This window comes from Mesorhizobium kamtschaticum, from assembly GCF_056174585.1.
This window is the reverse complement of sequence record NZ_CM149691.1, coordinates 4,023,257-4,078,688: the sequence shown is the minus strand read 5'-3', so window position 1 is coordinate 4,078,688 and position 55,432 is coordinate 4,023,257. Positions and strand designations below refer to the sequence as shown.

The 55,432-nt window shown below is 63.4% G+C and carries 50 protein-coding genes, 1 other RNA gene and 8 pseudogenes (1 of these 59 only partly in view); 19 read left to right on the top strand and 40 right to left on the bottom strand.

The features are described 5' to 3' along the window. Positions 1-39: 39 nt before the first annotated feature. From AC0V7N_RS20120 to AC0V7N_RS20075, 10 genes and pseudogenes are all read right to left on the bottom strand, one after another. On the bottom strand, positions 40-969 hold the full coding sequence (locus tag AC0V7N_RS20120; protein ID WP_475450191.1) for an EamA family transporter: 930 nt from the start codon (positions 967-969) through the stop codon (positions 40-42). 86 nt (positions 970-1,055) lie between these two features. Further along, the gene (locus AC0V7N_RS20115) at positions 1,056-1,433 is read right to left on the bottom strand and encodes a nitrile hydratase accessory protein (protein ID WP_475450190.1); all 378 of its coding nucleotides are present in this window, start codon (positions 1,431-1,433) and stop codon (positions 1,056-1,058) included. Beyond that, positions 1,420-2,079 (bottom strand): nitrile hydratase subunit beta, encoded by a 660-nt coding sequence (nthB, locus tag AC0V7N_RS20110; RefSeq protein ID WP_496627209.1) that lies wholly within the window; start codon positions 2,077-2,079, stop codon positions 1,420-1,422. Before nthB ends, AC0V7N_RS20115 begins: the two co-directional genes overlap by 14 nt. Then, positions 2,076-2,590 (bottom strand): annotated as a pseudogene (nthA, locus tag AC0V7N_RS20105) (nitrile hydratase subunit alpha). Before nthA ends, nthB begins: the two are co-directional and overlap by 4 nt. A 169-nt stretch (positions 2,591-2,759) precedes the next feature. Beyond that, positions 2,760-5,924 carry an efflux RND transporter permease subunit gene (locus tag AC0V7N_RS20100; protein ID WP_496627208.1) on the bottom strand — a complete coding sequence of 1,055 codons (3,165 nt, stop codon included), beginning with the start codon at positions 5,922-5,924 and terminating at the stop codon, positions 2,760-2,762. After that, positions 5,921-7,180 (bottom strand): efflux RND transporter periplasmic adaptor subunit, encoded by a 1,260-nt coding sequence (locus AC0V7N_RS20095; protein ID WP_475450186.1) that lies wholly within the window; start codon positions 7,178-7,180, stop codon positions 5,921-5,923. Before AC0V7N_RS20095 ends, AC0V7N_RS20100 begins: the two co-directional genes overlap by 4 nt. A 218-nt stretch (positions 7,181-7,398) precedes the next feature. Next, complete coding sequence (locus tag AC0V7N_RS20090; RefSeq protein WP_475450185.1) at positions 7,399-7,869, bottom strand: nucleoside deaminase; 471 nt, start codon at positions 7,867-7,869, stop codon at positions 7,399-7,401. Between the two features lie 123 nt (positions 7,870-7,992). Continuing rightward, positions 7,993-8,589: a LysE family translocator gene (locus AC0V7N_RS20085; RefSeq protein WP_475450184.1), complete on the bottom strand. Its 597-nt coding sequence runs from the start codon at positions 8,587-8,589 to the stop codon at positions 7,993-7,995. Positions 8,590-8,711: 122 nt separating this feature from the next. Continuing rightward, positions 8,712-9,284, bottom strand: coding sequence for an acetolactate synthase small subunit (gene ilvN, locus AC0V7N_RS20080; RefSeq protein ID WP_496627207.1), 573 nt, complete (start codon positions 9,282-9,284; stop codon positions 8,712-8,714). Between the two features lie 83 nt (positions 9,285-9,367). Continuing rightward, positions 9,368-11,149 (bottom strand): acetolactate synthase 3 large subunit, encoded by a 1,782-nt coding sequence (locus AC0V7N_RS20075; protein WP_475450183.1) that lies wholly within the window; start codon positions 11,147-11,149, stop codon positions 9,368-9,370. A gap of 510 nt (positions 11,150-11,659) precedes the next feature. Here AC0V7N_RS20075 and AC0V7N_RS20070 point away from each other — a divergent pair. Beyond that, entirely contained in the window at positions 11,660-13,462 is a 1,803-nt protein-coding gene (locus AC0V7N_RS20070; protein WP_475450182.1) for an NAD(P)-binding domain-containing protein, read from the top strand. A 64-nt stretch (positions 13,463-13,526) separates the two neighbouring features. Here AC0V7N_RS20070 and AC0V7N_RS20065 read toward each other — a convergent pair whose 3' ends face one another. The 3 genes from AC0V7N_RS20065 to tmpA all read right to left on the bottom strand — a co-directional run bounded on the left by AC0V7N_RS20065 (position 13,527) and on the right by tmpA (position 17,133). Then, positions 13,527-14,684: a PcfJ domain-containing protein gene (locus AC0V7N_RS20065; protein WP_475450181.1), complete on the bottom strand. Its 1,158-nt coding sequence runs from the start codon at positions 14,682-14,684 to the stop codon at positions 13,527-13,529. Between the two features lie 716 nt (positions 14,685-15,400). Beyond that, positions 15,401-15,985, bottom strand: coding sequence for a (R)-1-hydroxy-2-trimethylaminoethylphosphonate oxygenase (gene tmpB / locus AC0V7N_RS20060; RefSeq protein WP_475450180.1), 585 nt, complete (start codon positions 15,983-15,985; stop codon positions 15,401-15,403). Continuing rightward, the gene (tmpA, locus tag AC0V7N_RS20055) at positions 15,982-17,133 is read right to left on the bottom strand and encodes a 2-trimethylaminoethylphosphonate dioxygenase (RefSeq protein WP_475450179.1); all 1,152 of its coding nucleotides are present in this window, start codon (positions 17,131-17,133) and stop codon (positions 15,982-15,984) included. Before tmpA ends, tmpB begins: the two co-directional genes overlap by 4 nt. Positions 17,134-17,255: 122 nt before the next feature. Here tmpA and AC0V7N_RS20050 point away from each other — a divergent pair, with 122 nt between their 5' ends. Further along, a complete protein-coding gene (locus AC0V7N_RS20050; protein ID WP_475450178.1) occupies positions 17,256-18,143 on the top strand; it encodes a LysR family transcriptional regulator in 888 nt (295 codons plus the stop codon). Between the two features lie 10 nt (positions 18,144-18,153). Here AC0V7N_RS20050 and AC0V7N_RS20045 read toward each other — a convergent pair whose 3' ends face one another. Genes AC0V7N_RS20045 through AC0V7N_RS20035 form a run of 3 tightly spaced genes read right to left on the bottom strand, consistent with a single transcriptional unit; the run spans position 18,154 to position 19,602 of the window. After that, the gene (locus AC0V7N_RS20045; protein WP_475450177.1) at positions 18,154-18,684 is read right to left on the bottom strand and encodes a GNAT family N-acetyltransferase; all 531 of its coding nucleotides are present in this window, start codon (positions 18,682-18,684) and stop codon (positions 18,154-18,156) included. Positions 18,685-18,725: 41 nt separating this feature from the next. After that, positions 18,726-19,034, bottom strand: a complete 309-nt coding sequence (locus AC0V7N_RS20040; protein ID WP_095202239.1) for a hypothetical protein — start codon at positions 19,032-19,034, stop codon at positions 18,726-18,728. 4 nt (positions 19,035-19,038) lie between these two features. Further along, entirely contained in the window at positions 19,039-19,602 is a 564-nt protein-coding gene (locus tag AC0V7N_RS20035) for a helix-turn-helix domain-containing protein (protein ID WP_475450176.1), read from the bottom strand. A 153-nt stretch (positions 19,603-19,755) separates the two neighbouring features. Between AC0V7N_RS20035 and AC0V7N_RS20030 the strand changes: the two genes are divergently transcribed. Continuing rightward, entirely contained in the window at positions 19,756-21,585 is a 1,830-nt protein-coding gene (locus tag AC0V7N_RS20030) for an ATP-binding protein (RefSeq protein WP_475450175.1), read from the top strand. 227 nt (positions 21,586-21,812) lie between these two features. Here AC0V7N_RS20030 and AC0V7N_RS20025 read toward each other — a convergent pair. Then, positions 21,813-22,603: pseudogene (locus tag AC0V7N_RS20025) on the bottom strand (GGDEF domain-containing protein). Positions 22,604-22,708: 105 nt separating this feature from the next. Beyond that, positions 22,709-23,674 (bottom strand): tRNA (adenosine(37)-N6)-dimethylallyltransferase MiaA, encoded by a 966-nt coding sequence (miaA, locus tag AC0V7N_RS20020; RefSeq protein ID WP_475460407.1) that lies wholly within the window; start codon positions 23,672-23,674, stop codon positions 22,709-22,711. Here miaA and serB point away from each other — a divergent pair. Then, entirely contained in the window at positions 23,664-24,551 is an 888-nt protein-coding gene (serB, locus tag AC0V7N_RS20015) for a phosphoserine phosphatase SerB (protein ID WP_475450174.1), read from the top strand. The genes miaA and serB overlap by 11 nt on opposite strands. Further along, positions 24,548-25,105, top strand: a pseudogene (locus AC0V7N_RS20010) (GNAT family N-acetyltransferase); the annotation flags it as partial. The gene serB and the pseudogene AC0V7N_RS20010, both read left to right, overlap by 4 nt. 50 nt (positions 25,106-25,155) lie before the next feature. Here the strand turns inward: AC0V7N_RS20010 and AC0V7N_RS20005 are convergent. The 6 genes and pseudogenes from AC0V7N_RS20005 to AC0V7N_RS19980 all read right to left on the bottom strand — a co-directional run bounded on the left by AC0V7N_RS20005 (position 25,156) and on the right by AC0V7N_RS19980 (position 30,811). Then, positions 25,156-26,671 (bottom strand): annotated as a pseudogene (locus AC0V7N_RS20005) (DegQ family serine endoprotease). Positions 26,672-26,821: 150 nt separating this feature from the next. Then, complete coding sequence (locus AC0V7N_RS20000) at positions 26,822-27,010, bottom strand: DUF2065 domain-containing protein (protein ID WP_140889426.1); 189 nt, start codon at positions 27,008-27,010, stop codon at positions 26,822-26,824. Between the two features lie 3 nt (positions 27,011-27,013). After that, entirely contained in the window at positions 27,014-27,985 is a 972-nt protein-coding gene (gene hflC, locus AC0V7N_RS19995; RefSeq protein ID WP_475450172.1) for a protease modulator HflC, read from the bottom strand. Beyond that, entirely contained in the window at positions 27,985-29,103 is a 1,119-nt protein-coding gene (gene hflK / locus AC0V7N_RS19990) for an FtsH protease activity modulator HflK (RefSeq protein WP_475450171.1), read from the bottom strand. Before hflK ends, hflC begins: the two co-directional genes overlap by 1 nt. Before the next feature lie 170 nt (positions 29,104-29,273). Next, on the bottom strand, positions 29,274-29,792 hold the full coding sequence (locus AC0V7N_RS19985) for a dihydrofolate reductase (RefSeq protein WP_475450170.1): 519 nt from the start codon (positions 29,790-29,792) through the stop codon (positions 29,274-29,276). Beyond that, positions 29,792-30,811, bottom strand: a complete 1,020-nt coding sequence (locus AC0V7N_RS19980) for a DUF4424 domain-containing protein (protein WP_475450169.1) — start codon at positions 30,809-30,811, stop codon at positions 29,792-29,794. The genes AC0V7N_RS19985 and AC0V7N_RS19980 overlap by 1 nt, the downstream gene beginning before the upstream one ends. A 130-nt stretch (positions 30,812-30,941) precedes the next feature. On the opposite strand from AC0V7N_RS19980, the gene cobF reads away from it, so the two are divergent. Then, entirely contained in the window at positions 30,942-31,706 is a 765-nt protein-coding gene (gene cobF / locus AC0V7N_RS19975) for a precorrin-6A synthase (deacetylating) (RefSeq protein ID WP_475450168.1), read from the top strand. Positions 31,707-31,923: 217 nt separating this feature from the next. On the opposite strand, the gene AC0V7N_RS19970 is transcribed toward cobF, so the two are convergent. From AC0V7N_RS19970 to modA, 4 genes and pseudogenes are all read right to left on the bottom strand, one after another. Then, a complete protein-coding gene (locus AC0V7N_RS19970) occupies positions 31,924-32,265 on the bottom strand; it encodes a winged helix-turn-helix domain-containing protein (RefSeq protein ID WP_095202221.1) in 342 nt (113 codons plus the stop codon). Between the two features lie 82 nt (positions 32,266-32,347). Next, positions 32,348-33,460 carry a molybdenum ABC transporter ATP-binding protein gene (gene modC / locus AC0V7N_RS19965; protein ID WP_475450167.1) on the bottom strand — a complete coding sequence of 371 codons (1,113 nt, stop codon included), beginning with the start codon at positions 33,458-33,460 and terminating at the stop codon, positions 32,348-32,350. Beyond that, a pseudogene (gene modB, locus AC0V7N_RS19960) lies at positions 33,457-34,160 on the bottom strand (molybdate ABC transporter permease subunit). Before modB ends, modC begins: the two are co-directional and overlap by 4 nt. A 20-nt stretch (positions 34,161-34,180) precedes the next feature. Further along, positions 34,181-34,975: a molybdate ABC transporter substrate-binding protein gene (modA, locus tag AC0V7N_RS19955; protein WP_475450165.1), complete on the bottom strand. Its 795-nt coding sequence runs from the start codon at positions 34,973-34,975 to the stop codon at positions 34,181-34,183. Positions 34,976-35,151: 176 nt separating this feature from the next. Between modA and AC0V7N_RS19950 the strand changes: the two genes are divergently transcribed. Continuing rightward, a complete protein-coding gene (locus tag AC0V7N_RS19950) occupies positions 35,152-35,358 on the top strand; it encodes a TOBE domain-containing protein (RefSeq protein WP_184873391.1) in 207 nt (68 codons plus the stop codon). A gap of 152 nt (positions 35,359-35,510) precedes the next feature. Here AC0V7N_RS19950 and AC0V7N_RS19945 read toward each other — a convergent pair whose 3' ends face one another. Both AC0V7N_RS19945 and AC0V7N_RS19940 read right to left on the bottom strand, forming a co-directional pair. Further along, a complete protein-coding gene (locus AC0V7N_RS19945; RefSeq protein WP_475460405.1) occupies positions 35,511-36,305 on the bottom strand; it encodes a thymidylate synthase in 795 nt (264 codons plus the stop codon). A gap of 179 nt (positions 36,306-36,484) precedes the next feature. Next, positions 36,485-36,796: a DUF2853 family protein gene (locus AC0V7N_RS19940; RefSeq protein ID WP_475450164.1), complete on the bottom strand. Its 312-nt coding sequence runs from the start codon at positions 36,794-36,796 to the stop codon at positions 36,485-36,487. 168 nt (positions 36,797-36,964) lie between these two features. Here AC0V7N_RS19940 and ssrA point away from each other — a divergent pair. After that, positions 36,965-37,324: a transfer-messenger RNA gene (gene ssrA, locus AC0V7N_RS19935) on the top strand. A gap of 111 nt (positions 37,325-37,435) precedes the next feature. Continuing rightward, positions 37,436-37,987 (top strand): AAA family ATPase, encoded by a 552-nt coding sequence (locus AC0V7N_RS19930; RefSeq protein WP_496627206.1) that lies wholly within the window; start codon positions 37,436-37,438, stop codon positions 37,985-37,987. A 99-nt stretch (positions 37,988-38,086) separates the two neighbouring features. Here the strand turns inward: AC0V7N_RS19930 and AC0V7N_RS19925 are convergent, their stop codons facing one another. The 4 genes from AC0V7N_RS19925 to AC0V7N_RS19910 all read right to left on the bottom strand — a co-directional run bounded on the left by AC0V7N_RS19925 (position 38,087) and on the right by AC0V7N_RS19910 (position 41,098). Further along, positions 38,087-38,794, bottom strand: a complete 708-nt coding sequence (locus tag AC0V7N_RS19925; RefSeq protein ID WP_475450162.1) for a GIN domain-containing protein — start codon at positions 38,792-38,794, stop codon at positions 38,087-38,089. Positions 38,795-38,804: 10 nt separating this feature from the next. Beyond that, positions 38,805-39,404 carry a DUF1700 domain-containing protein gene (locus tag AC0V7N_RS19920; RefSeq protein WP_475450161.1) on the bottom strand — a complete coding sequence of 200 codons (600 nt, stop codon included), beginning with the start codon at positions 39,402-39,404 and terminating at the stop codon, positions 38,805-38,807. After that, complete coding sequence (locus AC0V7N_RS19915; RefSeq protein WP_475450160.1) at positions 39,401-39,727, bottom strand: PadR family transcriptional regulator; 327 nt, start codon at positions 39,725-39,727, stop codon at positions 39,401-39,403. The genes AC0V7N_RS19920 and AC0V7N_RS19915 overlap by 4 nt, the downstream gene beginning before the upstream one ends. Before the next feature lie 165 nt (positions 39,728-39,892). Then, on the bottom strand, positions 39,893-41,098 hold the full coding sequence (locus AC0V7N_RS19910; RefSeq protein ID WP_475450159.1) for a multidrug effflux MFS transporter: 1,206 nt from the start codon (positions 41,096-41,098) through the stop codon (positions 39,893-39,895). 190 nt (positions 41,099-41,288) lie between these two features. Here AC0V7N_RS19910 and AC0V7N_RS19905 point away from each other — a divergent pair, with 190 nt between their 5' ends. The 6 genes from AC0V7N_RS19905 to AC0V7N_RS19880 all read left to right on the top strand — a co-directional run bounded on the left by AC0V7N_RS19905 (position 41,289) and on the right by AC0V7N_RS19880 (position 44,479). Next, positions 41,289-41,978 (top strand): TetR/AcrR family transcriptional regulator, encoded by a 690-nt coding sequence (locus tag AC0V7N_RS19905; protein WP_475450158.1) that lies wholly within the window; start codon positions 41,289-41,291, stop codon positions 41,976-41,978. Positions 41,979-42,145: 167 nt separating this feature from the next. Beyond that, positions 42,146-42,682, top strand: a complete 537-nt coding sequence (locus tag AC0V7N_RS19900) for an SspB family protein (protein WP_475450157.1) — start codon at positions 42,146-42,148, stop codon at positions 42,680-42,682. A gap of 16 nt (positions 42,683-42,698) precedes the next feature. Next, the gene (locus tag AC0V7N_RS19895) at positions 42,699-42,893 is read left to right on the top strand and encodes a DUF4169 family protein (RefSeq protein WP_475450156.1); all 195 of its coding nucleotides are present in this window, start codon (positions 42,699-42,701) and stop codon (positions 42,891-42,893) included. A gap of 10 nt (positions 42,894-42,903) precedes the next feature. Next, the gene (locus tag AC0V7N_RS19890; RefSeq protein ID WP_496627205.1) at positions 42,904-43,128 is read left to right on the top strand and encodes a ribbon-helix-helix domain-containing protein; all 225 of its coding nucleotides are present in this window, start codon (positions 42,904-42,906) and stop codon (positions 43,126-43,128) included. A 124-nt stretch (positions 43,129-43,252) separates the two neighbouring features. Continuing rightward, positions 43,253-43,558, top strand: a complete 306-nt coding sequence (locus AC0V7N_RS19885) for a hypothetical protein (RefSeq protein WP_475450155.1) — start codon at positions 43,253-43,255, stop codon at positions 43,556-43,558. 33 nt (positions 43,559-43,591) lie between these two features. Next, the gene (locus AC0V7N_RS19880; protein WP_475450154.1) at positions 43,592-44,479 is read left to right on the top strand and encodes a sigma-70 family RNA polymerase sigma factor; all 888 of its coding nucleotides are present in this window, start codon (positions 43,592-43,594) and stop codon (positions 44,477-44,479) included. 60 nt (positions 44,480-44,539) lie between these two features. Here AC0V7N_RS19880 and AC0V7N_RS19875 read toward each other — a convergent pair. Beyond that, a pseudogene (locus AC0V7N_RS19875) lies at positions 44,540-48,564 on the bottom strand (AsmA family protein). Between the two features lie 131 nt (positions 48,565-48,695). Between AC0V7N_RS19875 and AC0V7N_RS19870 the strand changes: the two are divergent. Next, a pseudogene (locus tag AC0V7N_RS19870) lies at positions 48,696-49,681 on the top strand (Dyp-type peroxidase). Between the two features lie 25 nt (positions 49,682-49,706). On the opposite strand, the gene AC0V7N_RS19865 reads toward AC0V7N_RS19870, so the two are convergent. The 3 genes from AC0V7N_RS19865 to AC0V7N_RS19855 all read right to left on the bottom strand — a co-directional run bounded on the left by AC0V7N_RS19865 (position 49,707) and on the right by AC0V7N_RS19855 (position 52,325). After that, positions 49,707-50,228 (bottom strand): hypothetical protein, encoded by a 522-nt coding sequence (locus tag AC0V7N_RS19865; RefSeq protein ID WP_475450151.1) that lies wholly within the window; start codon positions 50,226-50,228, stop codon positions 49,707-49,709. A 174-nt stretch (positions 50,229-50,402) separates the two neighbouring features. Beyond that, on the bottom strand, positions 50,403-50,906 hold the full coding sequence (locus AC0V7N_RS19860; RefSeq protein WP_475450150.1) for a hypothetical protein: 504 nt from the start codon (positions 50,904-50,906) through the stop codon (positions 50,403-50,405). Continuing rightward, a complete protein-coding gene (locus AC0V7N_RS19855; RefSeq protein WP_496627204.1) occupies positions 50,907-52,325 on the bottom strand; it encodes an FAD-linked oxidase C-terminal domain-containing protein in 1,419 nt (472 codons plus the stop codon). Between the two features lie 200 nt (positions 52,326-52,525). Between AC0V7N_RS19855 and AC0V7N_RS19850 the strand changes: the two genes are divergently transcribed. Further along, complete coding sequence (locus AC0V7N_RS19850; RefSeq protein ID WP_475450148.1) at positions 52,526-53,005, top strand: thioesterase family protein; 480 nt, start codon at positions 52,526-52,528, stop codon at positions 53,003-53,005. Between the two features lie 215 nt (positions 53,006-53,220). After that, positions 53,221-53,418, top strand: coding sequence for a hypothetical protein (locus tag AC0V7N_RS19845; RefSeq protein WP_013894716.1), 198 nt, complete (start codon positions 53,221-53,223; stop codon positions 53,416-53,418). Between the two features lie 52 nt (positions 53,419-53,470). Here the strand turns inward: AC0V7N_RS19845 and AC0V7N_RS19840 are convergent, their stop codons facing one another. After that, the gene (locus AC0V7N_RS19840) at positions 53,471-53,950 is read right to left on the bottom strand and encodes an Lrp/AsnC family transcriptional regulator (RefSeq protein WP_475450147.1); all 480 of its coding nucleotides are present in this window, start codon (positions 53,948-53,950) and stop codon (positions 53,471-53,473) included. An 89-nt stretch (positions 53,951-54,039) separates the two neighbouring features. Between AC0V7N_RS19840 and AC0V7N_RS19835 the strand changes: the two are divergent. Beyond that, positions 54,040-54,854, top strand: a pseudogene (locus AC0V7N_RS19835) (EamA family transporter). A gap of 10 nt (positions 54,855-54,864) precedes the next feature. Here the strand turns inward: AC0V7N_RS19835 and AC0V7N_RS19830 are convergent. Further along, positions 54,865-55,432: the 3' portion of a dienelactone hydrolase family protein gene (locus AC0V7N_RS19830; RefSeq protein WP_475450146.1), read on the bottom strand. It continues 320 nt past the right edge of the window; 568 of the gene's 888 nt are visible here — the last part of the coding sequence; the start codon falls outside the window, past its right edge; it ends in the stop codon at positions 54,865-54,867.

Here is a 55,432-nt window from a genome sequence, read left to right as displayed (position 1 = left end):
TAAAGAGAACAAACGCAAGCGCCCGGCTGATCGCTCCTGTCAGCCGAGCGCAATCAGGGCTGTGCCGGCGAAGGCGAACACTGCCCCGGCCCACGCCGGTGCCGGTGGTCTGTAGCCGCTGCGCAGCCACACCATCGGCAACACCAGCACTGGCGACAGGGACGACAATGTCGAGACGATGCCGACCTTTCCGCCGGCCAGCGCGGCCATGATGAGCGACATGCCCATGCCGGTGCCGATCAGCGCGCCGCAAATACCGATGCCGAGCGTTCGCGCCGACGGCCGGGGGCGCTGGGCAACGCTGCGCAGGGGAACCAGCGCCAGCAAAAGGAAGAGAACCGCCGACACCCCGGTCCGGATCGCCATCGCCGTGAAGGGGTTGACGCCCGATGCCATGACCGGGCGCGCCACCAAGGCGCCAGCCGCCTGCCCCAGTGCCGCTACCAGTCCAAAGGCAAGACCGACAGGCAAGGTCATCTGCTTTGCCGGCAGCACCGCCGTCTCGATCGGCGGTGTCGGGAAGATGCCTTCCGGCTGAACCTTGGCCGGGCGCCCGAACAGGATGGCGAGCACAATGCCGGCGATGACCAGCGCCACGCCGGCCAGTTTGACCGGACCGACCGTCTCGCCCAGGAAAACATAGCCCATGATAAGCGCAAAGGGCGAGGTCAACGAGAACACCAGCAACGCCAGGCGCGGCCCGAGTGCGAATATCGACGAGATGTAGGCTGATGAGGCAATGAAGATCCCGAACACGCCGGAGGCGGCAAGATAACCCATCTGCCACGGCATGAGCCCCGCCCAGCCGCCCAGCACCGTTGCCGCGATCGTAGTGGCGACAGTCACCGCAAGCGTCTGCAAGCGGGTCAGGGTCAAGGCATCGATGCGGCCAACCAGTTCACCAGCCAGCATGCCGCTCGTGGCGATGCACAGCGCCGCGCCGATCGAGAGAATTTCCGACAGGTACATTCATTCTCTCTTGTGTAGAGGGCGGCTTTTCGGGGGGAGATGGCTACAATCGTTCTGAGGATTTGGACGGTCCAAAGATATCCGCCTCAGGCGGATTGGAACTCCGGATCGTTTTCCAGCAGGATCGGCTTGCCGTGTGGGGTGGCATGCGCGGCGCGATCCCAGGCCTGCGCCATCGCATCGACATCGGGCTTGTCGGCCAGCCCCTTTGAGGCAAGCAGCCCTTCCAGCGCCGCCAGCCAATGCTCGTAATAGTCATGACCGTCGGCTGCCGCACCCGGCTTCTTCACCTCTGCCGACAGGGCATCCGCCCATTCGCCCCACGAAAACAGGCCCTTGTCGTGCAACGCCACGGTCATGGCGAACGCCTCGGCCTGCCACGGCTCGGCAAACACCGCCTCGGCGAAAACCGGCGCATCGAGGCCAGCGGGCAAATCGGCGGCGATCCCGTCAGGCCGGCTCAAGGTAGCTCTCCCAGGCATCGATCGAGACAACAAGCGTCGGATCGGCGCCCTCGCCCCAGATCTCCTTGCCGTCGAAAACCACCGTATAGACCCATTGCGGGTTCTCGCCCCGGCCATGCGCGTTGGTATCGGGAAAGACGAAGCCGTCATGCACCGCCTCGATCCTGCCTCGCTTTCCGCGCGCGTAGCGCGGCAGCCTGGTGTGGCCGGTCGGGTTGAAGTTTTCGGTCCGCACGGCGTCGCCGGCCTTGAACCGCGCCGGCTCTGCCATCGGCCGGTCGCAAGGGCCGCCCTTGGCCAGCACGGCAGGGACGTTTTCCGCCTTCAGCACCCGTTTCGGGGTCGCCGCCGCATCGATCGCCTCGCCCGCCTCTAGGTCGCGCTCGCTGACGAAACCATGGCGCTTGAGCAGGGTCTCCAGTGCCTTGATCCACATTTGGTAGTAGCTAGAGCCATAGTAATCGGCCGGGTGCAGCGATTCCCGCGCGTGCCGGCTCTCGTCGATGGTCCAGGCGCCCATGGCGCTGGCGCAAAGCGTCACGCCGAGCGCCCGCCTTTCCCAGGGAGCGTGGAAATAGGGTTCGTCCTTTTCGGGCGCGACCGGGCCGAACCCCATCTGCCCGCCGAGATCCTGCGGCCCGTTCATGCCGGCTCCTTCGCCAAAGCAGTGCCAATCATCGCATCGCGGCTGACCAGTTCGGCCAGCCGCTCCTCGCTCCAGCCTTCGGTGTTTTCGGGCCGCATCGGCACGACGAGATAGCGCAACTCCGCGGTCGAATCCCAGACGCGGATTTTTTCTCGGCCGGCAGCGTCAGCCCGAATTCCTCGAGCACGCCGCGCGGATCGATCACCGCGCGCGACCGATAGGGCGGCGCCTTGTACCAGACCGGCGGCAGGCCGAGCACCGACCACGGATAGCAGGAGCACAGCGTGCAGACGACGAGGTTGTGCGTATCCCCCGTATTGAACACCGCCTGCATGTGCTCGCCCTGGCGGCCGGTATAGCTCAGCGATTCGATCGCCGCCGTCGCATCGCGTTTCAGCCAGTCCGCATAGGCAGGATCGCTCCAGGCCTTGGCCACCACCCTGGCGCCGTTGCGCGGACCGATCTTGGTCTCGTAAGTGTCGACGATGACGTCGATCGCGGCCGGATCGATCAGTCCCTTGCGGGTCAGGATGGTTTCCAGCGCCCGCACGCGGGCGGCAAACGGATCGAGTTCGTTGTCGTGGTCATGATCATGGGACATGGCCCCAAATTACGGCTCTGCTCTGCCGGCCGCAAGCACGACGGCTTGGGCCAGCTTCTATCCTTGCCGTGTCAGCCTGTCATTCAGCTGCTGTCTTTTGCGCGTCTGCCGGGATGTCGTCATTGGTGCCGAACAGCGAGGGCTGATCGCCACTCTCTTCGACCACCTGCGGTTTGGCCTTGCCCCTCGACCACAGTCCGACCAGCCAGCCCGAGAAGTTCTCCATGTAGACGTAGATAACCGGCGTGACGAACAGGGTCAGTGCCTGCGAGGCCAGCAGGCCGCCGACAACGGCGACACCCAGCGGCTGGCGCAATTCGGCGCTGGCGCCGGTGCCGAGCGCGATTGGGAACGTGCCCATCAGTGCGGCCAGCGTCGTCATCATGATCGGCCTGAAGCGCATCAGGCAGGCCTTGTGGATGGAGTCCTTGGCGGACATGCCTTCTCGTCGCAATTCGAGCGCGACGTCGACCATCATGATGCCGTTCTTCTTGACGATGCCGATCAGCATCAGGATGCCGATCACCGCGATGACGGACAGGTCCATGCCGGCAAAGCGCAACGCAACGACCGCGCCCAGCACCGCCGACGGCAGGCCGGTCAGAATGGTGAGCGGGTGGATGAAGCTCTCGTAGAGAATGCCGAGCACGATATAGATGGTCAGGATCGCGCCACCGACCAGCAGGCCCTGGTTGGCCAGCGAATCCTGGAAGGTCTTGGCCGTGCCGGCAAAGCTGGTCGAGATCGCCGTCGGCATGCCGATCTGCTCTTTGAGCGCGTTGATGCGGGTGACGCTGTCACCCAGCGCGACGCCCTGCGGCAGATTGTAGGAGATGGTCACGGCCGGAAGCTGGCCGAGCTGGTTGACCGTCAGCGCGCCGGCCGTGCGATCGACCCGGGCGAAGGCGCCGAGCGGAACCAGACTGCCGCTCGCCGTCCTCATCTGGATGGCGAGCATGCGCTCGGGCGACCACTCGATCTTCGGATCGAGTTCGGTGATGACTTCGTAGCTGTCGGCCGACCCGAAGATCGTCGAAACCTGGTCGGTGCCAAAGCCGCCATAGAGGGCGGAGCGCAGCGTGTCGGTATCGATGCCGAGCTGGGCGGCCTTGTCGCGATCAATGACCAGCGATGCCTGCAGGGCATTGTTCTGCAGGTCGCTGGTGACGTCGGTGAAGGTCGCATGGTCGGCCGCCATCGCATCATTCAGCTTCTGCGCCCACTGGTCGGTCAGGCCGGTATCGAGGCCCTGAACCACGAGCTGGTAGGCACTGGCCGACGAGCGCGAACCCAGCCTCAAATTCTGCACCGGCTGCATGTAGGTCTCGATGCCCGCGACCCCTGCCAGTTGCTTACGCAGATCCGCCTGCACCTTCTCGATGTCGGGTCGCTGGCTCTTGTCCTTCAACTGCACATAGAGCTGGCCCTGGTTCAATGCATTGTTACCGCTGCCTGCCGACCATGCCACATGCGCAACATAGGGCGAATGAGAAAAGACGCTTGCCACCTGCCCCTGCAGCTTCACCATCGCGTCAAAAGAAATGTCCTGGCGCGCAATGGTCGTCACCGAGATCTGGCTGATATCCTCCTGCGGGAAGAAGCCCTTCGGCGAGGCCTGGATCAGCCACACCGACGCCGCCGCTGTGCCGACAAAGACCAGGAAAACCAGGAAAGTGTGCCGCAGGCAGAATGTCAGAACCCGGTCGTAGCCGCGTGTGACGAGATCCTGCTTGTGGGCAGGACCGTGCTTGTCGCGATCGGCCTTGGTGACCGACAGCAACCGCGAGCACAGCATCGGCGTCAGCGTCAGCGACACGAACATCGACGCCAGGATGGCGACCGTCACCACGACTGCGAACTCGTTGAAGATGCGCCCGATGACGCCGCCCATCAGAAGCACGGGGATGAACACGGCCACCAGCGAGATCGAGATCGAGATGATGGTGAAGCCGATTTCGCGCGCGCCTTTCAGCGACGCGTCGAAGGCCGACAACCCATCCTCTTCCATGTGGCGGAAGATGTTTTCCAGCATCACGATGGCGTCGTCGACGACGAGGCCGACCGCAAGCGTCAGGCCCATGAGCGATATGTTGTCGATGGAAAAGCCGAACAGGAACATCGCACCAAGCGTGGCGATCAGCGAGATCGGCACCGCCACGGCCGGGATGATGGTCGCCGTCACCCGGCGCAGGAACACGAAGATCACCATCACCACCAGCGCGATGGTCAACAGCAACGTGAACTGCACGTCGTTGACGGCTTGGCGGATGGAGGTCGAACGGTCGTTGAGCAGTTTTATCTGGGCGGCGCCCGGCATCTGGTCCTGGAAGGACGGCAGCATCGCCTTCACCCTGTCGACGACGTCGACGGTGTTGGCGTCGGGCTGGCGCTGCACGGCCATGATGATCGCGCGGGTACCATCGTACCAACTTGCGGTCGTCGTCGTCTGCACCGAATCGACGACGCGGGTCACCTCGCCCAGCCGTACCGGGTGGCCGTTCTTGGTGGCGATGATGAGGTTGGAGAAGCCGGCGGCGTCGGTCAGTTGGGTGTTGGCGGTGATGGTCAGTTGCTGCTTGTTGTTCTGCAGCACACCGAGAGGCGTATTGCTGTTGGCCGACGCGACAGCCGCCTGCAACTGATCGATCGAGATGCCGCGCGCGGCAAGCGCTGTCGGATCGATCTGGATGCGCACGGCATATTTCTGCTGGCCGAAGATCGACACCTGCGCCACCCCGTCGATCGTCGACAGCGATGGCGAGATGACGTTTTCCGCGAAAGCATCTAGGTCGGTCAGCGGAACCGTATCGCTGACCAGCGACATCAACAGGATCGGCGCGTCGGCCGGATTGACCTTGCGGTAGCTCGGCGGCGACGTCATCTGCGGCGGCAATGATTTCTGCGTGCGCGCTATTGCCGCCTGCACATCGGCCGCAGCCGCATCGATGTTGCGGTTGAGCACGAACTGGATGGCGATCGAGGTCTGGCCGAGCGAGTTCGTGGTCGAAATGGAATCGATGCCGGCGATGGTCGCGAATTGCTTGATCAGCGGCGTCGCCACCGATGTCGCCATGGTTTCCGGCGAGGCGCCCGGCAGTGAAGCCGAGACGTTGACCACCGGGAATTCGGCGCTGGGCAGCGCCGCCACCGGCAGGAACTTGTAGGCGAACAACCCGCCCAGCACGAGGGCGAAGGACATCAGAAGGGTCGCGACGGGCCTGCGAATGCAGAATTCGGAGATCATTGGGCCGCCTCGCCCGTGTTGGTCGCCTGAGCCACCTTGGGTGCAGCCGCGGCGCCCTCATGCACGGCGGCCCCGTTCTTCAGCCTCGTCTGGCCTTCCGTGACCACTTTCTCGCCCGCCTTCACACCCTGGCTGATGGCGCTGTTTTGGCCTTCGGTCAGGGCCACCTGCACGGGCCGCAGCTCGACCGTGTTGTCGGACTTGACCACATAGACGAAAGGCCCTTTCTGGCTGGGCTGCACCGCGACGGTGGGAACGGAAGTCATCTGCGGCATGACGCCGGCGTCGAGCACGACATTCACATACTGCCCGGGCCACAACGAAAGATCGGCATTCGGAATGCTTGCCCGCGTCGCGATCGTGCCGGACGCGGTGTCGACACTGGAATCGACGAAATCGAGAGTGCCCTTGCCGATCGCCGTCGGGTCGCCATCCTTAGTCAGGGTCACGGCCCCCTGCTGCGGGTTTGCGAGCGCCTTATGCAACAGCGCCAGATTGCTTTCCGGCAGATTGAAGTTCACCTGCAGCGGGTCCATCTGAGTGATCGTCACCAGTGGGGTCGCCGTGCTGCTGTTGCCGTTGCTGACCGTAACGAGGTCACCTACAGCGACATTGACGGCGCCCAGCCTGCCGGCGATCGGCGCCGTTATGGTGGCAAAACCCAGCTGGACATTGTCGGCGTCAATTGTTGCCTTGTCGGCATCGACGGTCGCCGCCGCCGCCTTCTGCGCGGCTACGGCCTGGTCATAGGTCTGCTGCGTGCCGGCCTGCTTGGCGACAAGGTCCTTGGCGCGCTGGAGATCGGAATTCGAACTGGCAAGCATCGCCTGGTCCTTGGCGAGCGTCGCCTGGTCCTTGGCGAGTTGCGCCTTGAGCGAGCGGTCGTCGAGCGAGAACAGAACATCGCCGGCCTTCACCATCTGGCCGTCCTTGATGTCGATCGACACGATCTGACTGGAGACCCGCGCGTTGATGTTGACCACGGCCGGAGAGGAGACGAAACCGATGGCGTAGCGGCGGATCGGGAAATCGGCCGTCGTTGCGGTGGCCGAAACGATAGAGGCCGAGCGAGCGCCGGTGCCTCCGGCCGCTTGCTTGTCGCCTGCCGCCTTGTCGCCTGCCGGTTTGGCCGCCGACGCGACCTGCTTTACGCCAATGAGCTGCTGAACCTTGCCCAGCGCGTCGGGCGAAAGGTAGAGCCAGGCCGCGCCCACACAGGCGACGGCAAGCAATAAAAGAATGACTTTTCCACGCATCGACAAAGGCCTCTCCGTCCGACACGCCATAGCCAGGTGGTCGTATTCTAGCGCAATTCACGGCTGTTTGCCGCGATTTAGCCGAATAGATAGGACAGGCGTTTGTCGGAAAAGGGCCAAAACACGGCATTACGAAGATTTAATGTGCACTGCACAATGGATAGGCAGCCGGCTATGGTCGCCGGCCGAAGCCCGTCATAGGACCCAAAAGCTGGGTTTTAAGCCTTGCCCAGATGCTTCGGCCAGAATTCCTGATGGACTTCGGCGGCTTCGTCTTCGAGGCTCGGGCCAACCACGGTGACGATGCGCGCGCCGGTTTGCAGCACCGCCCGGCTCGGCACGTTCAACCCGATTCCAGCGATCTCGCCAAGCCGCGCTTCGGAGCACGCAAACACCATACGCCCGATGCCCGACCAGTAAATCGCCCCGGAGCACATCGCGCACGGCTCCGTGCTGGTGTAGAGCGTGCAGTCGGCGAGAAAAGCGGTGTCGTAGTGTTGCGCCGCCAGTTTAACCAGGTTCATCTCGGCGTGGTTCGTCATATCGTGGCCGGTGAAGACGCTGTTTTCGGCGCGCAGGATGACTTCGCCGTCCTTCACCAGCACCGAGCCAAACGGTTCGTCGCCGTGTTCCACTGCGGATTTCGAGAGCGCAATCGCCTCGCGTAAAAACGGCTCGTGGTTTTCCATCGGACGCTCCCCAAAGAGGCTAAGCGGGATGATCTTGTCTTGAAGCGGAGGGATTTCCAAGGGGCTGCAAATCAGATTCCAAGTCGACGATCTGCATCGGGCTCTAATCAACGAGTCCTGAGCCTAGCGCAGCATCGGCCAAAGCGTCGCCGCCAGCAGCACGCCCATGGCGATGTTGAACCATTTCAGCCGCGCCGGATCCGACAGGAATCCACGCAGCGCCGTGCCAAATCCCGCCCATATCGAAACGCTCGGCAGGTTGACGACGGCGAAGGCGACCGAGATCAGCGCCACCGAGATGAAGGGGTGATCGGGGTTCGTGTAGACGGCCATGGCGGTGATCGCCATCACCCAGGCCTTGGGATTGACCCACTGGAATGCCGCCGCGTCGATGAAGCGCATCGGCCGCGCTTCCGCCGCGCCCTTGCCGCTCAACGTGCGTGACATGGCGATCTTCCAGGCGAGATAGAGCAGATAGGCGGCGCCGGCGATCTTGAGGGCGTTGTGCAGCGCCGGAAATGCCGTCAGCACCGCGCCAAGCCCGAAGCCGACGGCGAGCAACAGGACGAGAAAGCCGATGCTGATGCCCAGCATGTGCGGCACCGTCCTGGCGATGCCGAAATTGACGCCGGAGGCCAGCAGCATGAGGTTGTTCGGCCCCGGCGTGATCGAGGTCACGAAGGCATAGACGAGCAGTGCGAGGAATGCGTCGAGTGACATGGTATCCTCCCAGATACGTCAGTACTATTGTCTCTTTTCGGCTGACGCACAAAGGCCAGCGCCGGCCGTTGGTCACGCCAGCCAGTTACGTTCGTGGAAGATTCGGATGGGTTGGCCGAGCTTTACATCGCCTGCGGGCCGCGGTTCAAAGCCGCCACGCCGGTGCGGCAGATTTCGACCAGGCCGAGCGGCTTCATGATGGCGATGAACTGATCGATCTTGGTGCCCTTGCCGGTGATCTCGAAGATGAAATGCTCGGTGTTGGCGTCGATGACACTGGCGCGGAACGCGTCGGCCAGCCGCAGCGCCTCGACGCGGGCTTCGCCGGTACCGGCAACCTTGACCAGCGCCAGTTCCCGCTCCAGAGGCCGCTCCTGGCCGGATTCATGCGAGCGCACGGTCAAGTCGACCACGCGGTGCACCGGCACGATGCGCTCGAGCTGATGCTTGATCTGCTCCAGCACATGCGGCGTGCCGCGCGTCACGATGGTGATGCGCGACAGATGCTTTTCATGCTCGGTCTCGGAGACGGTCAGGCTCTCGATGTTGTAGCCGCGCCCTGAAAACAGGCCGATGACCCGGGCAAGCACGCCCGGCTCGTTGTCGACCAGCACGGAGAGCGTGTGGTTCTCCGGCTTCTCGGTTTCCTTGGCGATGAAATAGGCCGAACCGGTCGGTTGTATCTGTGCGTTCATGACATGAATCTCGATTTCAAACTCTTGATCTAACTCTCTGTTCCCGCACGGCTTCTCGCGACAGCCCTGCCTCGGTCTGTCGGCTACACCAGTTCCCTGCCCTTGGCGTCGATGGCATTCGCCACCGCCTCGTCGGTTGCCTCGTCCGGCAACAGCATCTCGTTATGCGCCTTGCCCGACGGGATCATCGGGAAGCAATTGGCGAGGTTCGCCACGCGGCAATCGAACAGCACCGGCTTCCTGACCGAGATCATCTCCTTGATGGCGTCGTCCAGCTCGTCCGGCTTCTCGCAGCGTATGCCGTGGCCGCCATAGGCCTCGGCCAGCTTGACGAAGTCCGGCATCGCTTCGGTGTAGGAATGCGACAGCCGGTTGCCGTGCAGCAGCTGCTGCCACTGCCGCACCATGCCCATATACTGGTTGTTGAGGATGAAGATCTTGATCGGCGCATTGTGCTGCACCGCGGCACTCATCTCCTGCATCGTCATCTGCACCGAGGCATCGCCGGCGATGTCGATGACCAGCGCGTCGGGATGCGCGATCTGCACGCCGAGTGCCGCCGGCAGGCCGTAGCCCATCGTGCCCAGCCCGCCCGATGTCATCCAGCGGTTCGGCTTCTCGAAATGATAGTGCTGCGCCGCCCACATCTGGTGCTGGCCGACCTCGGTGGTGATGTAGGTGTCCATGCCCTTGGTCAGTTCGTAGAGCCGCTGGATGGCGTATTGCGGCATGATCACGTCGTGGTTCATCTTGTAGGCGAGTGAATCGCGACCGCGCCACTTGGCGATCTGCTCCCACCAGGGGTAGAGCGCCTTCTTGTCTGCCTTGGCGCTCGCGCGCCACAGCCGCACCATATCCTCCAGCACGCGGCCGACATCGCCGATGATCGGCACTTCGGTGTGCACGTTCTTGTTGATCGACGACGGATCGATATCGATGTGGATCTTGCGCGAATTCGGCGAGAACGCCGTCAGTCGGCCGGTGATACGGTCGTCGAAGCGCGCGCCGATGCAGATCATCACGTCGCAATCATGCATGGCCATGTTGGCTTCATAGGTGCCGTGCATGCCCAGCATGCCCATCCAGTTCTTGCCCGATGCCGGATAGGCGCCGAGGCCCATCAGCGTCGAGGTGATCGGGAAACCGGTGAGGTCGACCAGTTCACGCAGCAGATGGCTCGCTTCCGGGCCCGAATTGATCACACCGCCGCCCGAATAGATGATCGGCTTCTTGGCGCCCGCCATCAGCTCGACCGCGGCCTTGATCTTCTCCAGGTCACCCTGGACCTTGGGCTGGTAGCTGGTGCGCGGCGCAATCTGCGGCGGAACGTAGAAGCCCTTGGCGAACTGCACGTCCTTGGGGATATCGACCACCACCGGACCGGGACGGCCGGTCGTCGCGACATGGAAGGCTTCGTGGATGGTCGCGGCGAGCTCGTTGACGTCCTTCACCAGCCAGTTGTGCTTGGTGCAGGGGCGCGTAATGCCGACGGTGTCGCACTCCTGGAAGGCGTCGGAGCCAATCAGCGAGGTCGGCACCTGCCCGGTCAGGCAGACCAGCGGGATCGAATCCATCAGCGCGTCCTGCAGCGGCGTCACCGCATTGGTGGCGCCGGGGCCTGAGGTCACCAGCATGACGCCGGCCTTGCCGGTCGAGCGTGCATAGCCCTCGGCCGCATGGCCCGCGCCCTGCTCGTGGCGCACCAGAATGTGCTCGACCTCGTCCTGCTGGAAGATCTCGTCATAGATCGGAAGGACGGCGCCGCCCGGATAGCCAAAGACATGCTTGACGCCATTGTCCTTCAGCGCCTGCACCACCATTTCGGCGCCGGTCATTTCGCGCCGCTCACTCTGTCCGTTGCTCATCGGTCTGGTCCCGTACTGTCGCCCCTTGGGCGTTGCCATTTGGGCGTTGTTGGTCGTTTAGTCGTGTTTCAGGCAATAAAAAAGGCCCCCGAGGGAGCCTGTGTGTTGCGCATGGGGGGTTTTCGCCCGGCGGTTACACCGCCTTGCCCACGCGCCTTCCTACGAGAATGAGTGCCTTTTTCATGGTCGCGGACACTAAGGGCGGGCAAGGCAGCCTGTCAACGGCAAAAATCGCGGCGGCGATGAAGGTGTTTCGCAATTCGACAGATGGCCGTCACGATTTCGCGACCGACGCCACATCGTGCCGACATAACGCAAGCAGCAACGTCCCTTCCATCGCCCTCGGCAAGGCGCTCCCTGATCAGTTCGGGAGCAGCGTTTTCCGGATAAGCCCTTGAAGCCACGCGAAACTATGGTGGGGCGTGACGAAGGCCGCTGTCTCTGCCGATACTTGATCGTCCGGCTCGGGAGGAGCCACCATGACGGCCAGGATTTCACGGAGGAAGACTTATGCTCGACAAGGCCCCAAACAAGAAACTGTCCGACCTGCTCGATCAATTCGGCGGCGCCCTGGCCGCCAATGACATCGACAAGGCGGTCGGTTGTTTCCAGGACGACTGCTACTGGCGCGACCTCGTCACCTTCACCTGGAACATCAAGACCATGGAAGGCAAGGACCAGGTCCGCGACATGCTGAAAAGCCAGTTGTCGAAGACAAAGCCGTCACATTGGACGCTCGCCAAGGGCGAGGACGCAACCGAGAGCGGCGGGCTGATCGAGGGCTGGATCAGTTTCGAGACCGAACTGGCGCGCGGCTTTGGCCATGTCAGGCTGAAGGACGGCAAGATCTGGACGCTGCTGACCACCATGGCAGAATTGAAAGGCCACGAGGAGCCGGCGGGCTTCGCTCGGCCCATGGGCGCCAAGCATGGCTCGGGCAAGAACCGTCCGACATGGAAGGAAGAGCGCGAGAAGGAAGCCGCCGAACTCGGCTTCAAGACGCAGCCCGACACGCTCATCATCGGCGGCGGCCAGGGCGGCATTGCGCTCGGCGCAAGGCTGCGGCAACTCGGTGTGCCGACCATCATCGTCGAGAAGAACGAGCGGGCCGGCGACAGCTGGCGCAAGCGCTACAAGTCGCTCTGCCTGCACGATCCGGTCTGGTACGACCATCTGCCCTATATCGATTTCCCGAAGAATTGGCCGGTCTTCTCGCCCAAGGACAAGATCGGCGACTGGCTGGAAATGTACACCAAGGTGATGGAGCTGAACTACTGGTCGTCGACGGAGGCCAAGAGCGCTTCCTATGACGACAAGAAGAAGGAGTGGACCGTCGTCGTTCATCGCGATGGCAAGGACATCACCCTGAAGCCCAAGCAATTGGTGCTGGCGACCGGACAGTCCGGCAAGGCCAATCTGCCGAAATTCAAGGGCATGGAAAGCTTCAAGGGTGACCAGCACCACTCCTCGAAGCACCCCGGCCCCGACGCCTATTCCGGCAAAAAGGCCGTGGTAATCGGTTCCAACAATTCCGCCCACGACATCGCCGCCGCGCTTTGGGAAGCCGGCGCCGACGTCACCATGGTGCAGCGATCGAGCACCCATATCTCCAGATCCGACACGCTGATGGAAATCGGGCTGGGGTCGCTCTACTCGGAGCAGGCGCTGCAGAAGGGCGTCACCACGGCCAAGGCCGATCTGATTTTTGCTTCGCTGCCCTACAAGATCCTGCACGAGTTCCAGATCCCAGCCTATGCCGAGATGAAGAAACGCGACGCGGCGTTCTACAAGGGACTGGAAAAGGCTGGTTTCATGCTCGACTGGGGCGACGACGAGTCCGGCCTGTTCATGAAATACCTCAGGCGCGGTTCCGGCTATTATATCGATGTCGGCGCCTCCCAGTTGATCATCGATGGTTCGATCAAGCTGAAGAGCGGCGTCGACGTCGAAGAGATCAAGCAGCATTCGGTTCTGCTCAGCGACGGATCGGAACTGCCCGCGGACCTCATCGTCTACGCCACCGGCTATGGCTCGATGAACGGCTGGGCCGCCGATCTGATCTCTCGCGAAACCGCCGACAAGGTCGGCAAGTGCTGGGGCCTCGGCTCGAACACCACCAAGGATCCCGGCCCCTGGGAAGGCGAGTTGCGCAACATGTGGAAGCCGACGCAGCAGGAAGCCCTGTGGTTTCATGGCGGCAATCTGCACCAGTCACGCCATTATTCGCAGTTCCTGGCACTGCAATTGAAGGCTAGGCAGGCAGGCCTGCCGACCCCTGTCTACGGGCTGCAGCAGGTGCACCACAAGGGATAGCGTCCGGCACACCGCCCTCTTTTTGAAGCCCGCGCGGCCATTCCGCCGCGCGGGCTTTTTCCTTTCAGTCCCTCAGCGTCACGCCCTTCGCCTTGGCCCAGCGCTCGAGAATCCTGCGCTCGTCGGGCGTAGCCAGACGATTGCCGAAACCGCGCACCTGCACCGCCTGGTGCTGCGGATCGAGCTCGATCGTCAGCAACCGCTCGGTCTTGCCGAGCGCCTTGCGCCGCAGCACCCAGATCGAGGCGTAGCCGGCGATGCATTTGGCCGCATAGGACGACACGCAATGATGCATCGCCCGGCTCTCGGCAACGAGGTCCTCCGCCGTCTTCAACTGGCGGATGGAGAACCACTCGCCATGCGCCATCGCCGCCTTGGGTGGCGGATACCATTCCCAGTCCTGCAGGCGCGAGCCGGCCCATGCATTGTTCTGCGCCGGTGCGCCGGCGGCAGGCCGAGCCCGCGCGGCGGCACGCCGGCGCATTGCCTCGATGCGTTCGATCGCGGCAAGGTCGCGATGCCAATCCGACATCTGCCGGTTCAGCGAGGCAAGCGTGCGGCCCTTCAGGCTGTACGCTTTGTCGCGCCGACGCATGGCGCCGACATAGTCGCTGAGATCGTCGATCTTCTCCTTCGAGGCAGGATGCTCGCAGAAGAAACGCGCCACCTCGCGCCAGAAGGCCAGATCACCACGCGGCGTGCGCGCGATTTTCGTGCGCGCAAGTCGTGCAGCCAGCCCGCAATCCTCGGTGTAGGACCGCGCGATCGCGAACCAGAACGCCTCGTCGAAGGCAAAGTCGCCGGTCACGTTCAGGAAGCAGTGCACCTCCTTGCGCGACAGCCACGCATTGGCGCCCGCCTTGTAGAGCGAGTTGCCGCCCGCGGTCGCGATATACCAGGCCTTGCGCAGCTTGATCTCACCGGCATCAAGCCCCGAACTGTCAAGCCAGATCGCTTCGAGCGCAGCCGGGACCGGGTAGAGGGCAAAGAGATGACGCGCTGCCGCCAGCCGCAAACGCGCGGGGTCGCGCGTCTTCAGCTTCGGACGCCATGATCTGCGGCCACGAACCGCCATGCCGAAGCCGCGATGCGCTTCCTCGATCGCCCGCTCGAAATCCGGCGCGGGACGCGCCATGGCGGAAACCCGCCGCAGCGATGCTTGATATGCTTCAGTGCGTTGGCGCTCGGCGTCCTGCCTGCGCTGGATCATGGACCTGGCCATGGCCGTTCTTCCCAATTGGAACCCTGTCAGCCGCACGCAATTCCAGCGCCGGCACGGAATGTGTCGATCTGGGTTGGCGTGACATTTGACAGGTCTCCTCTGGGATGACGGGTTGGAATGGGCGGGCTCTCTAGGCTCACAAATAGTTTGGAGCAAGAGACATTCCTTCAATGTTTACAAGGGCCTGAGGGAGTGTTGCAAAGGCGCATCTCAGGGCTTCGGGCAGCCGTGATCGTCGGCCGGGAGCTTGTCGGCTCCACCGCATCAGTGACATAAGCGGCTTCGAAGCCGTTGCGGACAATGAACGCTGCACCGCACCGCTTGGCGGTCGTCGGATCGTCAGGAAATGGAATCCGCTGTGGCGCGGATCAGCCCGTCCGACCGCCGTGGAGGCGCGAAATGCGTGAACAAGATCTCATCGTGCCTCCTTCAAAAGCGTGATCGATACGGGATGCGGCGGATGAAGAGGGCCGCATGTCGGGCGTGGCTAATACCCCGGAACCATCCCGACAGCAATATGGTGCACTTGGCCAGCATCGGCAGGCCCGGACGAACCAACCGCGCCGAGCTGGTTTGGCGCACTTTGGGAAGTGGCCAACCGTTCGGCGCGAGCGCTTGCGTCAGGCAAGCGCTCGCGGCAGCTCTCCGGCCGGAATGCAGCCACCGCATTGTCGCCGTCGAAGCAGAAACACATGGGCCGCCTCCTGCTTGGTGCATCAGGCACGGTTGCTGAAATCGCGCACGACGCGCCGCAGCAACGGCACGTAGTCGCGAAACGTCCGCGTCTTCATGTTGGCGATCTTGCCAGCTTCGTCCCACATGCGGACCCGCACCGCCTCCTCATGGAAAGGATTTTTGCGGAACTCAGCCACCTCCTCGGCGCTCATCGGCCCGCCCTGCAGCGACAGCGTATGGACAGAGGCCTGCGAAAGCCTGCCGAAATAGGTCGGGTCGGTGGCGCAGAGATAGCGCTTGGCCGCGACGTGCAGCCTCACGCACTCGACGATGACCGGCGGGAAGAACGGCGCCAGCACCTCGCCGCCGGCCTCGTCATGATGTTTGTCCTCGACATCCTCGGGCGAATAGGTGCCGAACTCGCTGGTGTAGTGGCCGATGTCATGCAGCAGGGCCGCTGCCACCAGCGCTTCCGGCGCGCCGTCCTGCTCGGCAAACCAGGCGCCCTGCAGCATGTGCTCCGACATGGTGACAGGTTCGCCGAGATAGGATTCGGCACCCCGGCGCTCAAAGATGTCGGCGATGAACTCGACGATGGTGTCAGCGTTCAAATCCTGGCCGCTCATTCCGCGGCCTCCTTGAAGCTGTGTTCGATCGCGGCGAGCGTCGACAACAGACCGTCCTTGTCGGCGTAGCAGCCCTGCAGCCAGCGCTTGCCGGTGCCCGAAAACGCCTTGCGGGCATGCATGACGCGGGTGTTGTCGACGATGAACGCCTGGCCCGCTTCCAGCTTGAACGTCACCTCGAAGGACGGATCCTCGATCAGCTGGGCGAACCGGCGATAGGCGGCATAGTAGCCATCCATATCGGCGAACGGCACGTCGACGACAGGCGCCAGCGAGCGGTTGTTGAAGCGGATGCAGATCAGCTCGCCATCCGGCCCGAGTTCGATCATCGGCCGCTTCGCCTGCAGCCGCACGCCGGACGAGCCGGCATATTCGAAACGCGCCGGACAGGAACTCAACAGTCGGAAACCTTCGGGATTTTCGGCCTGCAGCGCGGCCGCGACGGCAAAACCGTCGACGACGCTGGATTCGCCGCCTTCCACCGTGTTCTCGATGCAGGACAGGATCTGCAGCGTCGGCACCGGATCGCGATAGGGATTGTCGGTGTGCGCCTGGAGGCCGAGATTGGTGTAGGCGAGATTGTTCGGGTTGACCTCGGCGCGCACTTCGAACCAGCGCCCGTAATTGGTCTCCCTGATATAACCGAACAGGTCGGAGACCTTGCACAGCGAACCGGATTCAGCCGGCAGGCCGTCCATCACCGCAAAGCCATAGGTCCTCACCGCCGAAAGCCATTCGCGCAAGACGCTGCGGCCGTGAACGGCCGCCGCGTAGCTGGCGCGCGGCACCGAATTCTGCATCGTCGCCTTGGTCCAGCGCTGGATGGCATCGCCCGTCCAGCCGGGCTGGCGGCGCTCGTCACGATCATAGGCGTTGGCGCTCAGCCATTGCGCGGGAAAGCTGACCGTTTTTCCTTCCGGCACGAAGCTGACTTCCAGCGCGCCGCCCTTGATCGCAGCCGCGCCAATTCTCGTCTCGGCCGGAATGTCGAGGATGGTGATGAGGCGCTGGCCGTTGCCGGCGCTGCGCGTCTTGTCGTCCAGCGCATTATCGCGCAGCCACATGGCGTGAAAGCGGGTGCGCCTCCCGTCCTGCCAGCCAAGTTCGATTGTTTTGCCTTCGTCGCCAACCAGCGCGTGGGTGAGCATGGGAGATGCCGTTCCTGTCCGTTGCAGCCTGCGGCCCGATCCGCAGGGTTTCGATTGCATGTTGGCCGCGCGAAAGGCATAACTCAAATTATCATTTTTTGGCCAATGGCATCAAATAACTAATGGCTCAAAGAACCATCCCGGCCTTGCCTCCCCTCGACTGGCTGCGCAGTTTCGAGGCGGCGGCGCGACTGTCGAATTTCACGGCGGCAGCAGCCGAACTCGGCCTCACACAAGCGGCCGTCAGCCAGCATATCAGGCTGCTCGAGGACCGGTTGAAAACGCGTCTGTTCTTGCGACTGGCGCGGGGCGTCGCGCTGTCGCCGGAGGGTGCTGCCTACCTGCCCCACATCCAGTCGGCCTTCGCCACCATCGGCAGCAGCACAACGGAGCTGTTCGAGCCGCGCGCCGTCCAGACCGTCTCGATCCGGGTGCCGATTTCCTTCGCCTTGCTGATCCTGGTCCCGGCGCTGCCCGATCTGGCCGAGGCGCTGCCGCGCATCCAGCTCGATCTGGTGACGATTCACCGCCCGACCGACTACGACCTGCCGGGCTCGGCGCTCGACATCCGCTTCGGCAACGGGTCTTTTCCCGGACGCGAGGGCGACAGGCTGACCGCCGAGCGGCTTGTGCCGGTGGCAAGCCCGGCCCTGGCCGGTGCTGCCGATTGGACAATCCTGCCGCTGCTTCTGGTCGCCGGTGCGCGCGAAATGTGGTCGGAGTGGTTCGCGGCCGCCGGACTGGCCGGCCACCCCCAACGGTCACACCGTTTCGACAGTTTCGTCGCCGCGATGCAAGCAGCGAGTGCCGGGGCCGGCGTGCTTCTGGGGTCGCGCCCGCTTGTCGACGCAGCACTCAACAGCGGGAGCCTGGTGCCGCTTTCCGATTTCGAGCTCGCGAGCACATCGGGCCATTTCCTGACCAGGGCGTCGACCGCGCGCCTGACCGGTGCCGAGCAGGATTTCAGCCAGTGGCTGCTGAAGCACCTCACCAGGAAGCCCTCGGGCTGACCGGCGCGGGCTATCGCGATGTGGCGCCGATGCGCTTCCAGTAGATCAGCGTGCCGGTCAGCCCGCCATGCGGCTTCAGCGCATAGTCCGGTATTTCGCCGGCCAAGGTGAAACCGAGTTTTTCGTAGAGGCCCGAAGCGCCCTCCTCCGTCGCCGTGTCCAGGACCAACAGGGTGCGCCCCATCTCGACGGCGAGACGCTCGGCGGCCCGCATCAGGCGCGTTCCGACGCCCCTGGCCCGGTGGTCGAGGCGTGTCATCAACTTGGCGATCTCGGCCCGGTGCGGCTGGTTGACTGGGAAGTCGAGCAGCAGCGTGACAGTACCGACAAGGACCTTACCGTCCCAGGCGCCGAGCACCACCCGTTCCCCTCTCGCCGCTGCTGCCAGCGACTTCTTCCAGAATGCGCTTGCAGCTTCCGGCGCCAGCGGATGCATGAAGCTGACGGAGCCGCCGGCGGCAACCGTTTCGACCAGCAGATCAGCCAGCATTGCCAGCGTTTCCGTATTTGCGCCGAGCGCCCCGATCTCGATGGAATTCATGGCCAGTCCTCTGGAAACGATGAATGGGTTCGATGCCGGCGTCAGTCGAGATGGCGCACGCGCCGCCGCTTGCGCGCTGCCTTGATGGCGCTGATGCGCTCGGTGTCCTCTTCCCTGAGATGCCGCCCGCGCTCTAGTATCTCGAGCGTGTATTCCTCATAGGTCAGGCCCAGCCGCTCGGCCTTGTCCATGCGCATCAGCATGACTTCGCGGCTTGGCGCCTTCCACGCCTTGGCGTGAGCGGCCTGCCAGGCCAGGAAGATGTAAGGGTCGCCCTTGCCCCAGGGCGGTCCCTTGTACTCGTCAAGAGGCGGCCCCCCATTGTGGGAGCGTTTTGGCCGTCTCGCCATGATCTCAGCCTCTGACCAGCGCGACGAGATAGTCGGCGCCCGCCTCCGGGGCGTGAAAGGTGCAGTCCGACGGCGCGCCGAGCGCCAGGCAGTCGCCGGGCCCCAACCTGTGCACCACATCGCCCTCGGTGAAGTCGAGCCGCCCGGAAATCAGCCAGATCTGCTGCTTGATGAAGGCATAGGAGGCCGCCGGCAGGCTGACCCTGGCGCCCGCCGGCAGGTGCACCTTGATCAATTCGAGCGGCATGTCGCCGGCCGGTGACAGATGCCGCCTGATATAGCCTGTATCGGGATCGCGCCACACCGGTTGGTCGGCCTCCCGCAGCAGCCCGCCGCCTTGCAATTCCGCTCGCGCGATGAGGGTCGACAGCGTCATGCCGAAGGCCGCCGCGATACGCACCAGAAGGGCCGCCGTCGGGCTGGTCATGCCGCGCTCGATCGTGCTCAGCATCGCCTTGGAAACGCCGGACCGCTCGGCGAGCTCGGCCAGCGACCAATCCCGCATCGCCCTTTCGGCGTGGATCCGTCTACCGATGGTCGAGGAAATATCGTTCGCTATATCATCCATTTGTCCATTATAGCGAAAGGCGAGCGTTGGAGAAGAGCCATTTAGCGACAATTTTCGCCAAGAGCTTAATCCTCTCTACACCATCCGACCTCATCCGACCTTAACCCCATTCCGGTAGGGTCCGATCTCAAGGGAAATGGGATTGGTCTGTCCATGTATGTCGAACGCGAAGCTTCCGTCGGAGAACCGACATCGCAGGAGCGCCGCGACGCGGAGCAGAACGACCGGCGCATCCTGGGCAATGTCGTGCAATGCGACGGCGCCCGCGCCACCATCGCCGCCTATGCCGATGACATCGATGGGTCCGTGACCGGCTTGTGGACGGTCGGCAAGATGATCTCGATCAATCTGGGCACGACGCGAACCGTGGGTCTCGTTTACGCGATCGGCAAATCGAACCGCGCCTGGAGCAATGAGGGCCAGAACCCCATCGAGGTCAGCATCGAACTGATCGGTGAGGTGCGCGACGGCACTGAGCCGGGCGCCAAGCCGATCTTCGATCGCGGTATCACCGCCTATCCGCATATTGGTGCTGTTGCGCACCGCATCCGCACCCGCGACCTGCAGGCGGTCTATGATCTCGCCGGCCGCCATTCCATTACCATCGGCTCGCTGGCGCAGGACGAGACGATCGCCGCCAACATCGCCATCGACGACACGCTGGCGCGCCATTTCGCCGTTGTCGGCACCACCGGCGTCGGCAAATCCACGGCCGTCTCGCTGCTGCTGCGCAAGTCGATCGAGGCACGCCCCGATTTGCGCATCCTGATCCTCGACCCGCACAATGAATTTGCGAGTTCGTTGCCTGAATATTGCGTCAAGGTCGATTCCAAGACGCTCGACCTGCCGTTCTGGATGTTCAAGCTCGAGGAATTCGCCGAGGTGCTGTTTCGCGGTCGTGAGACCGACGCGGAAGAGATCGACGCTCTGCGCGATCTCATTCCGCTCGCCAAGAACCTCTACCGCAACCCGAATTCAGGCGCCTATCTCAGGCGCGGCAGCGATGCGCTGACCGCCGATACGCCGGTGCCTTACCGCGTCGCCGACCTGCTCAAGCAGATCGATGAGCGCATGGGCATGCTCGAAAGCAAGAACGAGCGCCCGACGCTCAAATCGCTGAAGACGCGCATCGAATCGGCCGCCGCCGATCCGCGCTACCGCTTCATGTTCAATTCGCGCCTGATCGAGGACACCATCCACGAGACGATCGGCAACATTTTTCGCGTGCCGCATCACGGCCGCCCGGTGACCTGCTTCGAGATGGCCGGCATGCCCTCCGAGGTGGTCAATTCCGTCTGTTCGGTGCTGGCGCGCCTGGCCTTCGATCTCGCTCTGTGGAGCGAGGGCAAGCTGCAACTCTTGCTGCTGTGCGAGGAAGCGCATCGTTACATGCCGGCTGATCCGCGCCTCGGCTTCGCGCCGACAAGGCACGCACTGTCGCGCATCGCCAAGGAAGGCCGCAAATATGGCTGCTATCTCGGCGTCGTCACCCAGCGCCCGGGCGAGCTTGACCCGACCATCCTGTCGCAATGCTCGACTTTCTTTGCCATGCGGCTCGCTAACGAGCAGGACCAGGCGATCATCCGTTCGGCCATCGCCGACTCGTCCGCCTCGACGCTTGCCTTCCTGTCGTCCATGGGTCAGCGCGAAGCCATTGCCTTCGGCGAAGGCGTGGCGACGACTATGCGGCTGAAATTCGAAAGATTGCCCAGTCACTTGCTTCCTGGCACGTCCAAGCGCGAAGAAGCCATTTCGTCGAAAGGCGATGATGTCGACCTGGTGGCGATCGTCGAGCGGCTTCGTAACGTGCCGAAACCGACGCCGCAGGCGATGGCCTTCGCCGAAGTGGTCGACTCCAGCCGGCAGGCCGGCGACCCCGACTACCGCAAGCCGCCGGCCACTCGCGCGCCATCGGACGACGATTTCGACATGCGCTACGGCCTCAAGCCCGCCACCTTCGGCCTGCGCCCTCAGAACGACTGAACCTGGGCGCTACGTCCACCTGCCGACACTTCTGAAAATTCCGCACAAGCGGACTCTGTCCCTGTCTTCGCTGGCCAGCCTGGATAAATCCCGTCAGGGAATTCGTCAGGCTGAGTCGCCTGGTGCTGTTTTCGAGAACCGGAGCGGAGCGGACATTGAGTCCGTGAGCACCGGAAGCGCAGAAAACAGCAGCAGACGGCCGGCCTCACGAATTCAGTGATGGGATTTTAGGCGCAGACGCGGTTGCGGCCCTGCCGTTTGGCTTCGTAGAGTTGGCGGTCGGCGCGGCGATAGAACTCCTCGGCCGTTTCCTTGCGGTCCCAGACGGCAAGGCCGACGCTGGTGGTGATCTTGAGCCGCACATTGCCCGAAAGGATCGACATGTTGGCGATTGCCTTGCGGATGCGCTCGGCGAATTTGGCCAGCAGTTCCGCCTCCATGTTGGGCGTGACGACGGCAAACTCCTCGCCGCCCAGCCGCGCCACCACATCATGGAACCGTGTCATGTCCTTGAGGCAACTGGCGACTGCCTTGAGCACCTCGTCGCCGACATCATGCCCATGGGTGTCGTTGACCTGCTTGAAATGGTCGAGATCGAGGATCATCAGCCCGACCGGCTTTTCGATGCGTCGGAACTCCTCGAGATATTCCTTCAGCGCATCGTCGAAATAGCGTCGGTTCTGCATGCCGGTCAGACCGTCGGTCAGCGCGGCGTGCTCGAGCGTTTCGGAGCGGGCGCTGAGCGAAACCGTCATGGCGCGCAGCTTGCCTTCTTCCGTCGCCTGTTTGCGGATCAGCGGGTAGATGAAGAAGATGCCGAAAAACAGCGCGGTCGCAAGCAGCACGCCCGTCGCGAACAACAGCTTGTTGAGGTAAATGACCTTGTCCAGGCCCGACTGCGTATGGAGTTCCGTGGCGAAGGATTGCAGAGTCCATAGGCGTGCAGCGTCACCAGGCCAGCGGCGAGGATCACGAAAATAAAGACGAAAAATGCGGATTCCGCCTTATGGAAACGCATCTGCTCCCCAATGCAAAAGTGCCCATCGACCTTATGGCACGCCCCGCCTTACGGAGCGTTAATTCCGACAACTTCGGCGGGAACCCTTCCCTCAGGGTCAACTTTTTAAGTTGCATTAGCAACAAGTGTTTGGATCGTGGTTTCGAGATCGTCACCGGGGCGCAATCTCCGCCATTCCGGCCCCAGCTGATGCCGAAACCAGGTCGCCTGCCGCTTGGCGTATTGCCGGGTTGCGATCTTGGCGCGCTCGATCGCCTCGGGAAAACTGGTTAGTCCGGCCATCGCGGCCTGCAGGTCACGAACGCCGATCGCCTTCATCGCCGGCAGGTCGGGATCGAGGCCAAGGGCCGCTAGTTGCCTGACTTCCTCCAGCGCACCCTTGTCGAGCATCTGGTCGAAACGCCTTTCGATGCGGTCAACCAGCGCGGCCCGGTCCGGCTCAATAACCAGGAAACGCGCCGTCTGCCTGTCGATGAGCGGCCGGCCGCGCTCTGCCTGCCAATCCAGGATCGACCGGCCGGAGGCGTCGAGTACTTCGAGCGCCCGCACGACGCGCTGACTGTCGGTTGGCTTGAGCTGCATGGCGGCTCTCGAATCCTCGCGCAGCAGCAGGCTGTGCAGCTTGACCGCGCCTTGCTCCTTCAACTCGTAGCGCCAGCGGTCGCGGATGCGCGACGGAATGTCGGGCATTTCCGAAATACCCTCGGCCAGCGCGCGAAAGTAGAGGCCGGTGCCGCCGACGAAAACCGGCCGCCGCGACAGCATGCCGTCGTCGATGAGCTTCATCACATCGCGCAGCCAAGCACCCGTCGAATAGGCTGTACCGGGATGGACGTGGCCGTAGAGAAAATGCGGCACGCGTGCGAGGTCGGCCGCCTCCGGCCGGGCCGTCAGCACGTCGAGCACCGAATAGCCTTGCATGGAATCGGTGTTGACGATGACGCCGCCCGCGCGTTCGGCCAGCTCGAGCGCCAATGCCGACTTGCCGCTGGCGGTCGGCCCGGCTATCAGGATCGCGTTCTTCACGCGGCCTTCGCCCGCATCCGCGCCGGAATTCTCCATGCCGCTCATTGCCACGCTTGTTTCCCGTCCCGCCGACCGCGCTCTGTCGCCGTCGCTTGCGAATATGGCCTCACGGTCGGTGGGCGCAAGCACTGTCGTCTGGCTGGCCGAAGGCATTGCCTGCGATCTTGCCTTACCGCAAGAGGCTGACGCCGCCGATATCACCGCTGCCTTGCGCGCCGCGCTGGCCGCGGAACCGGTCGATGTGATCGTCCAGCAGGCCGAAACGCGGCGCAAGAAGATCCTCATCGCCGACATGGATTCGACCATGATCGATCAGGAATGCATCGACGAACTGGCCGACGAGATCGGCGTCAAGGATCGCGTCGCCACTATTACCGCGCGGTCGATGAATGGCGAGATCGCCTTCGAGCCGGCGCTGCGTGAGCGCGTCGCGCTGCTGAAGGGACTCGATGCCGCCGTCGTCGACCGCATCGTCGCCAATCGGCTGACGCTGGCCTCGGGCGGCCGCACGCTGGTCCAGACCATGCGCGCCAACGGCGCCTGGACGGCACTGGTCTCGGGCGGCTTCGAGGTGTTCACGACGCGCATCGCGGCCATGCTCGGTTTTCAGGAAAACCGCGCCAATCGCTTGCTCGAACAGGACGGACGCTTCACCGGCCTGGTCGGCGAACCGATCCTCGGCCGCGCCGCCAAGGCCGACGCGCTGCTCGAAATTTCGGCGCGTCTTGGATTGACGCCGGCCGATGCCATCGCCGTCGGCGACGGCGCGAACGATCTCGACATGATCCGCCTCGCCGGTACCGGTGTCGCGCTTCACGCCAAGCCGACAGTGGCGGCGCAGGCCAAGGTCCGTATCGACCATGGCGACCTGACGGCATTGCTTTATTTGCAGGGCTATCGCCAGGAAGAATTCGTCCAATGAAACCCATGCGCACCGAGCGGCTCATCCTGCGCAATTGGGAAGAGCGCGACCGCGAACTTTTCCATCGCATCAACTCCGATGAGCGCGTCATGGAATTCTTCCCGTTTCGCCGCAACCGCGCGGCAGCCGACGCCAAGATGGACGAATTTCGGGTCGACATCGAACGAGATGGCTACGGTTTCGCCGCGGCCGAGATCATCGCATCAGGCCAATGCGTCGGCTTTGTCGGCATCACCGCAACCGATGATCTGCCGTTCCTGCCGGCCGGCGCCATCGAGATCGGCTGGCGACTGGCGCCCGAATTCTGGGGCAAGGGATATGTCACCGAGGCCGCCGAGGCATGGCTGGCCTACGGCTTCGACGCGCTTGGGCTTGGCGAGATCGTCTGCCTGGCAGTCGCGGACAACCACCGCTCCACCGCCGTCATGGAACGCCTCGGCATGACCACCGATCCGTCGGCCAATTTCGATCATCCAGACATTCCCGACAGCCACCCCGCCCTCAAGCGGCATGTGTTCTACAGGCTCGCGGCAACGGATTGGCGCGCAAGAAAAGGGCGGCTCGCTAGCCGCCCTTTTTATTTGATATCAGTAGGTTTCCGGCCTCAGTCCATCCGGATCGTCACGAAGCGCAACTCACCGGTCTTCGACGCCAGCATCAAGAGCGCGTTCTTGCGGCCCTGCTCCTTCAGCGCGCCGATCCGGTCCATGACGTCCTTGGGCGTGGCGACCGATTCCTGGGCGATCTCGGTGATCACTTCGCCGGGCTGGATGCCGCGCTCGGCGGCGGCCGAGTCCTTGGCCACATCGGTGATGACGACGCCGGAGACATCGGCGGCGATGCTGAACTTCTTGCGCGTCTCGTCATTGAGCTCGCCGACGGTCATGCCAAGCACCGAAGCGGTCGAAACGGCCGGAGCCTTGTTGCCCTTGTCCTGGTCGGTGTTGCCGTTCTCGCCGCTGGCGAGCTTTTCGCCATCCTCGAGCCGGCCGAGCGTCACCTTCACCGTCTGCTCGACGCCCTTGCGCACGATCAGCACGTCGACGGCCTTGCCAACCGGGCTTTCGGCGACGACGCGCGGCAGGTCGCGCATTTCATGGATGTCCTTGCCGTCGAACTTGATGATGACGTCGCCCGCCTGGATGGTGCCGTTGTCGACGGGGCCGCCCTTGATGACGCCCGCGACCAGCGCACCCTTGGCGGTCGCCATGCCGAGGCTTTCGGCGATGTCGTCCGTTACCGGCTGTATGCGCACGCCGAGCCAGCCGCGCCGCGTCTCGCCAAACTGGCGCAACTGGTCGACGACGCCCGAAGCAAGCTGCGAGGGGATGGAGAAGCCGATGCCGATCGAGCCGCCGGACGGCGAAATGATCGCGGTGTTGATGCCGATGACCTCGCCGGCGCTGTTGAACAGCGGGCCGCCCCGAATTGCCGCGGTTGATCGCGGCGTCGGTCTGGATGAAATCGTCATAGGGACCGGAATTGATGTCGCGGTTGCGGGCCGAAACGATGCCGACCGTGACCGTGCCGCCGAGGCCGAACGGATTGCCGACCGCCATCACCCAGTCGCCGACACGCATCTTGGTGGAATCGCCGAATTTCACGGCGGTCAGCTTGTGGCCCTTCGGATCGACCTTGAGCACCGCGACATCGGTCTTGGTATCGGTGCCGACCAGCGTCGCCTTCAAGGTGATGCCATCGGAGAAATTGACCTCGATGTCGTCGGCGTCCGCAATCACGTGGTTGTTGGTGACGACGATGCCTTGCTCGGCGTCGATGACGAAGCCGGAGCCCAGCGACTGCACCTTCTGCGCGCCATTGTCCTTGCCGCCGCCGCGGTTCTTGAAGAAGTCGTCGAAGAAGTCCTGGAACGGCGAGCCTTCGGGAAGCTGCGGCATCGGCACCGCGCCCGGCCCTTCCGTGCCCTTCACCGTCTGCGAGGTCGAGATGTTGACCACAGCGCCGAGCACGCCTTGCGCCAGGTCGGCCACCGAAGCAGGTCCGTCTGCCGCGAAGGTCGGCGTCACGAAGGACGGGACGGCGACAGTACCGACAAGAAGCGCTGCCGTGCCAGCGATGAACGTCCGCCGTGCCGCGCGCAAAAGGAGTGTGGATGTCATCGAGAAGCCTCCCGGTCTTTCTGAAAGAGAAAGCGCAACGGCGAAAACACCGTGTTGCACCATGTTGGCAAAAAATACGGCACGTTTGCGGCTACGACTACCGGCAGAGGATAAATCCTCCGTTATGCCGAAGACGAAAACCGGTGGCTCTCATCCGCCGCGGACCAGCCAGACGATGCCGACACCGATGGCAATCGCGACCAGCCCCGCGATCCGCAATGCATTCTCCGGCATCGACAGCACCTCGCCCGCGAGTTTCCTCGCGAAACTGGGAAAGCCGCCATAGACCAGGCCCTCGATCACGAGGACCAGGCCTATCGCCGCGAAGAAGTCCTGCACCGGCTATTGCTGGCCGGTGCTGGGTTGTGTCGCCGGCGCGGTGGGTGCCGTCGCCGGTGCGGCGGGTGCCGTCGGCGTCGGCTTCGCCGGCCCTTCCTTGCCGTCCGGATCGCGGAAGAAGCGGAAGAACTCCGAATTCGGCGACAGCACCATGGTCGTCCCGGTGTTGTCCAGCGCCGTACTATAGGCATTCATCGACCGGTAGAAATCGAAGAAGGCCGGGTCACGCTGGTAGGCTCCGGCGAAGGTGGCACTGCGCTGAGCTTCGCCCTCGCCGCGCAGGATCTCGGACTCCTTCTGCGCTTCGGCGACGATCTCGACCACTTCGCGATCGGCGCGTGCCGTGATGCGCTGTGCGGCCTCATTGCCGCGTGCCCGCAGGCGAGCGGCCTCGGCCAGGCGTTCGGCCTTCATGCGATCGTAGGTCTGCTGTGAAACCTCGGCCGTGAGGTCGGTGCGGCGGATGCGGACATCCTCGATCTGCAGGCCAAGCGAGGTGGCATCGGGCCGGAGCTGATCGCGCACTTCGCGCATCATCACCGCGCGCTCTTCGGAGAGTGCGGCCTCGAAGTCGCGCAAACCGTAGACGCGGCGCAAGGCCGCGTCGAGACGGGTCCTCAGCCGCGCTTCGGCCAGTTCGATCTGGCCGGACACCGCGGCACGGAAGACGCGTGGATCCGAGATGCGATAGGCGATGAAGGCATCGACCTCATAGAACTTGCCGCCCGACACCTGGACACGGATGTTGTCGAGATCAAAGCGCAGCACCCTGTTCTCGATCAGTTGCACCGTATCGGCGTCGAAGAACGAGAACGGCGCCTTGAAGTAGATGCCGGGCTCGCTCTTGACGTCGACGATCTCGCCGAAGCGCAGCACCAGCGCCTGCTGGCGGGCATTGACCACGAAGACCGAGGAATAGATCAGGAACAGGATGACCGCGGCGATGACGACGAAGATGGGAAGACGGTTGGCCATCACTGGGTACCTCCCGTATTCGCGGCAGGTGCGGCCGGGGCCGGCGGTTTGGGCTGCAATGCCGGCAGCGGCAGATAAGGCACGACGCCTTGTCCGTTGCCCTGCTCGACGATGACCTTGCTCGAGTCCTTCAGAACTCTCTCCATGGTTTCCAGATAAAGGCGTTTGCGCGTGACATCAGGGGCCTTGGCGTATTCGTCATAGACCGAGATGAAGCGCTGGGCCTCACCTTCGGCTTCCTGCACCACACGGTTCTTGTAGGCGGCCGCGTCTTCGCGAACCTGTGCCGCTTGGCCGCGCGCCTGGCCGAGCTTCTGGTTGGAATACTGATTGGCCTGCTCGACGAACTTGTCCTCGTCCTGCTCGGCGCGCTGCACCTCGTCGAACGCATCGGCCACTTCGCGTGGCGGTGCCGCATCTTCGATGGAGACGGCGTTGATGTTGAGGCCGGCCTTGTAGCCGTCAAGCGTCGTCTGGATGATCTCGCGCACCGAGGCCGCTATACCCTGGCGATCGTCGCGAAAAATGTCCTGTGCCGGCCGGCGGCCGACAGCTTCGCGCATGGCGCTTTCGGCGACCTGCCGCAGCATGCCGTCCGGGTCGGAGACGTCGAACAGATAGGCGCGGGGATCGGAGACCTGGTAGGCCACCGAAAACTGCACGTTGACGATGTTCTGGTCACCCGACAGCATCAGGCCGTTGCCGCTGGTGTTGCCGCCGCCAATGTCGACGAGCTGCTCGGAAATCTTGGCCGTCTCGACGGTTTCAAGCGGCCACCAATGGAAATGCAGGCCGGGCTGGGAAAGTGCGGGCTTCGGCTTGCCGAAGCGGAGTTCGACCGCGACCTCGTCGGGCTGCACCGTATAGACCGCCTGGAATGCCCAGAGAACGACCAGCACCGCGGCGATAAGCCCGAATACCGCTGGACTGGCACCGCCGCCGCCGGGCAGCGCGCGCCGCAGCCGATCCTGGCCGCGGCGAATGATGTCCTCGAGATCGGGAGGTGAGCCCTGTGGCCCGCTCGGTCCCTTTGGTCCCTGCCCCCAGGGACCCTGATTGTTGCCGCCGCCGCCGCCCCATGGGCCGCCGCCACCGCCGCTCTTGTCGTTCCAGGGCATGAATGTCCTTTCGCTTGGAATTCCCTCAAGCGCCGGTGTTACGGCGCAAAAATCCAGTGTAGTTCTTCTATAGGGATGTGGCAGCACGCTTTCAACGCGATGCCCCGCCGACGTCATCCGTTTTGGGCCGGTCGCGACCCTTTGTCGTCTTTCAATACCTTTTTTGTCTTTCAATGTATCTCGCGGCGGCGCTCATAAACCGAATAGCGCGTTGCGTGGCTGTCCTTTTCGCCGGCCGGCACCTCCTGCGAACTGACCAGGCGCCATGTCTGAGGGTCGATCGGCGGGAAATGCGCATCGCCGTCGACGGCGGCCAGCACATGGGTAACGTGCAGCCGGTCGGCCAGCGGCAGCGCCTGCGCATAGATCTCGCCGCCGCCGATGACGCAGACCTCGTCCACGCCGGCCATGCAGCGTCCACGCACCGTTGCCAGCTGAATCGCGGCCTCCAGCGTGTGCGCCACCTCGACGCCCTCGGCGCGCCAGGCCTTGTCGCGGGTGACGACGATGTTCAGCCGGCCCGGCAGGGGGCGACCAATGCCTTCGTAGGTCTTGCGTCCCATGATGATGGGCTTGCCCATCGTGTCGGCCTTGAAACGCTTGAGGTCGGTGGAGAGCCGCCAGGGCAACCCGCCATCCCGCCCGATCACACCGTTCTCGGCGATGGCGACATAGATCGCGACGTGCATCAGTTCGCGTCCCCGCCATTGCTGTCCGACGGTTCGAGCAGCAGGATGTCGATATCATGCTCGGGATAAAAATCGTTCGCGGTCATCTCGAAACTCGTCGGCCCGACCTTTTTGACATTGTCGCCGCAGAACGAGACCATCGCTTTGGGATTGCCCTTGTCGATGGTCAGCTTGAACTTGCCGATGGTGCCCGCCGCCCAGTTGCCGCCGGTGGTTAGGACATAGGCGATGCGGCTTTCGTAATATTTCGGGTAACCGTCCGGATTGTCCTTTGCCGCCTTGCGCACCGCGTTCTCGAATGTGTCGTCCATGCAGTAGCGGGTCTTGTAAGCCGCATACTGGCCCTGGAACTTGCCGTCGTAGAAAAAGCTGACCGAGGACGTGCCGCCGACACTCGGCTTGTAGCGGTGCGAAACATGGACGTCTTTGTTGGCCGGAAAGGTCGAGCGCCACCAATAGGTCGAGCGCAACTGCCACCATGGCGCGTAGGACGGTGTGGCGCTTTGGTCGCTGTCGCCTTCCGGGTCCTCGATGATGATGCCGCGGTTGACCCAGTCTTCGGCCACCGCCTTTGGCAGCTTCGCCAATGCAGCCTTGGCCGCATCGCCGAACGGGTTGAACGGCACATTCTGCGCCTTGAGGTCGGCGCTGATGTCGATGCCGAGCGCGAACACCTTCTGCTCGAGCTCAGGCTTTGCCGGCGCGCCGTCGATCGTCACCTCGAAGCCGAGGAAATTGTCGCTCTGGTTTTCCGGGATCGCCGGCATTTCTTCCGGATCTCCTGAAATGTCGGGCATCGGGAAGGCGACGATCGCGCTGACATCCTTGTCGGTGTTGTTGTGGAAGACGTAGTCGACCGTAACTTTCTCGGGCGAGATGAAGAGATCCTCGCTTTGCATCGCGACCGCGTCGTTACGCGACAGAATGAGGCCACCGGTGCCGAGTTCGGCAGTCGAATCATTGGCCATTGCCGGCGCGGCCGAAAGCGCCAACGCCACAGTCAGAACATATCGCAACATCGAAGCCCCCTCGGCTGGAATGCCCGGATGACCCTAGCTGTTTCAATGTGGCGTTTCAAAGCCCTTCCGTCTCACGGGACCGTCCGGACGGTCTGGACTAACAGGTTCCGATCGGGCAGGAGTTCGCCCCATGCGCAAGCTTCTCGTCATCGGCATCGGCGCCGGCAATCCCGACCACATGACGGTTCAGGCCATATCAGGCCTGAACCGTGCCGACGTGCTGTTCATCCCCGACAAGGGCGCCAGGAAGAACGACCTTGCCGAATTGCGGCGCGAGATCTGCGACCGCTTCGTCACCAACCCGAGATCGCGCCGCGTCGAATTCGATGTGCCGGTGCGCGCCGAGCCGGCGCCGTCCTACCGTTCGACCGTCGACGACTGGCACGAAGCCATCGCCGCCATCTACGAGAGCCTGATCCGCGACGAGATTGCGGAAGATGGCTGCGGCGCTTTCCTGATCTGGGGCGATCCTTCGCTCTATGACAGCGCGCTGCGTATTCTTGAGCGCGTGCGCCTGCGAGACAATGTCGCCTTCGAGCTGGAGGTCATCCCCGGCATAACCGCCATCCAGGCGCTTGCCGCCAGCCATAAAATGGCGCTGAACCGCATCGGCGATTCCATCCTGGTCACCACCGGCCGCAGGCTGACCGAAGAGGGCCTGGCCAATAATGCCGGCAGCACCGTCGTCATGCTGGACGGCAAATGCGCCTTCAACACGCTCGCCGACCAGGATGTCACCATCCATTGGGGCGCCTATCTCGGCACACCGGACGAGATTCTTGTCTCGGGCCGCCTCGGCGATGTCGGCGCCGAGATCGAAAAGGTCCGCGAGGAAGCCCGCCGAAAGAAGGGCTGGATCATGGACACCTATCTGCTGCGCAAGCCCGGCGAATAGGAAGGCAATAAGGGAGTACGGCAGTAGGGCAGTAGGTGAAGGAATGTTTTGTGCTGGAAGACAGCCACGAATGACTGCCCTACTGCCCTACTGCCACTGCCCTACTGCCCTACTGCCCTACTGCCCTACTGCCCTACTGCCCTACTGCCCTACTGCCCTACTGCCCTACTGCCCTACTGCCCTACTGCCCTACTGCCCTACTGCCCTACTGCCCTACCTATCCGGCATCAATTTCCGCCTGCAGCGCATCCATATGCGTCGCCGCCGCTGCGGTGGCCGCGCGCTCGATGGCGCGGAAACGGCTGACCACCGCCAGGCCGATGGCCGTCAGCTGCGCGCCGCCGCCCTTGCGGCCTCCGGTCTGCGCAGCGACCAGCGGCTTGCCGAACACCCGGTTCATGTCCTCGACCAGGTCCCAGGCATGCTTGTAGGACATCTCCATGCCGCGCGCGGCGGCAGAGATCGAGCCGAAGGTGGCGATGTGCTCCAGAAGTTCGATCTTGCCCGGACCGATCCGCCCGTCCGGATCGAGATTTATCCGCAAGCTCAGCGATGGCATCTTTGCTCCTCCGCGGTCACGTCCGATCTCCATCCTAGAAGCTCTTCGGCAAAACCGCTATTCCAAAAAGACATAGCGACCTTCATCCATCCGCCTCAATGGGCAAACCGGCGCCGGTATTCGCCTGGTCGAAGCTCACTGTCTTGACCACCGCGAAAACCTTGCCGCCGAGCCGCAACTTCAGCGCATGCCGCGACTGTTCGGTGATGCGGGCCAGTACGGTTGCGCCATTGCAGTCGATGCCGATCTCTACCGCCGGCCCCTCGCCCGGGCTGATCGCGACGATCGTACCGGGCAGGATGTTGAGCGCGCTGAGGCCTGCCGGCTTCTCCGTGGCGATCATCACGTCGCGAGCGCGGATGCGGATACGCACGGGAGCCCCGGTCTTCATCGCAAGCCGTGGCACGCGGATCTCGCCGGCGGCAGAGTCCAGCACGGTCATGCCGAACACCTCGTCGTGACGCAGCACTTTCGTGTCCAGAACCGCCCCGCCCTCGCCGCGCTCTTCCGCCGGCAACAGGTCAAGCCTTTGCATCACCGCCTCGGTCGGTCCGCTGGCAACGATCTTGCCTTGCGCCAGCATCACCACGTCGCTCGCCAGCCGAGCCACCTCGGCAACCGAATGGCTGACATAGACGATCGGGATCTTCGTCTCGTCGCGCAGCCGTTCGATATAGGGCAGGATTTCGGCCTTGCGCGCCTCGTCGAGCGAGGCCAGCGGCTCGTCCATGAGCAGCAGTTTCGGGCTTGCCAGCAGCGCCCGGCCGATCGCGACGCGCTGCTTTTCGCCGCCCGACAGCTTTGCCGGGCGCCTGTTCAGCAGCGGCCCAATGCCGAGCAGTTCGACAACCGCATCCATCTCCGCGTAACGCTCCGCCATCGGCGTGAACCAGCGGCCATAGCGCAGATTGCTGGCCACGCTCATATGTGGAAACAGGCGCGCGTCCTGGAACACCATGCCGATGCGGCGCTTGTGCTTCGGCACGAAAATGCCGGCATCGGTATCGACCAGCACCCGGCCGTCGACCGCGATGCGGCCCTTGTCGGGCCGGATCAGCCCGGCGATCATGTTGATGAGCGTCGTCTTGCCGGAACCGGATGGCCCGAACAGCGCCGTGAGCCGCCCTGCACTCTCGAAGCGCGCCTCGATGGCGAAATCGCCGAGCCGGTGGCTGATGTCGACGAGGACGCTCATTCGATGTCCATCCGCCGTCCGACGCGCCGCGCCAGCACTTCCGACGCGACCAGTGCGCCCATCGAGATGACGATCGAGATCAGCGTCAGCCGCAGCGCCCCTTCATCGCCGCCTGGCACCTGCGTAAAGCTGTAGATCGCCGAGGGCAGCGTTTGCGTCTCGCCCGGAATGTTGGAGACGAAGGTGATCGTCGCGCCGAACTCGCCCATCGCCTTGGCGAAGGCCAGGATGGCGCCGGCGATCAGCCCGGGCAGGATCAGCGGCAGCGTGATGGTGGCGAACACCCACAGAGGATTGGCGCCGAGCGTGCCCGCCGCCGCCTCCATCTTGCGGTCGACCGCCTCGATCGACAGCCGGATCGCCCGCACCATCAGGGGAAAACCCATGACGCCGCAGGCAAGTGCCGCACCCGTCCAGCGGAACGAGAAGACGATGCCGAAATGCTCGGCCAAGAAGGCGCCGGCCGGGCCGCGCTTGCCGAAGGTCAAAAGCAGGAGATAGCCGGTCACCACAGGCGGCAGGATCAGCGGCAGGTGAACCACGCCGTTGAGCAGCGTCTTGCCCAGAATTGTCCGCGGGCAAGCAGCAGCGCGATCAAGATGCCGGGTGGCAGGCTGAAAAGCATCGCCACCGTCGCCACCTTGATGGACAGCCGGACCGCATTCCATTCGTCGGGAGTGAGGTCCAGCAGCCAGGTCATATTGTGATGTCAGGCCCTTTTCAGTTGCTCGGCGTGAGCACGGTAAAACCCTGGTCCTTGAAGAGCGCGCCGGCCTTGGCGGACTGCAGGCATTTCAGGAAAGCAGTCGTATCCTTGTCCTTCGAATCGGCGGTCTGGGCAACCGGATAGATGATCGGCGGATGCGAATCCTCCGGGAAGGTGCCGACCACCTTCACGCCCTTGTCGGCATGCGCGTCGGTGGCATAGACGATGCCGAGAGCGGCCTCGCCTGTTGAAACCAGCTTGAGCGCCGCGCGGACGTTTTCCGCCTGCGCCACCTTGCCCTCGACCGAGGACCAGACGCCGAGCGATTCCAGTGCCGCCTTGCCGTACTTGCCGGCCGGCACCGCCTTGAAGTCGCCCATGGCGAGCTTGCCGTCACCGACCAGCTTGGCGAGGTCAAAACCCTTTTCGATCTTGGTTTCAACCGTCGAATCCTTCGGCGCCACCAGCACGATCTCGTTGCCGAGCAGCTTTACCTCGGTGTCGGGCTTGGTCAGCTTCTTGTCGGAGAGATATTTCATCCAGTCGAGGTCGGCCGAAATGAAGACGTCGGCCGGCGCTCCGCCCTCGATCTGCTTGGCCAGTGCCGAGCTTGCCGCATAGGAGACGGTTGCGGCCTCGCCGACATCGGCCTCGCAGGCCTTGTTCACCGCATCGAGCGCGTCCTTGAGGCTGGCGGCGGCAAATACGGTCAGCTTGTCGTCGGCATGAGCTGCCGGCACGGCGGCCATCAGCAGCGCCGCCAGTCCGCCGATGGCGATTGCCTTCAATCCAAAACCTTTGCCCATCATGAAACTCTCCCTGATTTGAAATCCGTGCGGCCCAAAGCCTGCAAACCGATATATCCGCACGAACATAACAAGGGAAGGCCCACCACCGCTTGAAACACTCTATCTGGTCATGTGAGTGGCACAGCGCGGCTGTTCTGCTAAAGACGTGCACAGAACAAATCTTGAAAGGAAATCCGATGAAGATCAGCGCCCGCAACATCCTGAAAGGCACGATCACAGAAATCGTCAAGGGAGCCACCACCTCGCATGTCAGGATCGACATTGGCGGCGCCGTCGTCACCGCCTCGATCACCAACGAGGCGGTCGCTGATCTCAAGCTTGAAAAGGGCAAGCAGGCTTATGCCGTGGTCAAGGCATCCGATGTGATGGTCGGCATCGACTGACCGGGGCCGAGCTTAAGGTATGCTGAGATTCAGGTCAGGCCGAGAACGATGGCTTGCGAGAACCGGAGCGGAGCGGACATTCGGGTCCGTGAGCACCGGAAGCGCAGGAAGCCGTCGTTTGCAGGCCGGTATCACCTGAATATCGACATACCTTAGACGGCGATCGGCGCCTTGATGCTCGCATCCGCGACGTAGTTTTCCAGCCGGAAATCCTCGAAGCGGAAGGCAAACAGGTCCTTCACCTCCGGATTGATCCACATCGTCGGCAGCGCCCTTGGCGTGCGTCGCAGTTGTTCGCGCGCCTGCTCGAAATGGTTTGAATAGAGATGCGCGTCGCCCAGCGTGTGGACGAAATCGCCCGGCTTCAGCCCGGTCACCTGCGCCACCATCAACGTCAGCAGCGCATAGGACGCGATGTTGAACGGCACGCCGAGGAAGATGTCGGCCGAACGCTGGTAGAGTTGGCAGGACAGCCGGCCCTCGGACACGTAGAACTGGAACAGGCAGTGGCAAGGCGGCAGCGCCATGGCTTCGACCTCGGCCGGGTTCCAGGCTGAAACGATCAGTCGCCGCGATTGAGGATTGCGGCGTATCTCCTTGAGAAGGCCCGCGATCTGGTCGATCGAGCCGCCATGCCCATCCGGCCAGGAGCGCCATTGCTTGCCATAGACCGGGCCAAGGTCGCCATTCTCGTCGGCCCATTCGTCCCAGATCGTGACGCCGTGGTCGGTGAGATATCTGATGTTGGTGTCGCCGGCCAGGAACCACAGGAGTTCATGGATGATCGACTTCAGATGCAGCTTCTTGGTGGTGGTGACCGGAAAGCCGCGCGCCAGATCGAAACGCATCTGGTAGCCGAAGACGGAGCGCGTGCCGGTGCCGGTGCGGTCGCCGCGATCGGCGCCGTGGTCGAGCACATGCTGCAAGAGGTCGAGATACTGGCGCATCGGTTTCGGCTCGATTCGAGATTTCACCAATCATAGCGCATGTACGCGCTGACGCCACGCCTGTCTGAAGTCTTCCCCACACGGATAGGGAACGGGCCTCTCTTCAGAACTCGCTCCGGCAAGCCGTAAGCGCAGAAAACCGCACCGATCGGCCGCCAGAGGAGAAATTATCAGAGGGCTCAGAGGGAGCCGAGTTTGCCCAGATCCTTGGCCACCAGGTAATAGAAGGTCACCCGGCCCTTGGTGTTGTCCGCGTGCATCGCCTTGCAGGTCTTCTCGATCGCCGCATCGGCTTTCGCCCCGTCGCTGACGCCGAGCTTCTTGGCCACCCAGCTCTCCTTGACGCGCTGGAGCTCCTTCGGGTCGGTGCAGGACACCAGCGAGGAATCGCGGTTTCTGAGCGCAATGCCCAGATGCTTGACGATCTTTTCAACCACGTCGGCGCTGGCGCCCGCGTCGTATTTCTTCACGTCTGCAAGATAGTCGGCCATCAAAATTCCCCTCGTCGGCGCCACGGATCCGATCGATGAGGGCTGTGGCGCGCTTCGCAATCTGTGCGCTAGGTCGGTAACTCCTCACCGCTGGCAAAGCTTGAGTTGAGACCGCGCCCAAGTCAACCCTCGGCGTCGCAATTTGACACAGGGACAAAGCACCATTGCGGCCTTTCATTTCTCACGCCAGCCCCCTATATTCGTTTCGTCGGCTCGACCGACTATGGCGATAAATGGGCGATGTAATAAGCCGTTCGGACCCGGGGGCGGTACCCGGCGCCTCCACCAAAAGCCGCTTTGACGACAGAGCGGTTTTTGCTGGGGGCGAAATAGGATCGACGAAGGTGTAAAGATCGTACTTTTGCCCGGCATGGTACCACCGTCATCGGGCTAAACCTGTAGTTGCAAACGACAACTATGCGGAAGCACGTCTCGCTGCTTAATGCAGTGCGATAGCTTCAAATCAAGTCCTAGGGGTTCGCACTTCTAGGCGGGGTTCGGAGGTACCTGGCAACAGAAACCTCCACTTCTCCCCCTCCTTCAATCTGCATCATGCGCAACGGCAGGCTTTTGCCGTCCTTCGCACGGCCCGTGGGCCGCGAAGCAGCCGCGTCGCGTGTCTCTTTCTCCAAGGCAAAAATGCAAAACGATTTCGATCGATTCTTCGTGCTGACCGGCGGGCCGGGCTCCGGCAAGACCACCCTGATCGAGGCCTTGCGCCTGGCGGGCTTTGCCACTTCGGTCGAAGCCGGACGCGGCATCATCCGCGACCAGGGCGCCATTGGCGGATCCGCCCTGCCCTGGGAGGATCGTGCATTGTTCGCCGAACTGATGCTGTCCTGGGAGATGCGCTCGTATCAGAACGCGATCGAACAGAAAGGACCGGTCTTCTTCGATCGCGGCGTGCCGGACACGCTTGGCTATCTCAGGCTGAGCGGCCTGCCCGTGGCGGAGCACGCCAAAGCCGCTGCCGATCGCTTCCGCTACAATCCGCGCGTGTTCATCGCTCCGCCCTGGCCTGACATTTTCGCGCAGGATGAAGAACGCAAGCAGACGCTCGCCGAGGCTGAGCGCACTTATCACGCGCTGGCCGGCGTCTACACGGAGCTGGGCTACGAGCTGGTTCGGTTGCCCCTGGCGCCGGTCGAGACACGGCTGCGCTTCGTACTGGCCGAGGCAGGATTGGCGTGAAAGGCCGGATAGTCCGGCCCTTCCATCGGTGGCGATTGCCTACTGTACCACCGTCTCAGCGGCTTCGTGGCCAGACGCTGCCTGTGACTTTGCATCTGCTCAAGGCACCGTCTCGACCCTGCCGCTGCCGCTGACATGGGAATTGATCTTCGGGTTGCCGTGGACTTGCACGTTGCCGCTGCCCGACACGCGGATGTCGGCCTGGTCCTGCGGCGCGATATCGGCATTGCCGCTGCCGCTGATCTGGACGCTGGCGGTCTTGGCCGTAAGCTTGGCAAAATCGCCAGAACCCGAGCCGGAGATGCGCAAGGAGAGATCCTGCACGCTGCCGCTGGCGCGCACATCGCCACTGCCGCTGATGCGCAGGTCAAGCGCCTCCTGGGCGAGAGCGGAAAGCTCGAGCTTGCCGCTGCCGCTCAACCGCCAACTGGGAACTGCTGGACCGGTAAGCTGGACGCTGACCGGCAGGCCATCACAATCGAAATCGTCATCGAAGGCCAGCACATTGCCGGACAGGCGAACATGCGAAACCGCCTCGGGATCGCCGCTGACGAGAGCCTGGGAAGGCGTGCCGGGCCGATAGGTCACCGTTGCCGGCAGGGCAATCTGAAACTCGCTGGAGACCGGTTCCCAGGCCAGCGTTACCGATCCGGGCTTGGTCCCGTCACCGGAACTGCGGCAGCTGGAGGCAAAATTCCACCACCGGGCACCTCTCCAATCGTTCCCGGCGATCGAACTCGCCAGCGACAGACAAATCACGGCCACGGCGAGCGACAGCACGGCGGTCCAGGCAAGCGTCTTGTTCATGTTGCACCTGTTATTTCTGCGTGGCGGCGCGCCACGGGGTTGATTCAGGGCTGGTGTGGTTTGACCAGGCGGTAATGCAGGCGCGCATAGTCCCCAGCAGCTTGACCCCGATATTGAGGCCAAGCAGCAGCAGCGAGCCCAATCCGATGCTGGCGGCGGCAAGGCCGACAGCGGCCAGCAGGCGCGCGAACGCCGTGGCCCACGATGCGAAATGCCAGAACGGCACAACGCTCAACAGCAGCCCGACGCTGGTGACGCCAAGCGCCAGGACCGCAACGCCGAGACCGAGCGCGACGAAGCAGAAGACGATGAGAACCGGCAGCAGCAGCAGGATGTCGAAGGCGGCGAGCCCGGTGAGCGCGAGCAGCGCGGCAGCAACACCGGCCGGACCGCGATCATGCTCCCAGCGGCGGATTCCTGCCTCCGCGCGCAGCTCCCGTCCCAACCGCGCCGGATCGCCGAGTGCCTTGGCGACATCCTCTTCGCTGCGTCCCGAAGCCCGCGCCTCGTCGAAATGGGCGCCGTAGTCGGCGACAATTTCGTCGATTTCACCCGCGGGCATTCCGGCCAGGCTGTTGCGCAGGGAAACCAAGAAAGCATCGCGGTTCATTCCATCTCTCCCAGGAAAAGGTCGACGGCATCGACAAAGCTTCGCCATTCTCGGCTGCGCGCTTCGTAGGCGGTTTTGCCGGCCGCGGTGAGCCGGTAATATTTGCGGGACGGGCCGCTCGTCGATTCGACGAGCCATGTCGCGACAAGCCCATCGCTCTGCATGCGCCGCATCAGCGGATAGATCGTCCCTTCCCCCATGCCGACACGTTCGGCGAGCGTGCTGGCGATCTCGTAGGCGTAGCTTTCCCGCCGGGCGAGCAAGGCAAGCACACACAGTTCGAGCGCCCCTTTTTTCAGCTGGACGTCATTTGGATCGGTCATGCTCGTTCCCGGCAAGTCCAGTACACTCTATTGGAAGGTACCTGTTTATGCAAGATACCCACTTAAACGTGATACCCATGTGATGGGCGAGGTGACGGCCGAAGCATTTCAGGCAATAAAAAAGGCCGGGAAAACCCGGCCTTTTCATGGGCTTGCAAGCGGCGCCTACTCGGCCGGCGCTTCGACGGCTTCGCGCGAACGGCCGAGCGTAACCTTTGCCAGCGTGAAGGAAACCACCGCGCAGAGCGTGATGCCGGCGACCATCGGCAACGGCGTGCCGTCGAAGAACACGCCGGCGACGCCCATGGCGAGCGCGCCGATGGCGAAGTGCAGCGTGCCCATCAGCGCCGACGCCGTGCCGGCGATCTCGCCATGCTCTTCCATGGCCAGCACCGAGGTGGTCGGGATGACCAGGCCGAGGAAGCCGTAGCCGACGAACAGCAACGCCGCCATCACGTCGAGCCGGTCGACGCCCGTCGCCATGATCGCCAACAGCACCACCATCGTCGACGCATAGCCGGTCACCGCGACGCGCACCACGCGCCGCAGCCCAAAACGCTCGGCCAGCAGTCCCGTCAGCTGCGACATGCCGATGAAGGCCACCGCATTGATCGAGAAGAACACGCTGTAGACCGAAGGCGACAGCCCGTAATGGTCGATCAGGATGAAGGACGAGCTCGACAGGTAAACGAAGAAGCTCGCAATGCCGAAGCCGGCGATCGCCACCAGGCCAAGGAAATTGCGATCACCCATCAGCAAGCGGTAACCAGCAAGCGCGGTGCCGAAGGAGGAACCGACACGCTCTTCCGCCGGCCGCGTCTCCTTGAGCGAGGTCGCGAGCAGGATGGTGGCGAGCGCTGCCGCACCGGTCACCGTCCAGAACACGGCGCGCCAGCCGAAATTCTCGATGATCTGGCTGCCGGTCAGCGGCGCCAGGATCGGCGACACCGAAAACACCAGCATCAGCAAGGACATCAGCTTGGCCGCCTCATTACCGGTGTGCAGGTCACGCACGATGGCGCGCGGCACGGCCATGCCGGCACTGGCGCCAAGCCCCTGCAGGAAGCGGAAAGCGATCAGCCACTCGATGGTCGGCGCCATCGCCGAACCGATGCCGCCGACCATGAACAGCGCAAGCCCGCCATAGAGCGGCAGCTTGCGGCCGACCATGTCGGAGATCGGCCCGACGACGATCTGGCCGAAACCCATCGACAGGAAGAAGATCAGCAGGCTCATCTGCACGGCGGCCGTGCCGGCGTGCAGATCCGCGCCGATCGACGGCAGTGCGGGAAGGTACATGTCGATCGCGAACGGGCCGATGGCGGACAACAGGCCGAGCACGACCGCGATGCGGAGGAATTTGGGACTCATGATATTGGCTTCTTTCGAAATCTGGTTGCCGCCGCCAGGCGACGTCTAACCCTAGGACGTTGCATCCCGTGAGCTTCCGACACTCCAGGAACGAATTCTATTCGTCTCCCCGGCGCGAAATCTCTTTGTCTTATGTCCACAAATTTAGACACTCTTGTCTAAATCGTCAATCACCTCTATATAGATTTTCATGAGAGCGAGCGTTTCTCCTGACATTTTCCCGCCACGCGGCCATGAGGCCAAGCGCCTGTCGATCGTCGACACCGCCGCCGGTGTGTTCTGCCGCGAAGGCTTCGCCGGCGCCAATATCGACCTGATCGCCGCGGAGGCCGGCGTCTCGCGCCAGACCGTCTACAACCATCATGGCGACAAGGAAAAGCTCTTCATGGCCGTGGTGCGCGACCTTACCGAGCGCTGCAATGCCGGCATTTTCGCCACCATCGCCACTTTCCCCGACCAGCCCGGCGACCTCGAAGCGGACCTGATCGGCTTTGCCGTGCGGCTAAACCAGAACTGCATCTGCAACCGCGACGGAAAATTCCTGCGCAAGCTGATCCAGACCGAAGGCGAGCGCTATCCTGAATTGTTCGCCGAGTGGCGCGAACAAGGTCCGGGCAGGACATGGCCGGCAATCGCCGCCCGCTTCGCCCGCCTCGCCTATGGCGGCTACCTCGCCATCGACGACCCCGACGTCGCGGCGCGCCAGTTCCTCGGCCTGGTCAATGCCGAACTGCAGACCACCTTCATGCTCGGCGGCACGCCGCGCGAGGACGAGGTGGTGCAATCGGCGACGAATGGCGTGCGCACCTTCCTGCGCGCTTTCGGCAAGCGCCCTGCCCCGAGCAGCGCCAAAAAACACACTGCGCTGGCTAACGCATAACATTTGCGCTTGCCGCCAATCTGCCTTCCCGATCAAACAGGCCGCCTTGCCGATCAAATCGTTGGCAATAGTCCTCGCTTCGACGCGGCGGTGGGCTATATCAGGTTTACGCCGCGCTCAAGCTTGATTACAGCTATGCGGACGATTCAACGGAACCCGACCACCACATGGCCGACGACCACATCCGCTACGACATTCTGGCCCAGGAGGCGTTGCGCGGCGTCATGCGCAAGGTCCTGGCCGAGGTCGCACGCACCGGCCTCCCCGGAAACCACCATTTCTTCGTCACCTTCCTGACCGGCGCGCCCGGTGTGCGCGTGTCGTCGCGCCTGCGCGAGCGCTATCCCGAGCAGATGACCATCGTCATCCAGTTCCAGTACTGGGACCTCAAGGTGACCGACACCGGCTTCGAGGTTGGCCTGTCCTTCTCCGACGTGCCGGAGAAACTCGAAATCCCGTTCTCGGCCGTACGCGGCTTCTATGATCCCTCGGTCAATTTCGAACTCGAGTTCGACGTCAAGACCGACGCGCAGCCTGAGGAGGAACCGGCCCAGCCGGCGCCCGAGCCACTGACCATCGTCTCCGAAAAGAAGCCGAAGGCCGAGAAGAAGGCCGCCGTCGAAGCGGAGAAAAAGCCCGCCGCGGCCGAGGCCGGCACCAAGGGCGCCGAAGTGGTTTCGCTCGACGCCTTCCGCAAGAAATAAAACCACGGTCCGCGCCATGGCCGAAATCGTCAACCTCCGCCAGGCTCGCAAGCAGAAGGCGCGGGACGAGAAACTGCGTGTCGCTGAACAGAACCGGGCCCTGCACGGCCGTTCCAAGGCGGAAAAGCATCGCGACCGGCTGATCGCCGACAAGGCCGAGACATTTGTCGCCGGCCATCGCCTCGACCCGTCCGGCAAGGACGAGCAGTGAGTCTCCGGCCGTGAGCGCCGTCGAGAAGCGCTCGGTGACCATTCGCGGCCATCGCACCAGCTATTCCCTCGAAAAACCCTTCTACGACGATCTCGTCGCCATCGCGGCAGCGAGAAAGCTGACGCTCGCCGCCCTCGTGGCCGAAGTCGACGAGACGCGGCCCCGCGACACCAACCTGTCCTCGGCCCTGCGGTTGCATGTGTTGGAGTGGGCGAAGCGCGGCGCGGGCGTTTGATCCCCACCACTCCGGAAACGGACGTCCGACTTATTTCTGCTGGCCCGAATCCTTTGGCCTTTCCGCAACGTCTAGGGAGTGAACGCGTCGAAGGACGCAAGGGCAATCAAAAGGAAGACCAGAGATGAAACGGCACCTGATACGCTACAAGATGAAGCCGGAACGGGCCGATGAGAACGAGCGGTTGATCAAGGCCGTTTTCCAGGAATTGCGCGACAAATCGCCGGACGGCGTTCGCTATATGACCTTGCGCGCCGGCGACGGGACATTCGTCCATCTGGTCGAGACGGAGACCGATGCGCACTCCGACATCCTCACCGGGCTGGCGGCATTCCAGGCATTTCAAGACGGCTTCAGGGATCGCTGCAGCGAACCTCCGCAACGCGGCGAGATGGCCGTGGTGGGCAGCTACCGGGTGCTTGATGAGTAATCGAGAAAGACAAGGTTGCAGAACGGGAGGCGCATGAACATTCCCATTCCTGGCGAGCAGCATGGGCTCTTCGAGCGCCTGTTTGGGGAACTGCGCCCCAAGCTGCACCGCTACTGTGCCCGCATGACGGGCTCGGTCATCGATGGCGAGGACGTGCTGCAGGAGGCGCTGGCCAAGGCGGTCGAGGCCTTGCCCAACGCCGGCCCGATCGCCAATCCGGAAGGCTGGCTGTTTCGCATCGCGCACAATACGGCACTCGACTTCCTGCGCCGCCGCGCTCGCGAAAAGACCGCTGCCGATGAGGATCCGGACATGATCGTCGACCCGGTGAATCCCACCGTCGACCGCCAGGCCGCTTCTGCCGGGTTGCACACCTTCATGCGTCTTCCCGTTACGCAGCGAAGCAGCGTCATCCTGATGGATGTTTTGGGCTACTCGCTGCAGGAGATCAGCGCCACGCTCGACACCAGCATCCCCGCGGTCAAGGCCGCGCTGCACCGTGGCCGCGACCGGCTGCGCCAGTTTGCCGACGAACCCGATGACCGCCCTCTCCCGAGATTGGGCGCCGCCGAGCGTCTGCTGCTCAATGCCTACATCGATCGCTTCAATGCCCGTGATTTCGAGGCGGTGCGCGACATGCTGGCGCAAGAAGTCCGGCTGGAACTGGTGGCCAGGGCGCGGCTCAACGGCCGCAAGGAAGTCGGCACCTACTTCGGCAACTATTCCCGGGTGCAGGATTGGCGTCTTATGCCTGGCTTCGTTGAAAACAGGCCGGCAATCCTCGTCAGTGACCCCAACGACCCGACGGCGCGGCCGACCTATTTCATCCTGCTGGCCTGGCAGGACGGCAGGCTCGCCGCCATCCGCGATTTTCGTCACGCCCGTTACGCCGCCGACGGCGCCGAGCTGCTTGTTCTTTGAAACGAACTGGGGGCGAAAAGCCCTACTGCCCTACTGCCCTACTGCCCTACTGCCCTACTGCTACTGCAGCGACTTCAACAGATTATCGATCGTGAACGGATTGGCCTTTGGCTTGGCCGGCGGATTGTCGCTGGCTTCCGGCAGCGGCGCGCGCTCGACCTTCGACTCTGCGGCCTTGCGTTCAGCCTCTAGTCGCGCTTTTTCCTGCGAAGCGATATGCTTCGCCTCCTCGGCCTTCTGCCGCTGTTCTTCATCGGCCTGCGCCTTGGCGGCCTCGTCGGCGGCCTGCTGCTCGGCCGCCGCCTTTGCATCAGCATCAGCCTTGGCCTTCGCGTCGGCATCAGCCTTGGCTTTGGCCTCGGCATCCGCCTTGGCTTTAGCGTCCGCGTCGGCCTGAGCTTTGGCGTCGGCTTCGGCCTTTGCCTGGGCATCCGCATCGGCTTTCGCCTTGGCGTCCGCCTCGGCTTTCAGCCGCGCCGCCTCCTCCTGCTGGCGCAATTCTTCGGCGGCCTTGTCGCGTGCATCCTGCAGCGCTGCGTAATAGCGCACCTCACGCCGCAGCCGCTGCTTCTCCAGCAATGCCGCCTGCATCGCCTCGACGCGCTGCTGTTCCTTTTCCAGCGCGCGCTGGGTCAGGAACTGCGCCAAAGGCTCGCTGTCGAACTGACGCTTCACGGTACCAAATGGCCCTTCGGCGGTGAAATTGACGGCCGGCTCAGAGCCGATCAGCGCCTCGTCGCCGGGCCGATAGGTGATGGCGCCCTTGGCGGAAACCGTACTGGCGTTGAGATCGGCGGTGATATCGGCGGACAAGGTCGCCGCCGGGTTTTCGAGGCTGATCGGCGGCGCCCTGAGCGTGCCGCCGGCAATGGTGAAAGCGATGTCGGCATCCCCGGCGGCAAAGCTGCCATCGGCGGCGATGGCAGGCGCGAAGCCCGCGGTCTTGGCCGCATCGATGTCGCGCCCGATCGCATCCGCCTTGGCCAGCAAAGTGCTGAACGCATCGGGGTTGACGCCGGCGACCTGCAAACCCCTGAGCGCCGCCGTGCCGGAACCCGATAGTGCGGCGATCATCGCATCGACCGACTTGCCGCTGGTCGACAGCGTCGTCGAGAAATCGCTGATGCCGCCAATGCCGGCATCCGGCAACACGTTTGCCAGATCGGCACCCGCCAGTTTCATCTGGCCGGTGAAAAGCCCGGTGCCGTCATTGTTCTTCAACTCGAACAGGCCGGTCAATGCGCCACCGAGGAATTTTGCCTTGAGATCCGAAACGCGGATACCCTCCTGGTCGAGCTTCAACGCAAAGGAAGCATCATAGGCGGTGGCGAACGGGCCGGCGGCCAGTGCCGCCGTCGTCAGGTCGAGGTCAGCGGTAAACGGCAGGCTGGATTTCTGGCTGAACGGTGCTGACGGCCAGGCGCCACCCTTGTCGCTCGCGCTCTTGTCGTTCGCGCTCTTGTTAGCCGCATTTTTGTCGGCCCCATTTTTGTCGGCAAGGAAAGCCGAATCGCCAAACAGCGCCACCGCCATTGGATCGAGGTCGAGTTCGTCGAGTGCCAGCGCGCCGGCCAGGTGCGGCGCGCCGTCCTTGGCATCCATGTTGACGTCACCGGACACGGCCGCCTCGTTGATGGCGCCACTGACATTGTCCAGCACCAGCAGCCCGTTGCCATAATCGCCTTGTGCCGAGAGCGAGGTCGACATGCCCGCCCCCATGCCCGGCAGGCCGATGCCTGATGTCATCAGCCAGGGTTCGATATCGGCGGCATCGAGGTTGATCTTGCCCTTGGCGGTGGCGCCTTGCGGCGTATCGGCGATCGTACCTTCGAAGCCGGCCTTGAAGTCATTGCCGGCGAGGCTGAAACTCGTCGTCAGGCCACCGCCAAACGTACCCTTGGCCGAAATATCAGTCGTTGCCTCGCCCAGCATGCCGAGCGGCAGCGCCGGCAGGCCGTAAAGCGCGAGCAGCGCCGTGGCATCGGGGTTTTTGGCGTTGAAGGTCAGTGTCACCGGCGCGTCGAGAAGCCTGTCCGGCGCTCCCTTCCCCGACAGCGAGGCGGAAAAGGCCGAGCCGCCGGCCTTGCCTTGCCCGCTCACCGCCAGGCCTGTCGTGCCGTCGCCATTGTCGGCGGCGCTCGCCACAAGGTCGACGCGTGCGTCCTGGAACAGGTCGGGATAAGCCGCTGCTCGGCTCGCCAGCCCTTTCAGCACGCCATTGTCTGGATAATGCTGTGCGGCAACGTCGATCAGCGGCTTCAGGTCGACAGCGACAATTGATGCATCGAGCTTGCCGGTCGGGCTCGCGGGAAAATCCTTGATCCGGCCCGTGGCGCTGATCGAGGCGCCGGCCAGCCCACCAACCGAGAGCCGGTCGACTTCGAGCAAGCCGTCGCGCAACCTCAGCGCAGTGTCGATCGTATCGGCGGTGAGCCCGCCGGCGCTGACAGGCCCGGCCTTGATCTGGAAATCGAGGTCGCTGTTGGCAAAACGGTTGGCGCCCTTGTCGCTGACGAAGATCGAGGCGAAGGCCGCCAGCCCGTCGACATCGAGTTCACCACCCTCGAGCCGCATCAGCACCGAAGGCTTCGCGTCGTCGGGCTGGCTGGAATCGATACGGCCGGAAAACTTCGCCTTGCCCAGGATCAATTCGAGATCACTGAAGGCCTGGTGGTTTTCCGAAAGGTCGACCTTGGCTTTGAAGCCGGCGGCGGGCAGACGGCGGATCGCCTCATCGACATCCCTGGACAGCCACGCTGCAAAACCCGAAGGTTGCGCCACGGCCAACAGCAACGAGCCGGTAAAGCCGAAATGGCTCTGCACGTTGAGCACCAGCATGCCATCGGCTTCCAGCGTGGTGCGGCCCGGCAGTGTCGCGGCAAGCGACTTTATCTTCCAGCCACCATCGACCGGCTCGGCGGAAAGATGCACGTCGCGCACCGTGGTGTCACCGGCCACCACCGCCGGCAGCTTGACCTCGACAGTGCCGGGAATGGTCGGCTTCGGCAGATCGAGCAACGCCTGCTCCAGCCCCGCAATACGCTGATCCAGTGTCAGGCCCGCGCCGGCCGGCGCACCCACCGCCTCGTCCAGCTGCACCTGCGCGCCATTGGCTTCGATGGCGAAGTTCGGCTTCAGCCCGAGATCGACAGAGGCCTTGCCGTCGGCGGTGTAGGGATTGTCGAGCGGGCCGGTCTCGAACGGAATTCATCGACGCCAAGCTTCTGGTGGTCGAGCGAGAACTTGCCGTTGAGGCGGAAGCCCGGATCGGGTTTGCCGGCGCTGACCTTCACCGTCTCGCCATCGGTGCCGCGCAGCTCGGCGCTGTTCTTGTCGGCGCCATTCTTGTCAGCGCTCGAGATCTTGAACTGGCCGGAATAGATGGCGGCACCGTTGACGATGCCGGCATTGCCGTCGGTCTCGATGACCAGTGGATAGGCATCGGGATCGGCCTTCAGCCGAAGCCGCATCTGGCCGTTGCCTTCGGCCTTGCCGGTCGACGCCGCGACCGTGGTGCGCAACCCGTCCAGCCGCAGCGTGCCGTCCATGCGCCAGGGGCCGGCCAGGGACTTGGCCGAAATGGTCGAGTTGATCTCGGAAAAGATATGGCTGCGTCCGCCGGCGGCGTGGCGCAGTTCGACCTGCCCTTCCGTCACCGTCAGCTTCTCGATCGATATCTGGTTGAGGTCGAAGGGCGAGGATGGCCGCATCGCCCAGTCGACGGTTCCGTCATTGGCAATGTCGATCGTCGCCTTCGGCCGCACCAGCCGCATGTCGAAGATCAGCACTTCACCGCGCAGGAAGGGCGCCAGTTCGGCATCCATCGAAAACGTCTCGACGGTCATGGCCGGCTGGCCGTTGGGGCCACCGGCGACGGCAACGTTGGAAAAGGTCACGGAAGGGAACGGCAGCAGCCTTGCCGTGGCATCGCCCTGCACCGTCACCTTGCGACCGAGGATGGCGCTCGCCTCGCGCTCGAATTCGGCGCGGTAACCGGTCCAGTCGACAAAATACGGCACCACCAGCGCCGCACACAGCACCAGCACAAACAGGCCACCAAAGATCACGAACAGGCGTGCGAGCATCAGCTCCGAACAGGTTGATTGAAATCTGCCGCACTCTACCCGCATCCGCGTGTCGATAAAGAGGCAATTCATCGGGTATTGCGTCATCCCGGACGATCTGAAACAAATCCGGGAAAAGCGGAGATTTTCGGATGTCGGGCAAGAACTGGGACCGCGTGCCGATCGACGCGCAGAGCGTCGATGCGCCGCTTTCGCAGTCGGCGATTTTCCTTGTCGTCACCGTCGCCAGCGACCAACCGGCCCTGGCCAAGGTCTGCTCCGTGCTCGGCGAACTTGACGATCTGGTCAAGAATGTCGGGTTCCGCGACCTTGGCGGCCGCCTGTCTTGCATCGCCGGCATCGGCCGCGATCTCTGGGACCGTCTCAGCCCGGCCGGCGGCCGCTGGAGCTCAAACCCTTCGCGCCGATCAAGGGCGCGGTCCATTCGGCGCCATCGACACCGGGCGACCTTCTCTTCCACATCCGGGCAGAGCGGCCCGATATGTGCTTCGAGTTCGAACGTATCCTGCTCGACCGGCTCGGTCCCGGTGTGACCGTCGTCGACGAAGTGACGGGCTTTCGCTATTTCGATGCCCGTGACCTGCTCGGTTTTGTCGACGGCACCGCCAACCCGACCGGCCTCGACCTGCCCGCCTCGGCGCTGATCGGCGACGAGGATGCCGACTTTGCCGGCGGCAGCTACGTCGTCGTCCAGAAATATCTGCACGACATGCAAGCCTGGGCGCGCATTCCGACGCCCGAGCAGGAGGCGATCATCGGCCGCACCAAGATCGATAACATCGAAATCGACGATGACGACGCGCCGCGCAAATCGCACAAGTCGTTGGCCACGATCGAGGATGCCGACGGCAACGAGTACGACATTTTGCGCGACAACATGCCGTTCGGCAGGCCCGGGCAGAATGAGTTCGGAACCTACTTCATCGGCTATTCCAGGTATCTCTGGGTCACCGAAAAGATGCTGCAGCGCATGTATGTCGGCGACCCGCCGGGCGCCTACGATCGGTTGCTCGATGTCTCGACGCCGCAGACCGGCACGACATTCTTCGCGCCGACGCGGCCCTTGCTGCAGGCCCTTGTCGAGGGCGTGCAGGAGAAGCTTCCCGCCGCACGGTAAAGCGGCGGCCCCTATCCGCGGGACCTCAGAGTGCGTCGCGCTTGGCTTGCGCCACCTTGCCCGCCTTGCGCTGCCGGCCGAGTTCCGCCGGCCGGACCAGCTTCGGCGCCCGCTCGTTGGCCACGGCCCGCATGCCCTTGTGCGCCGTCCGCGAATTGTGCGCGGGACCGTCCGCCGACGCATTTTTCTTCATGGCCAGCGCCTTGTGTGCATTCCCGACCAGCGAAATGCGAGCCGCCAGTTGCCGCCGCCGCTCGGCCTCGCCATTCAGCCGCCGCATCGCCATGGCCAGCACCGCGAGCTTGACCTGCGAGCCAGCATCGGCCTTTGAGGGCGCAGCGCCCTTCGGCGCGCCCTTGCCGCGTATCTCGCGCCGGCGCCGATGCGCTTCAGCCTGCGCCTTGTCGCGCCGCTCGCGCAGCAGCTTGACCAGACCGGAAAGGTCGGCGTCGGAAAGCTCCTGCACCGCGGGATGGTGCGATTTCTCCACCAATTCCGTTTCATCGGCGCTCAGCGCGCGGGCTTCTTCCTTGCGTGAAATGGCCATGACAGTCCTCCTCAGCCGGCACGCCTGTCTTTTCAGGCTTGCCGTCGCAGGAGCCTCGACCCGAATGGTGGCACGGTCAAGACGAGCCTTTTCTCGCTCCCGACATGTTCACGGGCGCTAGGCCGAGCCTGCGCGTCGCCCACAACGAGCTTGCGAGACCTTCGCCTGCAGAGTTCAGGCGCGCTGTCCGACAGCCTCCATCAGCACCGTCAAAACCGCCCCCTCGCCAAGGCTGGTCGAGAAACTCTTGGCAATGAACTCCAGCGTTGAATCGTGGAACGTCAGGATGAAATGCCGATAGTCTGAAAACAGTTCGGGCGTATGGGACGAATGAACCCGATTTGCCTTTTCCAGGGAAGCGATCCACGACGAGTTGCGGACTTCAAATGCCTCGTAGGCCTGCAAGCCCAACGGATAGAGACGATGGCCACTGATGGCCTCGTCATTCGGCGGGCCGAACTGAAATGCCAGATAAGGGTCAGCCGTCAGGATGGCGACTGACTGGTTGCCTGTCAGCGGCGAAACCGAGCGCGGATTCGTGCCATCGAACGACGGATCCGGAGCATTGGCGATGTAGGCAACGAGCAACCTGCCTTCATCCGCAAACACATGAGGCAGTGGCGTGCCAGCGGACGACGGCGGCACCTCGATCGATAGCAGAGTCTGGGAAGCGGACATCTAATGGCCCTCAGCCGGCAATATCTTGCCGGGATTCATGATGTTTTGCGGGTCGAGCGCCTGCTTGATGGTGCGCATGATGTCGACACCATGGCCGAGTTCGCTGCGCAGGAAGCCGATCTTGCCCTGGCCGATGCCGTGCTCTCCGGTGCAGGTGCCGTCCATGGCGATCGCCCGCATGTTGAGCCGCGCGACGAATTTTTCCGACAGCGCGATCTCCTTGGGATCATTCACATCCATCAGCACCAGCACGTGGAAATTGCCGTCGCCGGCATGACCGACGATCGGCGCGATCAAGCCCATTTCGGCGATATCGGCTTCGGTTTCCATGACGCATTCGGCAAAGCGCGAGATCGGCACGCAGACATCGGTCGACAGGCCCTTGGCGCCGGGCCGCAGTGTCAGCGACGACCAATAGGCGTCGTGCCTGGCCTTCCAAAGTTTGGTGCGCTCCTCGGCGACGCTGGTCCACAGGAACGGCCCGCCACCATTTTCCTCGGCGATCATGCCAAAGGTTTCGGCCTGTTCGGCAACGCCGGCATCGCTGCCGTGGAACTCGACGAACAGGCACGGGCTCTCGGGATAGTCGAGTTTGGAATAAGTCTTCATCGCCCGCATCTGCAGCGCGTTGACCAGTTCGATGCGCGCCACGGGAATGCCCATCTGGATCGTCGCGATGACGGCGTTGCAGGCCGCTTCGACACTCGGGAACGGACAGACGCCGCCGGAGATCGCCTGTGGAATGCCTTGCAGCTTCAACGTCAGCGCGGTGATGATGCCGAGCGTGCCTTCCGAGCCGACCAGCAGCCTGGTCGAATCGTAACCGGCCGAGCTCTTCTTCGCCCGCTTGCCGGTCGTCACCGTCTCGCCATCGGCCATGACGGCGGTCAGCGAGAGCACATTCTCGCGCATCGTGCCGTAGCGCACGGCGTTGGTGCCGGAGGCCCGCGTCGCCGCCATGCCGCCGAGCGAGGCATTGGCGCCGGGATCGATCGGAAAGAACAGGCCGGTGTCGCGCAGATGCCGGTTCAGATCCTCGCGTGTCACGCCTGGCTCGACCGTGCAGTCGAGATCCTGCGGATTGACCGCCAGAATGCGGTTCATGCGCGAGGTGTCGACCGAGATGCCGCCGCCCGGCGCGTTGGTGTGGCCCTCCAGCGACGAGCCGACGCCAAAGGCGATCACCGGCACGCGATGCGCCGCACAGGCGCGCACGATCTCCTGCACCTCGGCCGTCGTTTCCGGGAAAGCCACGCCATCGGGCGCCTGTGTCGGAATGTAGGTGGTGGTGTGCGCGTGCTGCGAGCGGATAGCCTGGCCGGTCTGGAAGCGTTCGCCGAACTGCTGCTTGAGGATGCCGAGCACCGCGGCGATGCCTTCCTCGTTGCGTTCGACCGGATTGAGGTCGCTCAGAGCCATGAATTCCTCCGCGAATGGACCAGCGCCCACGCTTGTTATGGGGTTGCGGCGATGCCTTCCTCGTTGCGTTCGACCGGATTGAGGTCGCTCAGAGCCATGAATTCCTCCGCGAATGGACCAGCGCCCACGCTTGTTATGGGGTTATGGATGCGTAGTCTTACCCACCACGCTCTGTCCAGCGCCAGAACAAGGAAGTTTCGATGCCCATCCCTGCCCCCTTCGTCTCCAGGCCCATGGACATCGAGAAGGACTGGATCGATTACAACGGCCATCTCAACATGGCCTATTATAACGTGCTGTTCGACCGCTGCTCGGACGAGGCCTTCGAGGCGATGGGCATGGGGCTGGACTATGTGAAAGAGCGGCGCCTCACCATCTACACCGCCGAAGTCCATGTCTGCTACGTGCAGGAGCTGCATCTGGACCACAAGGTCACGGTCTCCTTCCAACTCATCGACCATGACGCGAAGCGGCTCAGGGCCTATCAGGAAATCCGCCATGTCGACGGCTGGCTCGCCGCCACTTCCGAGACGCTGTCGCTGCATGTCGACATGTCGGGGCCGAAGGTGGCGCCCTTCCCCGCCGATGTTCTGGCCAAGGTCGAAGCCATGCGCGCCGCCCATTCGGTGCTGCCGATGCCGGAGCGCGCGGGCCGCTCGATCGGCATCAAACGCAAATAGGGCAGACCTCAAAGCCACACTGGCAATCCAAAATCGCAGAACCCTCAAATCGGCTGGCACCGCTGCTTGAAGCGGCCTCGCAGCCGCGTTAACCTTACCGAGGTTTTAACGGGAACAAGCCAATTGAGCCGTTGAACGACTCAGCAGAGCGGTCGAAAACGTCCGCACTGGGTTGTTTTACGGGCGGCGGGGCGAAGCCGGTTCGAGGGACGTGCATGAAAACCGACATCAAGGTCGAGGTGGACAGGCTGGCCGCTGATCCGCGTATCACTGACTATGATTTCTGGCGTTCGCTCAAGAACGTCGACAACGAGATCTTTCACATCGCCAACAACAACGAGCCGATCCCGTTCGACATGATCCGCTGGCGCAGCATTTTGAAGCGCGCCCGCCTGAAGCGCGGCCACGCCTAGCGCCGGCGAGGCTGCCTGGAAACATCGGGGAAACCAATCGAATCGTGCCGTTTCACGGCAACCGCTTCACCGCCGCGAGCGGCGAGCGTGCGGCCACGGGTGACGACTGGATGATGGCCGTATTCGTCATCGCATAGGGAATGATCCGGTCGACCACCCGTTCGAGGTCGGTCACCGAGCCGACATGCGCCAGCGCGATGAAGCAATCCTCGCCGGTCACCCGGTCGCATTGCGCGATTTCTGGCAACTCGCGGATGATCTCGGCCACCACGGCCAGTTGCCCCGGTACCGGCCGGATGCGCAGCCACGCCGACAGCTTCAAGCCGAGGGCCGCTGGATTGATCCTGACCGAATAGGCCTCGATAACGCCATTCTCCTGCAGTCGCTTGATGCGCTCGGCGACACTCGGCGCCGACAGGCCGACCGAGCGCGCCAGCTCCGCCGTGCTGGTGCGTGCATCCTTTTCCAGCAAGCGCAGGATCTTCATGTCGGCTGCATCGAGGTCGACATTTTCGGTTCGAAGGCGCTTCACTGAAAACTCCTTGCTTTAGGGACAGAGATGATAAAAACGGCCGATCATCATCCATATATCCAGCGGAAACTGCCTGCGATACTGATCCGATGGATGATCAAACGCAAGTTCCCGCAGCAGGCCCTGTGCTTGCTGTCCCCGCCTCCGCCGGCCTTGGCGGCCTGGCGACAAAATTGCCGCCGCATGTCTGGTTCGGCGTCAGCGCCATCTTCCACTATCTTGGTCCGGCTTTCGCCGTGCTGCTGTTCCCGCATGTCGGCGTGCTCGGCATGGCGTGGCTGCGCATCGCCACCGCCGCGCTGATCTTCGCGCCGCTGACCCGTCCGTGGCAAACCTTTGCCCGCGCTGATCGCTCGACCCGGCTCCTGCTCGTCGCTTTGGGCGCCTGCCTGGCGGTGATGAACTGTTCCTTCTATCTCGCGCTCGACCGCTTGCCGATCTCGCTGGTGGCGGCAATCGAATTCGTCGGCACCATCGGCGTCGCCGTGATCGGGCTCCGGAGTCCGCGCAATCTCGCCGCTCTTGCCGTGGCCGTCGCCGGCACCTTGCTGCTCATCGACGTCAAATGGTCCAGCGATCCCATCGGTTTGCTGTGGGCCTTCCTCAATGGCGCGCTCTTTGTCGGCTACATCGTGCTCGGCCACCGCGTCGCCCGTGCCGGCGCCGGCGACGGCATCGCCGGCCTCGGTGCCGCCATGGCGGTCGCCTTCATCGTCGTGCTGCCGATCGGCTTCACTGATGCGTACGGAATGACCGACGAACAGATGCCGACGCCGATGGCGGCGACGAGCAGCGGCGGTGAGAAAAAGGCGGGCAGCGCCAGATTCCAAGCCTCAGCGATTGTCTCGGCATCGCACTGGTGGTCGCCGGCGTTGCCTTCCACAAACCGGCGGCCACAGATTAGGCAAAGGCCCCTACGCCAGTTTCTCCTTCAGGAAAGCGATCGTCCTGCCCCAGGCGAGATCGGCCGCCTTCTTGTCGTAGCGCGCCGCCGAGGTGTCGTTGTTGAAGGCATGGTTGGCGCCTTCATAGACATAGACTGTGTATTCGACATGCGCGGCATCGAGTTCCTTCTTGAAGGCGTCGATGCCGGCATTGGTGCGATCGTCGAGCCCGGCATAGTGCAGCAGCAGCGCGGCCTTGATCTTCGACGCGTCGGCAGCCTTTGGCTGCATGCCGTAATAGGCGACGCTGGCAGCGAGGTCCGGCGCATTGACGGCCAGCATGTTGGCCGTGCCGCCACCCCAGCAAAAGCCCATGGCGCCGACCTTGCCGTTGCCGTCCTTGTCGGCCTTGAGGAAGGCGACGGTGGCGACGGCGTTGGCGACGGTCTGCGCCGGGTCGAGTTTGGTGAACATGTCGCGCGCCTTGTCCTCGTCGGCAGGCGTGCCGCCGAGCGGTGACAGGAAATCCGGCGCGAGCGCCACGAACCCTTCCAGCGCGACGCGCCGGGCGACGTCGCGTATATGCGGATTGAGCCCC

What these genes read in the sequence shown, in the direction of transcription:
- AC0V7N_RS20120 (WP_475450191.1), bottom strand. Translation starts at nt 969, where the DNA reads ATGTACCTGTCGGAAATTCTCTCGATCGGCGCGGCGCTGTGCATCGCC.
- nthB (WP_496627209.1), bottom strand. Translation starts at nt 2,079, where the DNA reads ATGAACGGGCCGCAGGATCTCGGCGGGCAGATGGGGTTCGGCCCGGTC.
- AC0V7N_RS20100 (WP_496627208.1), bottom strand. Translation starts at nt 5,924, where the DNA reads ATGATCTCCGAATTCTGCATTCGCAGGCCCGTCGCGACCCTTCTGATG.
- AC0V7N_RS20095 (WP_475450186.1), bottom strand. Translation starts at nt 7,180, where the DNA reads ATGCGTGGAAAAGTCATTCTTTTATTGCTTGCCGTCGCCTGTGTGGGC.
- AC0V7N_RS20090 (WP_475450185.1), bottom strand. Translation starts at nt 7,869, where the DNA reads ATGGAAAACCACGAGCCGTTTTTACGCGAGGCGATTGCGCTCTCGAAA.
- AC0V7N_RS20085 (WP_475450184.1), bottom strand. Translation starts at nt 8,589, where the DNA reads ATGTCACTCGACGCATTCCTCGCACTGCTCGTCTATGCCTTCGTGACC.
- ilvN (WP_496627207.1), bottom strand. Translation starts at nt 9,284, where the DNA reads ATGAACGCACAGATACAACCGACCGGTTCGGCCTATTTCATCGCCAAG.
- AC0V7N_RS20075 (WP_475450183.1), bottom strand. Translation starts at nt 11,149, where the DNA reads ATGAGCAACGGACAGAGTGAGCGGCGCGAAATGACCGGCGCCGAAATG.
- AC0V7N_RS20070 (WP_475450182.1), top strand. Translation starts at nt 11,660, where the DNA reads ATGCTCGACAAGGCCCCAAACAAGAAACTGTCCGACCTGCTCGATCAA.
- AC0V7N_RS20065 (WP_475450181.1), bottom strand. Translation starts at nt 14,684, where the DNA reads ATGGCCAGGTCCATGATCCAGCGCAGGCAGGACGCCGAGCGCCAACGC.
- tmpB (WP_475450180.1), bottom strand. Translation starts at nt 15,985, where the DNA reads ATGAGCGGCCAGGATTTGAACGCTGACACCATCGTCGAGTTCATCGCC.
- tmpA (WP_475450179.1), bottom strand. Translation starts at nt 17,133, where the DNA reads ATGCTCACCCACGCGCTGGTTGGCGACGAAGGCAAAACAATCGAACTT.
- AC0V7N_RS20050 (WP_475450178.1), top strand. Translation starts at nt 17,256, where the DNA reads ATGGCTCAAAGAACCATCCCGGCCTTGCCTCCCCTCGACTGGCTGCGC.
- AC0V7N_RS20045 (WP_475450177.1), bottom strand. Translation starts at nt 18,684, where the DNA reads ATGAATTCCATCGAGATCGGGGCGCTCGGCGCAAATACGGAAACGCTG.
- AC0V7N_RS20040 (WP_095202239.1), bottom strand. Translation starts at nt 19,034, where the DNA reads ATGGCGAGACGGCCAAAACGCTCCCACAATGGGGGGCCGCCTCTTGAC.
- AC0V7N_RS20035 (WP_475450176.1), bottom strand. Translation starts at nt 19,602, where the DNA reads ATGGATGATATAGCGAACGATATTTCCTCGACCATCGGTAGACGGATC.
- AC0V7N_RS20030 (WP_475450175.1), top strand. Translation starts at nt 19,756, where the DNA reads ATGTATGTCGAACGCGAAGCTTCCGTCGGAGAACCGACATCGCAGGAG.
- serB (WP_475450174.1), top strand. Translation starts at nt 23,664, where the DNA reads ATGCCGCTCATTGCCACGCTTGTTTCCCGTCCCGCCGACCGCGCTCTG.
- miaA (WP_475460407.1), bottom strand. Translation starts at nt 23,674, where the DNA reads ATGAGCGGCATGGAGAATTCCGGCGCGGATGCGGGCGAAGGCCGCGTG.
- hflC (WP_475450172.1), bottom strand. Translation starts at nt 27,985, where the DNA reads ATGGCCAACCGTCTTCCCATCTTCGTCGTCATCGCCGCGGTCATCCTG.
- hflK (WP_475450171.1), bottom strand. Translation starts at nt 29,103, where the DNA reads ATGCCCTGGAACGACAAGAGCGGCGGTGGCGGCGGCCCATGGGGCGGC.
- AC0V7N_RS19985 (WP_475450170.1), bottom strand. Translation starts at nt 29,792, where the DNA reads ATGCACGTCGCGATCTATGTCGCCATCGCCGAGAACGGTGTGATCGGG.
- AC0V7N_RS19980 (WP_475450169.1), bottom strand. Translation starts at nt 30,811, where the DNA reads ATGTTGCGATATGTTCTGACTGTGGCGTTGGCGCTTTCGGCCGCGCCG.
- cobF (WP_475450168.1), top strand. Translation starts at nt 30,942, where the DNA reads ATGCGCAAGCTTCTCGTCATCGGCATCGGCGCCGGCAATCCCGACCAC.
- AC0V7N_RS19970 (WP_095202221.1), bottom strand. Translation starts at nt 32,265, where the DNA reads ATGCCATCGCTGAGCTTGCGGATAAATCTCGATCCGGACGGGCGGATC.
- modC (WP_475450167.1), bottom strand. Translation starts at nt 33,460, where the DNA reads ATGAGCGTCCTCGTCGACATCAGCCACCGGCTCGGCGATTTCGCCATC.
- modA (WP_475450165.1), bottom strand. Translation starts at nt 34,975, where the DNA reads ATGATGGGCAAAGGTTTTGGATTGAAGGCAATCGCCATCGGCGGACTG.
- AC0V7N_RS19950 (WP_184873391.1), top strand. Translation starts at nt 35,152, where the DNA reads ATGAAGATCAGCGCCCGCAACATCCTGAAAGGCACGATCACAGAAATC.
- AC0V7N_RS19945 (WP_475460405.1), bottom strand. Translation starts at nt 36,305, where the DNA reads ATGCGCCAGTATCTCGACCTCTTGCAGCATGTGCTCGACCACGGCGCC.
- AC0V7N_RS19940 (WP_475450164.1), bottom strand. Translation starts at nt 36,796, where the DNA reads ATGGCCGACTATCTTGCAGACGTGAAGAAATACGACGCGGGCGCCAGC.
- AC0V7N_RS19930 (WP_496627206.1), top strand. Translation starts at nt 37,436, where the DNA reads ATGCAAAACGATTTCGATCGATTCTTCGTGCTGACCGGCGGGCCGGGC.
- AC0V7N_RS19925 (WP_475450162.1), bottom strand. Translation starts at nt 38,794, where the DNA reads ATGAACAAGACGCTTGCCTGGACCGCCGTGCTGTCGCTCGCCGTGGCC.
- AC0V7N_RS19920 (WP_475450161.1), bottom strand. Translation starts at nt 39,404, where the DNA reads ATGAACCGCGATGCTTTCTTGGTTTCCCTGCGCAACAGCCTGGCCGGA.
- AC0V7N_RS19915 (WP_475450160.1), bottom strand. Translation starts at nt 39,727, where the DNA reads ATGACCGATCCAAATGACGTCCAGCTGAAAAAAGGGGCGCTCGAACTG.
- AC0V7N_RS19910 (WP_475450159.1), bottom strand. Translation starts at nt 41,098, where the DNA reads ATGAGTCCCAAATTCCTCCGCATCGCGGTCGTGCTCGGCCTGTTGTCC.
- AC0V7N_RS19905 (WP_475450158.1), top strand. Translation starts at nt 41,289, where the DNA reads ATGAGAGCGAGCGTTTCTCCTGACATTTTCCCGCCACGCGGCCATGAG.
- AC0V7N_RS19900 (WP_475450157.1), top strand. Translation starts at nt 42,146, where the DNA reads ATGGCCGACGACCACATCCGCTACGACATTCTGGCCCAGGAGGCGTTG.
- AC0V7N_RS19895 (WP_475450156.1), top strand. Translation starts at nt 42,699, where the DNA reads ATGGCCGAAATCGTCAACCTCCGCCAGGCTCGCAAGCAGAAGGCGCGG.
- AC0V7N_RS19885 (WP_475450155.1), top strand. Translation starts at nt 43,253, where the DNA reads ATGAAACGGCACCTGATACGCTACAAGATGAAGCCGGAACGGGCCGAT.
- AC0V7N_RS19880 (WP_475450154.1), top strand. Translation starts at nt 43,592, where the DNA reads ATGAACATTCCCATTCCTGGCGAGCAGCATGGGCTCTTCGAGCGCCTG.
- AC0V7N_RS19865 (WP_475450151.1), bottom strand. Translation starts at nt 50,228, where the DNA reads ATGGCCATTTCACGCAAGGAAGAAGCCCGCGCGCTGAGCGCCGATGAA.
- AC0V7N_RS19860 (WP_475450150.1), bottom strand. Translation starts at nt 50,906, where the DNA reads ATGTCCGCTTCCCAGACTCTGCTATCGATCGAGGTGCCGCCGTCGTCC.
- AC0V7N_RS19855 (WP_496627204.1), bottom strand. Translation starts at nt 52,325, where the DNA reads ATGGCTCTGAGCGACCTCAATCCGGTCGAACGCAACGAGGAAGGCATC.
- AC0V7N_RS19850 (WP_475450148.1), top strand. Translation starts at nt 52,526, where the DNA reads ATGCCCATCCCTGCCCCCTTCGTCTCCAGGCCCATGGACATCGAGAAG.
- AC0V7N_RS19845 (WP_013894716.1), top strand. Translation starts at nt 53,221, where the DNA reads ATGAAAACCGACATCAAGGTCGAGGTGGACAGGCTGGCCGCTGATCCG.